A 42,652-nucleotide genomic window follows, 5' to 3' on the forward strand; every position below is an offset into this window, starting at 1 on the left:
GCCCAGTTCGTCAAAACGGCAAAATAGGTTGAAATCGGTGCGGGTGATGAGGCTGTGTTCGAGTTCGGGATCGGAGAGGCTGTGCCATTGTCCGAGCAGGACGGCTTTGAACATGGACAACAGGGGACAGGCGGGACGACCGCGGTGGTCTCGGAGGTAACGGGTTTTTTGACGGTTCAGGTACTGCTCGATCGGCTGCCAATCAATCACCTGGTCCAACTTCAATAGCGGGAAACGGTCGATGTGTTTGGCAATCATGGCTTGGGCGGTTTGCTGGAAGAAGGTGCTCATGAGAAATCTCCTAAATGTCTTGGTGGGAATTTAGGGGATTTTGGGGAATTTTGCAAAGGTCTCAAGCTTTAGAAAAAACTTTTGCTACACATGATGAATTTAACCGTAAGCCGATAGCCGAAAACATCATCAAGTTGCTGACATCGCCCATCGACCTTTCTCCTATGGTCATCGATGGCGGATGGGGAACGGGCAAAACCGAATTTTGCCAAAAGCTGATTCGGCTCATGAAGCAGCAACAACTCAATTATCAGCCTGTCTATATCGATGCCTTCCGCTCTGACCACAGCGGAGAGCCTTTACTGGCATTGCTTGCTGAAATCATTAAATCCTGTACACCTGAAGATACCGACGAGCAGCCGTCCGAACAACGCAAAAATATTACAAGGAAAGTCGCGAAAGCCGCAGGATTTGTGATGAAAACCGTTGCTAAAGCAGCGGTTGGTCATGTTTTAAAGCAAAATACAGATGATTTGGCAGAAGGATTACAACAGATAATAAATGACGGCCAAGATGCAGACAGTTTGGCCGAAACCGTAACCAATGCTGCTGCCACAATCGCCAGCCACACTATTGATGCAACCGTCGAAGCATTGTTAAAAGAGCAGATCGAATCAGAAAAAAATCTGGAAACGCTCAAGGACTGCCTGAAAGAATTGGCAGCAGACAAACCTATTATTCTGTTTATCGACGAACTTGACCGTTGCCGCCCTGATTACGCCGTCGATATGCTGGAAATCATCAAACATGTCTTTGATGTCGAAAACGTCAAAGTCGTGCTGGTAACGAACACCAAGCAACTGCGCGCGGCGATTAATCATCGGTATGGGGTGGAAGTGGATGCGCACAAATATTTGGATAAGTTTTTGAAGTACAGCTTTGCCTTGCCTGACAAGATTGTGGCTCCGTTTGAGATGGTACAGGCTTTAGTTTCAGTTGAATATTTCAAACAATTGATACGGGATGGCAATTTAAAAGGTTTAATTGGACAAGAGATAACCATAAATCTCATCAGTGATTTGATAGAACGGAACGATTTATCGCTTAGAGAAACAGAACGATTAGTCCGATTTTTAGAGATATATCATTCTTTAAGTCAAAAACTAAGCAGTACTACTAGGTGGCAATATGCTGTGCTACGCGTTACAGGTGTATTTATCTTCTGCTTCTATCCAGAATTAATGGATGGTTTTAATAAACATCGCGTTGATACCAAAGATCTTGCTCGATTGTTTAATCTTCAGTCTTTACCTAGCGTCCCATTAAATAGTTATCATATTAATTTTACAGATGTTATTGCTGTAATGCTGATTATGTATGGTAATATTAAAGATACAAGTTTTACATTTGTAACACCTCAACATAAAGAATATTGGGACAAACATATAAATGAAACTTTTCTTGAAAATCCATGTATTTTCCCTCTAGGAATGGCTGGAATTTTATCTATCCTGAGAGAAACCTTCCAAGTCCTCAGCCTTGAGCAAACTCCCCAATAAATGCAAAGGCCGTCTGAAACCCTTTTCAGACGGCATTCCCACCATCCCGACAGGAAACATCATGCACATACTGACCGCCGGCGTGGACGAGGCAGGACGCGGGCCTTTAGTCGGCAGCGTGTTTGCCGCCGCCGTCATCCTTCCGGAAACATTCGACCTGCCCGGACTGACCGACTCCAAAAAACTCAGCGAGAAAAAACGCGACGCGCTTGCCAAAATGATTAAAGAACAGGCGGTTGCGTGGCACGTCGCCGCCGCCTCGCCCGAAGAAATCGCCAGCCTCAACATCCTGCACGCCACCATGCTCGCCATGAAACGCGCCGTTGACGGTTTGGCTGTGCGTCCCGAAAAAATATTCATCGACGGCAACCGCATTCCAGAACATTTAGGTATCCCTGCCGAAGCCGTCGTCAAAGGCGACAGCAAAATCATCGAAATCTCCGCCGCATCCGTTTTGGCAAAGACCGCCCGCGATGCGGAAATGTACGCACTGGCGCAACGCCATCCCCAATACGGTTTTGACAAACACAAAGGTTACGGCACGAAGCAGCATCTGGAAGCCCTCAAACAATACGGCGTGCTGCCCGAACACCGCCGAGACTTCGCCCCCGTCAGAAACCTGATCGCACAGCAGACGCTGTTTTAAACCGGCACAAAAATGCCGTCTGAACTTCAGACGGCATTTCCAGCATCGCAACTTCAAAGAGAAAGAACCCATACCGCCATTCCCGCGCAGGCGGTAATTTATAGTGGATTAACAAAAATCAGGACAAGGCGACGAAGCCGCAGACAGTACAGATAGTACGGAACCGATTCACTTGGTGCTTCAGCACCTTAGAGAATCGTTCTCTTTGAGCTAAGGCGAGGTAACGCCGTACTGGTTTTTGTTAATCCACTATAGTTTTTTGGGTTTCAGTTGTTTTTAAGTTTCGGAAAACTTCCCAACCGTCATTCCCGCGAAAAACAGAAAATCAAAAAAGAACCCTAAAATCCGTCATTCCCGAGCAGACGGGAATCCAATCCGTCCGGTTTCCGTTTTTTTTGAATTTCAGGTAACTTCCAAACCGTCATTCCCGCAAAAGCGGGAATCCAGTTCGTTGAGTTTCAGTTATTTAGAATAAATTTTGAAACTTTAATCCCGTCATTCCCGCGAAAGCGGGAATCCACAACGTAAAATCTAAAGAAACCGTTTTCCCGATAAGTTTCCGTACCGACAGACCTAGATTCCCGCCTGCGCGGGAATGACGATATTTCAGTTTTCTGTTTTTGATTTTTTTTGTTTTTGCGGGAATGACGATATAGTGGATTAACAAAAATCAGGACAAGGCGACGAAGCCGCAGACAGTACAGATAGTACGGAACCGATTCACTTGGTGCTTCAGCACCTTAGAGAATCGTTCTCTTTGAGCTGAGGCGAGGCAACGCCGTACCGGTTTTTGTTAATCCACTATAAAAATTACTCAATTAAGTACTAATCCTGCAGGGTTGTTAGTATTTTTTTATATCTATCTTTTAGATATTCACTTTTTGTTTCACTATATTTCAAACTGAAGTATTGAATCAATTCTGACTTATACATCATAGGTACAAAGTAAATGTATTCTTCGACCAAGTTAGTAAAGTATTCCGCAGAAGTCTTTTTAGGAGAGAGTTTAGGTATACTCATAAAATAGGCCCATTTATTCGGGAATTCCTCAAACATTTTCATCTTAGGGAGATGAAATGCTACAAAAAGAGCTACTCCCTTTCTTTGAATATTCGCTAACATAAGGCGATATATTTCCTCACTCTCAGGAAGCTTATACCTCCACATCATCATTCCAAGAGCAGATACTATACAGCGATTGATTTTACTGTTTTCCGCATACTTATTTGCTATTTGCACCAAAACACCCCCAAATTGAACATCTCTAAAAAGCTCCGTATAATAAGAAGACATTTCTTGCCTAGGCTGTTTCTCAAAATCAACAAGAAGCTTTTCGATCTCTTCGCTTGTTTGAATTTCCCAATTCTCAATATGATGCTTCAGTTCGATTATTTTATTAACTCGAAGCTTAGTTTTGCTGTTCATATTTCTAGAAATAACGATATAAGTATTTTTATTTTAATCCGCCATATTAACGCACCCGGCCAAACAGCATAAAGGCACGTGCAGCCCGATTTGGATTGACCTATTTCCCCGACACCCTCGCCGCCAGCTCGTCCGCCAAGGCAAGATACGCCTTGGTACCCTTTGCCTGCGCGTCGTAAGCCATCACCGGCATACCGTGGCTCGGCGCTTCCGCAAGGCGGATATTGCGCGGGATGACGGTTTCAAACAGCAAATCCCCGAAATGGCTGCGCAACTGTTCGCTGACTTCGGCAACCAGCCTGCTGCGGCTGTCGTACATCGTGCGCACGATGCCCGTGATGTCCAAATCGGGATTGATTGCCTGACGGATTTTTCGGACGGTTGCAATCAGGTCGGAAATCCCTTCCAGCGCGTAATATTCGCACAACATTGGCACAATCACGCCGCCCGCCGCCACCAAGCCGTTAAGTGTCAACAGCGTCAGCGAAGGCGGACAGTCGATCAGGATAAAGTCGTAATCTTCCGCCACTGCCTTGAGCGCGTTTTTCAAACGTACTTCCCGGGCGATTTCCTGCACCAGCTCGATTTCCGCACCGGCAAGCGCGCGGTTCGCGCCCAACACAGCGTATCCGCCCTCTTTGCTGCGTACCGCCGCCGATTTCACGTCCGCATCGCCCAATAAGACCTGATAAACGCCGGACTGCAAACTCGCCTTGTCGATACCGCTGCCCGTCGTCGCATTGCCCTGCGGATCCAAATCGACCACCAGCACGCGTTTGCCGCGCGATGCCAGCGAAGCCGCCAAATTTACCGTCGTCGTCGTTTTGCCCACACCGCCCTTCTGATTGGCGATGGCAAGGATGTTCGCACTCATGTCCCGCCCGTGTCCCGTCTGATGTTGAAAAAAGAAAAACAGTGCGGAATTTTACCTTTATCCGCACAAAAAAGGTATTCATGCCGTCTGAAGCGCGCTCAACGCTTGCTCAGGATGACGATATGGCGTTCCGCATCCAAGCCCGGCACATCGAGCCTTTGGACTTTTTCGACGCACACATCCTGCGGCAGGCGGCCGATTTCTTCCTGCGGATATACGCCCTTCATCGCCGCCCAGTATCCGCCGTCTTTCAACAGATGCCCCGTCCAAGACACAAAATCCGCCAGTTCTGCAAACGCACGGCTGGTAATCACGTCGGCACGTACGTCCAAAACCGCCTCCACGCGTCCGGATACCACGCGCACATTGTCCAATCCCAACTCGATAACCGCCTGCCGCAAAAAAGCCGTTTTCTTCGTATTCGCATCCAACAGCGTAATCTGCAAATCGGGACGGCACACCGCCGCCGGAATGCCGGGCTGGCCGCCGCCCGAACCGACATCCAGCATCGTCTGTGCGCCTTCGATATGGGGCAGCAGCGTCAGGCTGTCCAAAAGATGATGGACAACCATTTTTTCCTCGTCGCGCAGGGCGGTCAGATTGTAGGTTTTGTTCCACTTTTTCAACAAATCCACATAGGCCAAAAGCCTGTCCTGCGCCGTTTCCGAAATATCCAGCCCCATCGCGGCAATGCCTGCACGCAGGCGTTCTTTACGTTCCATATATGCTTCCTGTCCATATTCAGGCGTAATGTTAGCGGAAAAACATACCGTCTGAAACCGCGTATCGGGTTTCAGACGGCATTCCCGTTCCAACCTATTTTTTCCTGTGAAACACCACCGGCTGCACCGGCGCGCGCGTCAGGCGTTTGGGCAGCGTCAGCATAGACACCAGCCACACGGCAAACGCATATTCCGACACCGCCTCCCCGCGCAGCCCGCCCAAAGCGGCACTGCCCAACAACAGCTCGAGAATCCAAGCCACCGCCGCCGCCGCGCAAGCCGCCACGCCCGACAGAAACAGCGCGTAACGCGAATGCCGCCGCATCATCTTTTTGTACGCCAGCTTCGTCAGACCCGCTGATACAACCACATTCAAAAACGCAAACACGCCATACACAAACCACACCACGCCGTCCCAACCGCCACGCCAACCGAATCCGCCGTCCGACACCGACACCGTCAGCCCCGCCCGTCCGAACGCAAGCGCAAAGGCATCATGCACCGCCAACGCAAACGGCAGCGTCAAAAACACCAGCCCCGCAAACAGAGCCGTATAGGGATATTTCTCGTTCACATACATCGCCGACCCTCCTCACGAAGCAAACCGCATTATACCGTGCAAAACCCGTGCAGCCGCCCGAAAAGTTGCACAAACAACCGTTCATATATATCATAACGAAAAAAGCCGGTGTAGCTCAGTCGGTAGAGCAGCGCATTCGTAACGCGAAGGTCGGGGGTTCGATTCCCTTCTCCGGCACCAATACCAAGCACAGACCCTCCCTTCCCTGGGAAGCCTGTGCTTTTTCACATTTCCGCTTCAGACGGCATCCGATATGAACTCCTCGCAACGCAACCGCCTCGTCAGCCGCTGGCTCAATTCCTACGAACGCTACCGCCACCGCCGCCTCATACACGCCGTGCGGCTCGGCGGAGCCGTCCTGTTCGCCACCGCACTCGCCCGGCTGCTCCACCTCCAACACGGCGAATGGATAGGCATGACCGTCTTCGTCGTCCTCGGCATGCTCCAGTTTCAAGGGGCGATTTACTCCAAGGCGGTGGAACGTATGCTCGGCACGGTCATCGGACTGGGCGCGGGTTTGGGCGTTTTATGGCTGAACCAGCATTATTTCCACGACAACCTCCTCTTCTACCTCACCGTCGGCACGGCAAGCGCACTGGCCGGCTGGGCGGCGGTCGGCAAAAACGGTTACGTCCCTATGCTGGCGGGACTGACGATGTGCATGCTCATCGGCGACAACGGCAGCGAATGGCTCGACAGCGGCCTGATGCGCGCCATGAACGTCCTCATCGGCGCAGCCATCGCCATCGCCGCCGCCAAACTGCTGCCGCTGAAATCCACACTGATGTGGCGTTTCATGCTTGCCGACAACCTGACCGACTGCAGCAAAATGATTGCCGAAATCAGCAACGGCAGGCGCATGACCCGCGAACGCCTCGAGGAGAACATGGCGAAAATGCGCCAAATCAACGCGCGCATGGTCAAAAGCCGCAGCCACCTCGCCGCCACATCGGGCGAAAGCCGCATCAGCCCCGCCATGATGGAAGCCATGCAGCACGCCCACCGTAAAATCGTCAACACCACCGAGCTGCTCCTGACCACCGCCGCCAAGCTGCAATCTCCCAAACTCAACGGCAGCGAAATCCGGCTGCTCGACCGCCATTTCATCCAACTCCAAACCGACCTGCAACAAACCGTCGCCCTTATCAACGGCAGACACGCCCGCCGCATCCGCATCGACACCGCCATCAACCCCGAACTGGAAGCCCTCGCCGAACACCTCCACTACCAATGGCAGGGCTTCCTCTGGCTCAGCACCAATATGCGTCAGGAAATTTCCGCCCTCGTCATCCTGCTGCAACGCACCCGCCGCAAATGGCTGGATGCCCACGAACGCCAACACCTGCGCCAAAGCCTGCTTGAAACACGGGAACACGGCTGACGGCCGGACACGATGCCGTCTGAAACACCTGCCGCTTCAGACGGCATCCCCAATCCGCCTGCCTTGTCGTCATGCCCGAATAACGGTACTATTCGCAGTTAACAGTTTTCATGCCGTCTGAAAGGTTTGAAGCGCGTTTCAGACGGCTGCCCGCTTACCTTATCTTACCGAAAGAACAATATGATCAACGATATTCAAAAAACAGCCGAAGGCAAGATGCAGCGTTCGGTCGAAGTACTGAAAGAAAATCTGGCGAAAGTGCGTACCGGCCGCGCGCATACCGGCCTGCTCGACCAAGTGGAAGTCGAATACTGGGGCAGCATGGTCCCCGTCAGCCAAGTTGCCAACGTAACACTTCTGGACGCGCGCACCATCGGCGTGAAACCGTTTGAGGGCAATATGGCGGCCAAAGTCGAGAAAGCCATCCGCGATTCAAACTTGGGACTGAACCCGGCATCCGTCGGCGACCTGATCCGCGTACCGATGCCCATGCTGACCGAGGAACGCCGCAAAGACCTGATTAAAGTCGTACGCGGCGAAGCGGAAGAAGGCCGCGTCTCTATCCGCAACGTGCGCCGCGATGCCAACGACCACATCAAAAAACTCCTCAAAGACAAAGAAATTTCCGAAGACGAGGCACGTCGCGGCGAAGAAGCGGTTCAAAAACTGACCGACAAATACATTGCCGAAGCCGACAAACTCCTGACTGCCAAAGAAGAAGATTTGATGGCAATTTAACCTGCACGGTTCGGCGTTCAGACGGCATTTGAATGCCGAACCGCGAAAGGCAGACATGAAAAGCAGCACGCAGGCCGTTTTAGAACACACCGCCATCCCGAGGCACATCGCCGTGATTATGGACGGCAACGGCCGTTGGGCGAAAAAACGTTTCCTCCCGCGCATAATGGGACACAAACGCGGTTTGGACGCATTGGAAAATATGGTGAAGCATTGCGCCAAACTGGGTGTGCAATATCTGACCGTGTTTGCCTTTTCAACCGAAAACTGGCGCCGCCCCGAAGACGAAGTTTCGTTCCTGATGGGGCTGTTTTTACAGGCTTTGCAAAAACAGGTACGCCGTCTGCACGAAAACAATATGCGCCTGAAAATACTGGGCAGCCGCGAACGCTTTAATCGGCAGATTCTGCAAGGCATCGAAGAGGCGGAAGCCTTGACGGCAAACAATACCGGCCTGACCCTGAGCATTGCCGCCGATTACGGCGGACGTTGGGACATTTTGCAGGCGGCAAACAAACTGATTGCCGAAGGCGTATCCGAGATTACGGAAGACACGCTGGCGAAATACCTGATGCTGGGAGACGCGCCCGAGCCGGATTTGTTCATCCGCACGGGCGGAGAAACGCGCATCAGCAATTTCCTGCTCTGGCAGATGGCGTATGCCGAACTGTATTTTACCGACATCCTGTGGCCCGATTTCGACGGCAAGGCTTTGGACGATGCCGTCGCTTCGTTCCAAAAACGCGAACGGCGGTTCGGACGCACCTCCGAGCAACTGCCTATCGAACAGCAAAGGAACTGAATATGCTGAAACAACGGGTAATGACCGCCATGTGGCTGCTGCCGCTGATGCTGGGTATGCTGTTTTACGCGCCGCAATGGTTGTGGGCGGCATTTTGCGGACTGATTGCCCTGATTGCCTTGTGGGAATATGCCCGTATGGGCGGTTTGTGCAAAACCGAAACCAACCATTACCTCGCCGCAACCTTGGTTTTCGGCGTGGTTGCCTATGCGGGCGGCTGGATGCTGCCTAATTTGGTTTGGTATGTTGTTTTGGCATTTTGGCTCGCCATCATGCCTTTATGGTTGAGATTCAAATGGAGGCTCAACGGCGGTTGGCAGGTTTATGCCGTCGGTTGGCTTCTGGTCATGCCGTTTTGGTTCGCGCTCGTATCCCTGCGCCCGCATCCCGATGACGCCCTGCCGCTGCTCGCCGTCATGGGTCTGGTCTGGGTTGCCGACGTTTGCGCGTATTTCAGCGGCAAGGCGTTCGGTAAACACAAAATCGCACCGGCAATCAGCCCCGGCAAAAGCTGGGAAGGCGCAATCGGCGGTGCGGTTTGCGTGGCCGTGTACATGACTGCCGTACGAAGTGCCGGCTGGCTGGCATTCGATACAGGCTGGTTCGATACCGTGTTAATCGGTTTGGTGCTGACCGTTGTCAGCATATGCGGCGACCTTTTGGAAAGCTGGCTCAAGCGCGCGGCAGGCATCAAAGACAGCAGCAACCTACTGCCAGGACACGGTGGCGTGTTCGACCGCACCGACAGCCTGATTGCCGTTATCAGCGTCTATGCGGCGATGATGTCGGTTTTAAATTGATTCTATGCCGTCTGAAAACGCTTCAGACGGCATCCGGTATAAAGTTATCCTCATTATGACACCACAAGTCCTGACCATATTAGGCAGTACCGGCAGCATAGGCGAAAGCACGCTGGACGTTGTCTCCCGCCATCCCGAAAAATTCCGCGTATTCGCGCTGGCAGGGCATAAGCAGATCGAGAAACTGGCGGCTCAATGTCAAACGTTCCGCCCCGAATATGCCGTCGTTGCCGATGCGGAACACGCCGCCCGGCTTGAAGCCCTGTTGAAACGCGACGGCACGGCGACTCAGGTTTTACACGGCGCGCAGGCATTGGTTGACGTTGCGTCTGCCGACGAAGTCGGCGGTGTCATGTGCGCCATCGTCGGGGCGGCGGGGCTGCCTTCCGCGCTCGCAGCGGCGCAAAAAGGCAAAACCATTTATCTGGCGAACAAAGAGACGTTGGTGGTTTCCGGCGCGTTGTTTATGGAAACCGCCCATGCAAACGGCGCGGCAGTGTTGCCCATCGACAGCGAACACAACGCCATTTTCCAAGTTTTGCCGCGCGATTACACAGGCCGTCTGAACGAACACGGCATCCGTTCGATTATCCTGACTGCTTCCGGCGGCCCGTTTTTAACGACCGATTTAGGCACGTTCGACAGCATTACGCCCGCCCAAGCGGTCAAACACCCAAATTGGCGTATGGGGCGCAAAATCTCCGTCGATTCCGCCACCATGATGAACAAAGGTTTGGAGCTGATTGAAGCGCATTGGCTGTTCAACTGTCCGCCTGACAAGCTCGAAGTCGTCATCCATCCGCAGTCCGTGATACACAGCATGGTGCGCTACCGCGACGGCTCCGTGCTGGCGCAACTGGGCAATCCCGATATGCGTACGCCCATCGCTTATTGTTTGGGCCTGCCCGAGCGCATCGATTCGGGTGTCGGCGACCTTAATTTCGACGCATTGTCCGCGCTGACCTTCCAAAAGCCCGACTTCGGCCGCTTCCCCTGCCTGAAGCTCGCCTATGAAGCCATGAACGCAGGCGGAGCCGCGCCCTGCGTATTGAACGCCGCCAACGAAGCCGCCGTCGCCGCCTTTTTGGACGGACAGATTAAGTTTACCGACATTGCCAAAACCGTCGCCCATTGTCTTTCACAAGACTTTTCAGACGGCATAGGCGATATAGGGGGGCTCTTGGCGCAAGATGCCCAGACACGCGCACAAGCGCGGGCATTTATCGGCACACTGCGCTGATGCCGTCCGAACACCGTTATCAAAGGAAAACCATTTGCACACCCTTCTAGCTTTTATCTTCGCCATCCTGATTTTGGTCAGCCTGCACGAATTCGGACACTACGCCGTTGCAAAATTATGCGGCGTAAAAGTGCTGCGTTTTTCCGTCGGCTTCGGCAAACCGTTTTTCACCCGAAAGCGCGGCGACACCGAATGGTGCCTCGCCCCGATTCCGTTGGGCGGCTACGTCAAAATGGTCGACACGCGCGAAGGCGAAGTATCAGAAGCCGATTTACCCTACGCTTTTGACAAACAACACCCCGCCAAGCGCATCGCCATCGTCGCCGCCGGCCCACTGATCAACCTCGCACTGGCGGTTTTGCTGTACGGACTGAGTTTTTCCTTCGGCGTAACCGAACTGCGCCCCTACGTCGGCACAGTCGAACCCGACACCATTGCCGCCCGTGCCGGCTTCCAAAGCGGCGACAAAATACAATCCGTCAACGGCACACCCGTTGCAGATTGGGGCAGCGCACAAACCGAAATCGTCCTCAACCTTGAGGCAGGCAAAGTCGCCGTCGGCGTTCAGACGGCATCGGGCACGCAAACCGTCCGCACCATCGATGCCGCAGGCACGCCGGAAGCCGGTAAAATCGCAAAAAACCAAGGCTACATCGGACTGATGCCCTTTAAAATCACAACCGTTGCCGGCGGCGTGGAAAAAGGCAGCCCCGCCGAGAAAGCAGGCCTGAAACCGGGCGACAGGCTGACTGCCGCCGACGGCAAACCCATCGCCTCATGGCAGGAATGGGCAAACCTGACCCGCCAAAGCCCCGGCAAAAAAATCACCCTGACCTACGAACGCGCCGGACAAACCCATACCGCCGACATCCGCCCCGATACTGTCGAACAGCCCGACCATACCCTGATCGGGCGCGTCGGCCTCCGTCCGCAGCCGGACAGGGCGTGGGACGCGCAGATCCGCCGCAGCTACCGTCCGTCTGTTGTCCGCGCATTCGGCATGGGCTGGGAAAAAACCGTTTCCCACTCATGGACAACCCTCAAATTTTTCGGCAAACTGATCAGCGGCAACGCCTCCGTCAGCCATATTTCCGGGCCGCTGACCATTGCCGACATTGCCGGACAGTCCGCCGAACTCGGCTTGCAAAGTTATTTGGAATTTTTAGCGTTGGTCAGCATCAGCCTCGGCGTGCTGAACCTGCTGCCCGTCCCCGTTTTGGACGGCGGGCACCTCGTGTTTTATACTGCCGAATGGATACGCGGCAAACCTTTGGGCGAACGCGTCCAAAACATCGGTTTGCGCTTCGGGCTTGCCCTCATGATGCTGATGATGGCAATCGCTTTTTTCAACGACATTACCCGCCTGCTTGGCTGAATTTCACGTTTCGTTATGCCGTCTGAAAGCATAACGCACCACAAGGAACTTATGATGAAACTGAAACAGATTGCTTCTGCGCTGATGGTCTTGGGCATATCGCCTTTGGCATTTGCCGACTTTACCATCCAAGACATCCGTATCGAAGGCTTGCAGCGTACCGAACCGAGTACCGTATTCAACTACCTGCCCGTAAAAATCGGCGATGCCTACAACGACGGCCGCGGCGGAGAAATCATCAAAAGCCTGTACGCGACCGGGTTCTTCGACGACGTACGCGTTGAATCCGCGGACGGACAGCTCCTGCTGACCGTCATCGAACGTCCCACCATCGGCTCGCTCAACATCACCGGCGCAAAAATGTTGCAAAACGACGCCATTAAGAAAAACCTCGAATCGTTCGGGCTGGCACAGTCGCAATACTTCAACCAGGCGACACTCAACCAGGCAGTCGCCGGACTGAAAGAAGAATATCTCGGACGCGGCAAACTCAACATTCAAATTACCCCCAAAGTTACCAAACTCTCCCGCAACCGTGTCTCCATAGACATCACGATTGACGAGGGGCAATCCGCCAAAATCACCGACATCGAATTTGAAGGCAACCAAGTCTATTCCGACCGCAAACTGATGCGGCAAATGTCCCTGACCGAAGCCGGCATTTGGACGTGGCTGACCAGAAGCAACCAGTTCAACAGTCAGAAATTTGCCCAAGATATGGAGAAAATAACCGATTTCTACCAAAACAACGGCTATTTCGACTTCCGTATCCTCGATACCGACATCCAAACCAACGAAGACAAAACCAAGCAGACCATCAAAATTACCGTCCACGAAGGCGGACGTTTCCGCTGGGGCAAAGTCTCCATTGAAGGCGATACCAACGAAGTCCCCAAGGCCGAACTGGAAAAACTGCTGACCATGAAACCCGGCAAATGGTACGAACGTCAGCAGATGACCGCCGTTTTGGGTGAGATTCAGAACCGCATGGGCTCGGCAGGCTACGCATACAGCGAAATCAGCGTACAGCCGCTGCCGAACGCCGAAACCAAAACCGTCGATTTCGTCCTGCACATCGAACCGGGCCGGAAAATCTACGTCAACGAAATCCACATCACCGGCAACAACAAAACCCGCGACGAAGTCGTCCGCCGCGAATTGCGCCAAATGGAATCCGCTCCTTACGACACCTCCAAGCTGCAACGTTCCAAAGAGCGCGTCGAGCTGTTGGGCTACTTCGACAACGTACAGTTTGATGCTGTCCCGCTTGCCGGCACGCCCGACAAAGTCGATTTGAACATGAGCCTGACCGAACGCTCCACCGGCTCGCTCGACTTGAGCGCGGGCTGGGTGCAGGATACCGGTTTGGTGATGTCTGCCGGCGTATCGCAGGACAACCTCTTCGGCACGGGCAAATCCGCATCCGTGCGCGCCTCACGAAGCAAAACCACGCTCAACGGCTCGCTGTCGTTTACCGACCCGTACTTCACGGCAGACGGGGTCAGCCTGGGCTACGATATTTACGGAAAAGCCTTCGACCCGCGCAAAGCATCGACCAGTGTCAAACAATATAAAACCACCACCGTCGGCGGCGGCGTAAGGATGGGTATCCCCGTTACCGAATACGACCGCGTGAATTTCGGTCTGGCGGCGGAACACCTGACCGTCAACACCTACAACAAAGCACCCAAACGCTATGCCGACTTTATCAAACAATACGGCAAAACCAACGGCACAGACGGCAGCTTCAAAGGCTGGCTGTACAAAGGTACCGTCGGCTGGGGGCGCAACAAAACCGACAATGCCCTGTGGCCGACGCGCGGCTACCTGACCGGCGTGAATGCCGAAATCGCCCTGCCCGGCAGCAAACTGCAATACTACTCCGCCACCCACAACCAAACCTGGTTCTTCCCCCTGAGCAAAACCTTCACGCTGATGCTCGGCGGCGAAGCCGGCTATGCCAACGGCTACAGCAAAACCAAAGAAATCCCCTTCTTTGAAAACTTCTACGGCGGCGGTCTGGGTTCGGTGCGCGGCTACGAAAGCGGCACGCTCGGCCCGAAAGTGTATGACGAATACGGCGACAAAATCAGCTACGGCGGCAACAAAAAAGCCAACGTTTCCGCCGAGCTGCTCTTCCCGATGCCCGGTGCGAAAGACGCGCGCACCGTCCGCCTGAGCCTGTTTGCCGACGCAGGCAGCGTATGGGACGGCAAAACCTATACCGCCGCCGAAAGCGGCAACAACAAATCGGTTTACCCGGAAAACGCGCACAAATCCACCTTTACCAACGAATTGCGCTATTCCGCCGGCGGCGCGGTTACCTGGCTCTCGCCTTTGGGCCCGATGAAATTCAGCTACGCCTACCCGCTGAAGAAAAAACCGGAAGACGAAATCCAACGCTTCCAATTCCAACTCGGCACGACGTTCTAATCCCGCATATGCCGTCTGAAGCCCTTCAGACGGCATTTCGCGGCAACATCCGAAGGAGTTTTACCATGACCCGTTTGACCCGCGCGTTTGCCGCCGCCCTGATCGGTTTGTGCTGCACCGCAGGCGCGTATGCCGACACCTTCCAAAAAATCGGCTTTATCAACACCGAGCGCATCTACCTCGAATCCAAGCAGGCGCGCGAGATTCAAAAAACGCTGGACGGCGAATTTTCCGCCCGCCAGGACGAATTGCAAAAACTGCAACGCGAAGGTCTGGATTTGGAAAGGCAGCTTGCCGAAGGCAAACTCAAAGACGCAAAAAAGGCGCAAGCCGAACAAAAATGGCGCGAAATGGTCGAAGCGTTCCGCAAAAAACAAGCCCAGTTTGAAGAAGACTACAACCTCCGCCGTAACGAAGAATTTGCCGCACTCCAACAAAATGCCAACCGCGTCATCGTCAAAATCGCCAAACAGGAAGGTTACGATTTCATTTTGCAAGACGTGATTTACGTCAACACCCAATACGATATCACCGACAGCGTTATCAAAGAAATGAACACCTACTAACCCCCTTTCAGACGGCATTCCAAACAGGAAAACCATGAGCCAGACCACCTACACCCTGTCCCAAATCACCGCACAGCTCGGCGGAAAATGGCAAGGGGAAGACATTTCCGTTACCGCCGTGCGCCCGCTCGCAGACGCGCAGGCGGAACACATCAGCTTCCTTGCCAATCCGAAATACAAAGCCGAAGTCCACGACAGCAACGCGGGCGCGGTCATCGTTTCCGCCAAAGCAGCAGACGGATTTGAAGGGCGCAACCTGATTATCGCCGACGACCCCTATCTCTATTTCGCCAAAGTCGCGCGCCTGTTTTCACCCGTCGTCAAAGCGCGCGGCGGCATCCATCCGACCGCCGTCGTCGAACCGAGTGCCACCGTTCCCGCAAGCTGCGAAATCGGCGCGAACGCCTACGTCGGCGCAAACACCGTGCTCGGCGAAGGCTGCCGCATCTTGGCAAACGCCGTCGTCCAACACGATTGCAAACTGGGCGACGAAGTTGTCATGCACCCCAACGCCGTTGTTTATTACGGCTGCACACTGGGCAGACGCGTCGAAATCCACAGCGGCGCAGTCATCGGCGCAGACGGTTTCGGACTCGCTTTTGCCGGCGATTCATGGTTTAAAATCCCGCAAACCGGCGCGGTAACGCTGGGCGACGACGTAGAAATCGGCTCGAACACCAACATCGACCGCGGCGCGATGAGCGACACCACCGTCGGCAACGGCACCAAAATCGACAACCAAGTCCAAATCGGACACAACTGCAAAATCGGTTCGCACACCGTCATCGCCGCCAAAACCGGCATCTCAGGCAGCGTAACCATAGGCAGCTACTGCATCATCGGCGGCGGCGTCGGTACGGTCGGACACATCGAAATCGCCGACAAAACCACCATCGGCGGCGGCACGTCCGTCACCCACAGCATTACCGAAAGCGGCAAACACCTCGCCGGCATCTTCCCGATGTCCACCCATAAAGAATGGGCGCGCAACGCTGTTTACATCCACCGCCTGAGCGAAATGAACAAACGGCTCAAAACACTGGAGCAGCAGCTTTCAGATGCCGGTCAAGACAGCAAATAACCAAACCGACTTTATTCAAGGAATACGACAGACATGGACGTACAACTCCCCATCGAAGCCAAAGACATCCAAAAACTCATCCCCCACCGCTATCCGTTTTTGCAACTCGACCGCATTACCGCCTTCGAGCCGATGAAAACCCTGACCGCGATTAAAAACGTCACCATGAACGAGCCGCAGTTCCAAGGCCATTTCCCCGACCTGCCCGTGATGCCCGGCGTACTTATCATCGAAGCCATGGCGCAAGCCTGCGGCACGTTGGCGATTTTGAGCGAAGGCGGCCGCAAGGAAAACGAATTCTTCTTCTTCGCCGGTATAGACGAAGCCCGTTTCAAACGCCAAGTCATCCCCGGCGACCAACTCGTCTTTGAAGTCGAGCTGCTGACCAGCCGGCGCGGCATCGGCAAATTCAACGCCGTTGCCAAAGTAGACGGGCAAGTCGCCGTCGAAGCCGTGATTATGTGCGCCAAACGCGTGGTTTGAGCGTTCGGAAAAGGTCGTCTGAAAGTTTCAGACGACCTAATAAAAAGAAAACCCACCGGTTTAGGTTTATTCAAACCCAGGGACACGGTGGGGATTAGTTTTATCTAACTATATCAAATATAGTTTGAAACGTCAATTTAAAAATAAAGAATCAGGGGTTAGCGTGAATTATAAGGAATGCTGTAGTATTTTTTCTGATTTCAGAATGGAACGGTATAAAAATGCCGTTGGGGAAGACAAAGCAGCTGAATTGTATTTATTGAATTTATCTTTATCAAGAGAACTTTTTCATGTTGTTTCAATACTTGAGATTGTTTTAAGAAACAAAATTGATATTTGCCTTCAGCAGGCGTTTAAAGACAGAAACTGGTTATATAACAGCATACAGCCACAAACGAATCCTGCATTGAAATATCAAGGTTGCTTTTTAAGAAATGGCACGAAAGAATCTGCTGAATTAATCAAGGTTGCATTATCTAAAATACAAAATAATAGCGGGGGAAAGTTTGACCACAACCAATTGGTTGCAGGACTAGGATTCGGTTTTTGGCGGTATCTGTTTGCAGGAGGGAAAGATGCCCAATTTGATGCTACAGGGAAAGTATTGATGAAAGTTTTTCCAAAAAAGCCTAAATCTACACCAAGTGTGCAATATAACCAAAAATGGATTTTTCGAGAACTTTCCAATATTAACAATTTCCGTAATCGTTTGGCACATCACGAACCGATTTGTTTTAAAGGTGCAATAAAAGATACCAACTACGCTAGAAATATTCACCAATCTATTTTTGAACTGCTTAATTACATGGATGTAGATACTACTTCAGTATTTAGCCATTTTAGCGATCAAGTGATTGCGGTCTGTGATGAAATCGACAAACTGTGATTTTCTATTATTTGTCTTAACAAGCAGCGGAGTATTAAAAACATGACCCTTATCCACCCGACCGCCGTCATCGACCCCAAAGCCGAACTCGACTCCAGCGTCAAAGTCGGCGCGTACACCGTTATCGGCCCCAACGTCCAAATCGGCGCGAATACAGAAATCGGCCCGCACGCCGTCATCAACGGCCACACCAGCATCGGCGAAAACAACCGCATTTTCCAATTTGCCAGCCTCGGCGAAATTCCGCAGGACAAAAAATACCGCGACGAACCGACCAAGCTGATTATCGGCAACGGCAACACCATCCGCGAATTCACCACCTTTAATTTAGGCACGGTAACCGGCATCGGCGAAACACGCGTCGGCGACGGCAACTGGATTATGGCGTACTGCCACCTAGCGCACGACTGCGTCATCGGCAACCACACCATTTTCGCCAACAACGCCTCGCTTGCCGGACACGTTACCATCGGCGACTACGTCGTTTTGGGCGGCTACACGCTGGTTTTCCAATTCTGCCGCATCGGCGACTACGCCATGACCGCCTTCGCCGCAGGCGTACACAAAGACGTGCCGCCCTACTTCATGGCATCGGGCTACCGCGCCGAACCGGCCGGCCTCAACAGCGAAGGCATGCGCCGCAACGGTTTTACCGCAGAACAGATTTCCGCCGTCAAAGACGTATATAAAACCCTCTACCATCGCGGCATTCCGTTTGAAGAGGCCAAGGCGGACATCCTCCGCCTCGCCGAAACCCAAGCCGAGCTTGCCGTATTCCGAGACTTCTTCGCACAATCGACGCGCGGCATCATCCGCTGACCGTACCCTTTTGATGCCGTCTGAAACCTCCAAAAGCGTTTCAGACGGCATTTGCGCTATAATTCAAACCATCTTATTTCTCAGGGCTTCATATGTTAGACAAATACTCCCCCGCCGAAATCGAATCCAAACACTATCAAAACTGGGAAACCCAAGGTTATTTCCAGCCCGATATGGATTTGACGAAACCGTCTTTCTCCATCCAACTGCCGCCGCCCAATGTAACCGGCACGCTGCACATGGGCCATGCCTTCAACCAAACCATCATGGACGGCCTGACCCGCTACTACCGCATGAAAGGCTGCAATACCGCCTGGATTCCCGGCACCGACCACGCGGGCATCGCCACGCAGATTGTGGTCGAGCGTCAGCTTGCCGCGCAAAACGTGTCCCGTCATGACTTGGGGCGCGAAAAATTCTTGGAAAAAGTGTGGGAATGGAAAGAAGTTTCCGGCGGCACGATTACGCAGCAGATGCGCCGCGTGGGCTGTTCCGCAGACTGGACGCGTGAGTATTTCACGATGGACGACGTGCGTGCCGAAACCGTAACCGAAGTGTTCGTGCGCCTGTATGAGCAAGGCTTGATTTACCGCGGCAAACGCTTGGTGAACTGGGATCCGGTTTTGGGTACGGCAGTATCGGATTTGGAAGTGGAAAGCGTGGAAGAACAAGGCTCTATGTGGCACATCCGCTATCCGCTGGCGGACAATCCTGCCGAAGCCGTGATTGTGGCGACTACCCGCCCCGAAACGCTGCTGGGCGACGTTGCCGTTGCCGTCAATCCTGAAGACGAACGTTATACCCATTTGATCGGCAAGGAATTAATCCTGCCGCTGACCGGCCGCACCATTCCCGTGATTGCCGACGAATACGTTGAAAAAGACTTCGGCACAGGCTGCGTGAAAATCACGCCCGCGCACGACTTCAACGACTACGAAGTCGGCAAACGCCACGACACGCGCCTGATTAATGTGTTCGACTTGGAAGCCAAAGTGCTGGCAAACGCCGAAGTGTTCAACTTCAAAGGCGAAGCGCAACCGGGCTTTGCCCTGCCTGAAAAATACGCAGGCTTAGACCGCTTCGCCGCGCGCAAACAAATGGTTGCCGATTTGCAGGAACAAGGCTTGTTGGTCGAAATCAAAGCGCACACGCTGATGACGCCGAAAGGCGACCGTACCGGCTCGGTGATTGAGCCGATGCTGACCAGCCAATGGTTTGTCGCCATGTCCGCCACACCGGACGGCGGCGAACCCGACAGCGAATTCAAAGGCTTAAGCCTCGCCGACAAAGCCAAAAAAGCCGTCGACAGCGGCGCAGTGCGCTTTATCCCTGAAAACTGGGTCAATACCTACAACCAATGGATGAACAACATCCAAGACTGGTGTATCTCACGCCAACTGTGGTGGGGGCATCAAATCCCCGCGTGGTACGACGAAGCAGGCAATGTTTACGTCGCCCGCAATCAGGCGGAAGCCGAAAAACAAGCCGGCAAAACAGGCTTGACCCGCGAAGAAGACGTATTGGATACATGGTTCTCCTCCGCGCTCGTGCCGTTCTCCACGCTCGGCTGGCCGTCTGAAACCGACGAACTTAAAGCCTTCCTGCCATCCAATGTCTTGGTCACCGGCTACGAAATCATCTTCTTCTGGGTGGCGCGCATGATTATGATGACCACCCACTTCACCGGCAAAGTACCGTTTAAAGACGTGTACATCCATGGCATCGTGCGCGACCACGAAGGCAAAAAAATGTCCAAATCCGAAGGCAACGTCATCGACCCTGTCGATTTGATTGACGGTATCGACTTGGAAAAACTGCTGGTGAAACGTACCACCGGCCTGCGCAAACCCGAAACCGCGCCGAAAGTGGAAGAAGCAACCAAAAAACTCTTCCCCGAAGGCATCCCCAGTATGGGCGCGGACGCATTGCGCTTCACTATGGCGAGCTACGCCAGCTTGGGACGCAGCGTAAACTTCGACTTCAAACGCGCCGAAGGCTACCGCAACTTCTGCAACAAAATCTGGAACGCCACCAACTTCGTCTTGATGAACACAGAAAACCAAGACTGCGGCTACGGCGCAACCGCCATCGAACCGCGCGGCTATTCCTTCCCCGATATGTGGATTGTAGGCCGTCTGAATCAGACCATCGAGCAGGTTACGCAAGCCTACGAAACCTACCGCTTTGATTTGGCAGCGGAAACCCTGTACAGCTTCGTATGGAACGACTATTGCGACTGGTATTTGGAACTCGCCAAAGTGCAGCTTCAAACCGGCTGCGCCAGCCGCCAGCGCGCCACACGCCATACCTTATTGCGCGTACTCGAAGCCGCCCTACGCCTGCTGCACCCGATTATTCCGTTCATTACCGAAGAACTGTGGCAAACCGTCGCTCCTATGTGCGACGCGAAAACCGCCGACAGCATTATGCTCGCCCGCTTCCCCGAAGCCGACGGCGGTGAGATTGTTCAGACGGCATTCGGGCAAATGACCGTGTTGCAGGATTTGATTGGCGCAGTCCGCAACCTGCGCGGCGAAATGGGCATCCAGCCTAACGTCAAAGCCCCACTGTTTGTCGAAAGCGCGGACGACTTGGCGGACTACCTCAAATACCTGCCGATGATGACCCGCCTGACCGAAGCACGGCAAGTCGCCGCCCTGCCCGAAAGCGAAGACGCGCCCGTCGCCGTCTGCAACGGCGCGCGCCTGATGTTGAAAGTCGAAATCGACAAAGCTGCCGAAACCGCCCGTTTGAGTAAAGAAGCCGAGAAGCTGCAAAAAGCCTTGGACAAACTCAATGCCAAACTCTCCAAACCCGGCTACACCGAAAAAGCCCCCGCACATCTGGTGGAAAAAGACAAAGCCGATTTGGCGGAATTGGAAGACAAAATGGCGAAAGTGCAAAATCAGTTGGCGAAGTTGAAAGACTGATTTGATTGAATAAACAAGGCCGTCTGAAAACCTGAAACCGGGGTTTTCAGACGGCCTCCTCAAAAGGAAATCAAATGATGGACTTCATCGTGCCTATATTGCTCGTCGTCGCCATCGTCGTACTTCATATTCATACCTGCTTTACCGAAGCCGTCCACCTCAACAAATGGCGGCCGTGGCTGATTATTCTATTGTTGATTCTGACCGGCACTTGGTTTATCTACTTCGTCAGCCGTACCGCACTGATGAAGCTGGGTGTCCAACTGGTGCTGATTGCCGGTCTCGTGATTTACATCTCTTGAACGCCCGCCTGTGGCAGAATACCCGCAAAGGTCGTCTGAAAAATGTTTTTCAGACGGCCTCTTTTAAGAAAGGAAATAGATGTTTCAACACACAGGACGACACATAAAGCGTCGCCCTATGTGTTGCCAAGGGTTACGCCCCTCCCAAATAAAGTCTAATCCTGCCGCCCTAAAGGGCGGGGTTTCAACCGAAAAGGAAATACGATGAAACTCTTTATTCTGCCGGTACTTTTATCCGCAACAACTGCTCTGGCTTCTCCGATTGTCGGTACATGGCATTGCATCGGCACTGATGAAAACATTCACAGTAATGCAAAAGTTGAATATCTTCAGGACGGCAGTTTCCGTGGCGATGCTATACTCAAAATCGATGATGACGGCAATATCTTGGCATACCGTGTTGTCGGATCAGGGAAATGGCGTTTTGAAAACAATGCCTTGACGGAAAGCCAAATCAAATATAGCGAAGTTTCACGACAGCACAGCCCCGAAACGCTGGCATGGTTGGAAGAATCAGAAGACGGCCAATTCTTGGAAAGCATGATGTACACCGGATTGGTCGCGCAGATAAACAAGCCCGGTGAAGATGAAGTGTATCAACTGGATAAATCAGGCAAATTAGTGTCCGAAGACGGAACTTCCCGTGAGGTATGTACGAAAGTGAAGTAAAAAACAACTGTCGGTCGGACAAGTTTGTCTGATTGATGGCTGAAATAACAAATGCTGTCTGAAACTTAAATTTCAGACGGCATTTTTCTTTTTCTCAATCCATCAAATTCAATCAAACCAAACCATCTGACTTTTATCCACGCTGATGCGGATTTCCTGTTCGATTTGCAGTTTGTCCGTATCGTAGTCGGCGTAGAAACACCCAATCAAATTGCCGTATTGCGGATAGGCGGAGATGAAACGCGTACCTTCGGCGGAGGATGACAGCTTCACTAATGCAGGCAACCGCCGGATACGGTGCGTTTTACAACGCCGAAACCACGCCGGCAAAAAGGTTCGCACCTGTAATCCGTTAATCTTGATGATTAAAAAATCTTTATAGCCGAATTACCCGACATATCAACGCATATATCATTAAAAATTAACTTCCCCCACTGACACAGCCTCCAAAATTTACATAAAATAACCCCCCCGCATAATTCCATCTACATAAACCTATATTTTTCAAATATAATATTACGTTTTTCATGACAACTCATTAATCTCTACAAGGATTTTAACGATGAATAAGACTTTCAAGGTCATCTGGAATCATTCAACCCAAACATGGACGGCGGTCAGCGAGCTTGCCGGTACGAGGAAAAAAAGCAAATCCATCAAATTGACGGCCATCTCTGCCGCCCTGCTCATGGCATGAGGTACAGCTCAAGCCGCCACACATACGGCTGCGGACAGCCTGATTGCCATATCGGATAATTTGGCGGCAGGTATAACGGCAAACTGATTTGGAAAGCGCAAGCCAACCTCAACAGCCGTGCAGATGTAGGCGTAGGCATGGCTTACCTCTGGTAACCTGTTTAGCCTTACACAAAGCCCTTCGGATTTCCGAAGGGCTTTTTTCAGATAAAACATTTGCACAATTGCAACATCAAGAAACCTTACAATATACAGCCCGAGACCTTTGCAAAATTCCCCAAAATCCCCTAAATTCCCACCAAGACATTTAGGGGATTTTGGGGAATTTTGCAAAGGTCTCAGTCTAAAAGAATAAAACAATGCCGTCTGAAATCTTCAGACGGCATTGTTTTTGAATTACCCTCTAAGGAACGTTACACCGCTCAACCTCGATTGCATAATCGCCGTTTTCATTGCAGACAATGCTTTCGGACGAACAAAGTTACGACGGTATGCCAACACGACCCGACGGCTCGGTGCAGTACCCTCAAAAGGAATAATACTGAAAAGCATATGGTCGTTTTCAGTCAATGCAGTTGCCGGTAATACACTGATTGCCAGACCGCTTGCAACCATATGGCGAATCGTGTTAATCGAACTGCCCTGCAATGTATTGGTCAAACCCTGTATGCGTTGTTTGGCAGCCAACTCGGAGCAACTTGACAACACTTGATCCCGCATACAATTCCCTTCCGTAAGCAACAAAACCTGTTCTTCGCCCAGCATTTTAGATGACACAGCATCAAGCTCTTCAAACGGATGCCCCTTGGGAACAATGACGAAGAACGGTTCGTCATACAACGGTTCGGTAACGATACCCGGTTCCTGAAACGGCTCTGCTACGATAATTGCGTCAACATCTCCACGCTTAAGAGATTCAGTCAACGTATGCGTATAGTTCTCCTCCAACATCAGAGGCATCTTAGGTGCAGTACGACGCAGAGAAACAATCAACTTTGGTAACAGGTAGGGAGCAACTGTGAAAATTAATCCAAGTTTGAATGCCCCCTCCAGCTCATTCTGCTCTTCATTTGCCAAATGCCTTATAAGCTCTGCCTCCTCAAGCACTTTACGTGCCTGAGCAACAATGCGTTCCCCTGCCTCCGTCGTAATAATATCATTACTACTCCGGTCAAACAGGGAAACAGCAAGCTCCTCTTCCAGCTTCTTAATAGCAATGGATAAAGTGGGCTGACTGACAAAACAACGCCGTGCAGCGCGACCGAAATGACGTTCCTGAGCAACTGCGACGATGTACCGTAATTCGGTCAAGGTCATGAACTATACCTTTTTCTGTTCAGGTAATGTAATGTTCAATTCCAGAACATCGACACCATCCTGCTTCTCTTGAGAAATACGGATATTATCCAAGGAAACATTCACATACTTAGACAAAACTTCCATCAATTCTTTACGCAAAGTCGGCAAATAATCGGGAGCCTGACCTTCTTGAGCACGCTCTTGGGCAATGATAATTTGAAGACGATCTCGTGCGACAGTTGCCGTTTTCTGCTTTCTACCAAATAAAAGATCAATTAATGACATACGTTAACCTCCAAACAGACGTTTGAAGAAGCCTTTTTTCTCAACTTCTAAGAAACGCATTTCACGATTTTCACCCAATAGACGGGCAATTACGTCCTTATAAGCTTCAGAAGCAACCACGCTGTCTTGATGAATAACAGGCTCACCTGAGTTAGAGGCCTGCAAAACGTTTTGCGATTCCGGAATCACACCAATCAAGGGAATACGCAAAATGTCACAAATATCCTGTACTGAAAGCATTTCACCTTTAGCTACACGTTCAGGAGAGTAACGAGTAATCAACAAATGCTCCTTAACCGAACCACCTTGCTCTGCCTTACGTGATTTACTTTGTAGAATACCTAAAATCCTGTCAGAGTCCCGAACACTGGAAACCTCCGGATTGGTCGTTACGATGGCTTCATCGGCAAAATACAATGCCATCAATGCACCTTGCTCAATACCGGCAGGAGAATCACAAATAATATATTCGAAACCCATTTTCTTACTACCCAACTCTTTCATGACCTTCTCTACACCCTCACGTGTCAAAGCATCTTTATCCCGAGTTTGGGAAGCAGGCAGAATAAACAAATTTTCACAGTTTTTATCTTTAATCAATGCCTGATTAAGTGTCGCCTCACCTTGAATGACATTAATGAGGTCATAAACGACACGCCGCTCACAGCCCATAATTAAGTCAAGATTACGTAAGCCAACATCAAAATCAATCACCGCAGTTTTGTATCCGCGCAATGCCAAACCTGTTGCAATACTGGCACTGGTAGTCGTTTTACCAACACCACCCTTACCAGAAGTTACTACAATAATTTTTGCCACAATATTTCCTTTTTCAAATATCAAACAATTACTCTGAATCAATTGCACTGATAACCAAACGATTATCCTGCAACAATATCTGTACCGGCTGTTTATGCAAATGATCCGGCAAATCTTGTTCAAAATTGCGGTAAATACCAGCTATGGAAACTAATTCTGCCTGCATAGAATGAATAAATATACGGGCGGAAGTATCACCTTTTGCACCAGCTAAGGCCCGACCCCTCATTGGGGCATAAATATGTATATTACCGTCTGCAATCAACTCTGCACCTTGACTGACAGTACCGGTTACAATTAAATCTCCGTCTTCAGCATAAACCTGTTGGCCAGTACGGACAGAGGTTGTAACCAATACCGTTTTCCTCGTTTTCAGCTCGTCGGAAGTTTCTTGCGCCTCAATCTGATCCTGTTCTCTAATATTTTCTAGATGAGATGAACAGAAAAGCAAATGATACTTCGCTGCCACGGCAGCCCATCGCTCATCAAGATGTTTAAGACCTAAAATCTGCATACCATGTCTCGAAAAAAGCGAAACCAATGCAGCAAGATCTAAAGACTCAGGATAATCAAACTCCTGAAGATCCAAGACAAAAGGAACGACACCAGATTCCTGGAATTTCTTCCCTAATTTGACTAAAACATTTTCCAAATCAAGCAAATCTGATGTATGTAAGCAAATAGATAATACATCTATCTTTGTCGATTTTATATCGAAGGCATTAATCATAGATAAAACTATAGAATTTTTTAATGATGTAAGTTTACCGCGCAAACCTTAGCTATTCAATTAATATTTACTCAATAAATCATTAACCTTCAAATATTATGTAAAAATAACGCCATCTATTTCTAATAGATGGCGTTATATGCTTAAAATTACTCAGCCACTGGTTTATCAACTAATTCAACCAAAGCCAAGGGGGCATTATCGCCCTTACGGAACCCATATTTCAATACTCGAACATAACCACCATTACGAGCAGAGAAACGAGGACCCAAATCACCAAACAATTTCACTACAACATCACGATCACGAGTTCGGTCAAATGCCAAACGATGATTAGCCAAAGATGGTTTCTTACCCAATGTAATCAATGGTTCAACCACACGGCGCAATTCCTTGGCCTTAGGCAGAGTTGTTACAATCGTTTCGTGAGTCAATAATGAATTCGCCATATTACGCAGCATTGCAGCACGATGACTGCTGGTACGGTTTAATTTGCGATTGCCATTACGATGACGCATATCAATTATCCTTTAATTCTTCATTAAGGCTTTTCCAAGCCTACAGGTGGCCATGCTTCCAACTTAGAACCCAGTGTCAAACCTTTAGATGCCAATACTTCCTTAATCTCATTCAAAGATTTACGTCCCAAATTCGGCGTTTTAAGAAGCTCGGTTTCAGTGCGTTGAATCAAATCGCCAATATAATAAATATCCTCAGCTTTCAAACAATTAGCTGAACGTACTGTCAATTCCAGATCATCCACCGGACGCAAAAGAACAGGGTCGATAGGAGGTGCTTTTTCTTCAACCTCCTCCACAGGCGTACCCTGCAAATCAGCAAAAATAGACATCTGATCAATCAAAATACGTGCCGCACTGCGTACAGCTTCCTCAGGATCAATAGAACCGTCGGTTTCGATATCCAAAACCAACTTATCAAGATCCGTCCGCTGCTCTACACGTGCAGGTTCAACCTCAAAGCTAACACGGCTGATGGGCGAAAAGCTCGCATCCAACTGGATTGCACCAATCTGACGGTTCTCATCACGAACTACCTGACGACCTGAAACAGATTGATAACCACGACCTTGCTCTACTTTAATTTCCATCTCAATTTGACCGTTATCAGCCAAATGACAAATGACATGACCAGGATTCAGAATTTCTACATCATGCGGCAACTCAATATCACCGGCAGATACGACACCTGAACCTGATTTCTTCAACATAAGTTGAACTTGGCTACGACCATGGAGCTTAAATACAATACCTTTAATATTCAGCAAAATGTCAACAACATCTTCCTGAACACCATCAACAGTAGAATATTCGTGTAATACACCGGCAATAGCCACTTCAGTAGGAGCAAAACCATTCATGGATGACAGTAAGATACGGCGCAAAGCATTACCTAAGGTATGACCGAAACCACGTTCAAATGGCTGCATAGATACTTTTGCACGAGTTGCAGAAAAAGTATTTACATCAATTTGACGAGGTTTCAAAAATTCGGTTGTGCTATTCTGCATTTAACTGTCCCTCACTGAGCTAGCATTATTTAGAGTAGAACTCTACCACCAGCTGTTCATTAATATCACCGGTCAATTCCGAGCGATCCGGCATGTTTTTGAACACACCCTCAAGTTTATCTGCATCTACAGAAACCCAACCCGGCAAGCCGATTTGAGTTGCCAAACCCAATGCTTCTTGAATACGTGCCTGTTTTTTGGCTTTTTCACGAACTGAGACAACATCACCAGCTTTCACTTGGAAAGAAGGAATATTGACAACTTGTCCATTTACAGCTATCGCCTTATGAGAAACAAGCTGTCTTGCTTCAGCTCGGGTAGAACCGAAACCCATACGATAAACGACATTATCCAAACGAGATTCCAGCAATTGCAACAGCAACTCGCCAGTAGAACCTTTACGACGATCAGCTTCTGCGAAATAACGACGGAACTGACGTTCTAATACGCCATAAATACGGCGGATTTTTTGTTTTTCACGCAACTGCAAACCATAGTCTGACAAACGCGGTTTTTTTGCACCATGCTGACCGGGAGCGGAATCAATTTTACATTTAGAATCCAAAGAGCGGCGCGCACTCTTCAAAAACAAATCCGTACCTTCGCGACGTGCCAACTTACATTTAGGGCCAATATAACGTGCCATGTTTCAAATCACTCCAATATTAAATACGACGTTTTTTAGGCGGACGGCAACCGTTATGAGGCAACGGGGTAACGTCAGTAATGCTGGTAATCTTGAAACCAAGAGCATTCAAAGCACGTACAGAGGATTCGCGACCAGGACCTGGACCTTTAATACGAACCTCTAAATTTTTAACGCCATACTCTTGGGCAACTTTACCAGCTGCTTCTGCTGCAACTTGTGCTGCAAATGGTGTACTTTTACGAGAACCTTTAAAACCAGCGCCGCCAGAGGTAGCCCAAGACAACGCATTGCCTTGACGGTCAGTGATTGTAATGATGGTATTGTTGAAAGATGCATGAACGTGCACAATACCCTCACTCACGGTTTTACGTACTTTTTTACGTACACGTGAAGCTGTGTTTGCTTTAGCCATTAATAAAATTCCTTAAAATTTATTTCTTACCAGCAATCGCTTTACGCGGACCTTTGCGAGTACGCGCATTTGTACGAGTGCGTTGACCGCGGCATGGTAAGCCGCGACGATGACGGAAGCCACGATAGCAGCCCATGTCCATCAATCGCTTGATACTCATAGTTACTTCACGACGCAAATCACCTTCTACTTCATACTTGGCAACTTGGTCACGCAAAGCATCTAATTGAGTCTCGTCCAAATCTTTTGCTTTAGTATCAGGCGCAATATTTGCAGCCTCACAAATCAATTTAGCACGAGTAGCACCAATACCGTAAATAGCCTGAAGACCAATTACGATGTGTGCGTTATTAGGGATATTTACCCCTGCAATACGAGCCATATTTTTTCCTTTTTAGGGCAAAGTGTGTCACTATATCACAGAATCACATTAAAAGAAATATTCTATTAACCTTGACGCTGTTTGTGACGGGGATCAGTACAAATTACACGAACTACACGATTTCGACGAATAATCTTGCAATTTCGGCAAATTTTCTTAACAGATGGTTGTACACGCATTTTATTTTCCTTTTATTGGTTTATCTTGCTCTGAAAACGATTCGAGCCCTAGTTAAATCATAAGGTGTCAGCTCTACTGTGACCTTATCTCCCGGAGAAATACGAATGTAATGCATCCGCATCTTCCCAGAAATATGACCCAATACAATATGGTCATTCTCAAGTTTTACTTTAAATGTTGCATTAGGTAAAGTTTCAAGAATTTCACCTTGCATTTGAATAGTATCTTCTTTCGCCATAATTCTATTTCCGAGAAAATGATTTCATTTTGAACGAGTCATTAACTTATCATACTGTTGAGTAAGCCTATACGAATTTATTTGTGTACTAAAATCCATCGTTACAACAACTAGAATCAACAAAGACGTACCACCCAAATAAAAAGGTACATTTAAGACCGTAGTTAAGAACTCTGGAATTAAACAAATAGTTGTAATATAAAGAGCTCCAAACAATGTCAAACGTAATACAACTTTTTCTAAATACCTAGAGGTCTGCTCACCAGGTCTAATTCCAGGAACAAAAGCACCACTCTTTTTTAAATTCTCTGCCATTTCTTTAGGGCTAAAAACCAAAGCCGTATAAAAATAACAAAAGAAAATAACTGTCGCTGCAAATAAAGCCATATACAGCAATTGACCGTGTTGTAACAATCCAGCTATTTTGTGCAAAACACTATTTGTATCAGCCGAACCAAACCAACCTAAAAGAGTAGATGGAAATAGAATAATACTGGAAGCAAAAATTGGGGGAATAACACCAGCCATATTCAACTTGAAAGGCATATGCGTATTTTGAGTCCCCACCCTACCATTAAACTGGCGTTTTGCATAATGAATAGGAATCTTCCGCTGTGCACTTTCAAAGTATACAACCAAATAAATTAATAATAAGGCACCAAATACAATAAGCAACGCCGTAAGCATGCTCATAGAACCTTGGTTCGTCAGTGTAACCAGCTTTACAATACCCGAAGGAATACCTGAAGCAATACCTGCCGTAATAATTAAAGAAATACCGTTCCCGATACCCCTTTCAGTAATTTGCTCCCCAAGCCACATAAGAAACATGGTTCCCGTTACCAAAGAAACTACCGTGGAAACATGAAACTCAAATGAACTTGTTACAACAACTCCTTGCTGAAATACGAAAGATGCAACACCTAGACTTTGAAGAATTGCTAACAAAACAGTACCATACCTAGTATATTTCGTAATTACCTTTCTACCAGACTCCCCTTCTTTTTTTAAAGCCTTCAATGATGGCAAAATTTCAGAAGCGAGCTGTACAATAATAGAAGCTGAAATATATGGCATGATTCCTATTGCAAATATACTAAAGCGCTCTAACGACCCACCGGAAAACATATTCAACATTCCCAGGATGCCGTTTCCAGCGCTTTCGTATAATTTAGCTAAAGCAACAGCATCAACTCCAGGTACGGGTATATGGGCACCAATTCGAAAAACAATCAATGCTCCAAATAGAAACAAAAGACGTTTCTTAAGATCTCCAAACTTGGATAAACCTGATGACGTTTGTTGATTAGCCACAATATTAAACCTTACATTTCAATCTTACCACCAGCAGCCTCGATAGCAGCTCTCGCACCTTTGGTAACTTTAATACCCCTCAAAGCAACTGCCTTAGAAATTTCACCAGAAGCAATAACTTTAACATTAGAGACTGTAGATGCAATCAGACCTGCTTGCTTTAAGACCAAAATATCAATCTCATTAACAGCAATTGATTCCAGTTCACTTAAACGAAGCTGTGCATTAGCTGATGCTGTTAAAGATTTAAAACCTCTTTTAGGGAGGCGTCGTTGCAAGGGCATTTGACCACCCTCGAAACCCACCTTATGAAACCCACCAGACCGGCTCTTTTGACCTTTATGACCACGACCACCTGTCTTACCCAGGCCACTACCAATACCACGGCCTACACGACGACTAGCGTGAGTAGCACCCTCAGCAGGTTGAATAGTATTCAAAAACATATTAAGACTCCACTTTCAACAAGTAGCTGATTTTATTGATCATACCACGGTTTTCAGGGGTATCCAAAACCTCTACTGTATGCTCACGGCGACGCAAACCTAAGCCACGAGCACAAGCACGATGAGATTCAATTGTACCAATCAGGCTCTTAACCAATGTAACTTTAATCTTTTTTTGCTCAGTCATGGTTAGCTCCCAAAATATCTTCTACTGTCAAACCACGTTTAGCAGCAATATCAGCAGGGGTATACAGTTTAGACAAACCGTCCAATGTAGCACGTACAATATTGTAAGGGTTAGTAGAACCATGCACTTTGGCTGAGATATTATGGATACCCATAGCATCAAATACTAAACGCATTGGACCACCAGCTTTTACACCGCTACCTTCTTTAGCAGGTTGCATAAATACTTTAGTAGCGCCATGACGACCAATAACTTCATGATGAATCGTACCATTTTTCAAAGGTACTTTAATCATAGAGCGGCGTGCTTGATCCATTGCTTTTTGAACAGCAACTGGCACTTCTTTTGATTTACCCTTACCCATACCGATGCGACCATCGCCATCACCAACAACAGTCAGTGCAGAGAAAGCCATAATACGGCCACCTTTAACTACTTTAGTCACGCGATTAACTGCGACCATCTTTTCAATCAGGCCGTCACCGCGTTCTTCAATTTCATGTTTTGCCATCTGAAAGTCTCCAAATATTAGAAGCTTAAACCATTTTCACGTGCAGCTTCAGCCAAAGCTTTCACACGACCGTGATATTGGAAACCTGAACGGTCAAAAGCAACTTTTTCAACACCTACTGCTTTAGCTTTTTCAGCAATACGCTTACCAACTACAGCTGCTGCTTCAACGTTGCTACCTGATTTCAGGCTACTACGTACTTCAGCTTCCAATGTAGAGGCTTGAGCCAATACTTTATCACCTTCAGCACTAATTACTTGAGCATAAATATGATTATTGCTGCGGAACACACATAATCTTACCATTTTCAAGTCCGCAATACGCGCACGGGTTTTGCGTGCACGACGGAGTCGGGTTGTATGTTTATCCATTAGTGAACCTCAATTATTTTTTCTTGGCTTCTTTCATCACTACTACTTCACCTACATAACGAACACCTTTGCCTTTATAAGGCTCAGGAGAACGGAATGCACGAATTTCAGCAGCGACTTGGCCAACCACTTGTTTATCTGCACCAGTCAAAACGATTTCTGTTTGGCTAGGAGTTTGAACAGAAACACCTTCAGGCATTTCATATACGATTGGATGAGAGAAACCCAAAGATAAGTTCAAAACTTTGCCTTGCGCTTGGGCACGATAACCCACACCAATCAATTGAAGTCTTTTCTCAAAACCTTCAGAAACACCCTTAACCATGTTATTAACCAATGCACGAGCAGTACCAGACATAGCATTAGCCTGTTTACTGTCATTTTTTGCAGCAAAAGTCAATTTACCATCGTTTAGTTCAATAGCAACATCGGAATGCAAAGGAAAGGACAGTTCGCCATGTTTACCTTTGATTACCAATGCATCTGTTCCGAATTTTACTTCTACACCAGCAGGAACAGTCACTGGGTTTTTTGCGACGCGTGACATTTACATTTCTCCACTAGGCTACGATGCACAACAACTCACCACCAACACCCTCAGAACGGGCTTTGCGATCAGTCATCACACCTTTAGAAGTACTAACAATAGCGACACCCAAGCCATTCATTACGCTAGGGATCTCGCTTGATGCTTTGTAAATACGCAAACCAGGACGTGAAACACGTTTAATTTGCTCAATCACAGGGCGACCTGCATAGTATTTCAATTGAATTTCCAATACCGGTTTTGCATCAGCAGAAACCGTAAAATCCTCGATATAGCCTTCATCTTTCAGAACTTTTGCAATTGCACATTTCAATTTTGAAGAAGGCATGGCAACAGTTGCTTTATTAGCACGTTGCGCATTGCGAATACGAGTCAACATATCGGAAATAGGATCATGCATACTCATTATTTATACTCCTATTACCAGCTAGCTTTAACAACACCAGGAATCTCGCCACGCATAGCGATTTCACGGATTTTAATACGACCCAAACCAAATTTACGGAAAGTGCCACGAGGACGACCTGTTAAAGCACAACGACGACGTTGACGTACAGGTGCTGCATTACGCGGAATGGATTGAAATTTCAAACGTGCTTCAAAGCGTTCTTCTTCAGTCGCATTAGCATCATTAATAACAGCGAAAATTGCCTCACGTTTAGCTGCAAACTTTTTCGCCAATGCTTGACGTTTCAGCTCACGATTAATAAGTGCTTTCTTAGCCATAATTATCCTTTAAACGGAAACTTGAACAGTGACAACAAAGCTTTCGCTTCTTCATCAGTTTTTGCAGTAGTTGTAATAGTAATATTCAAACCACGCAAAGCATCAATTTTATCGTACTCAATTTCCGGAAAAATGATTTGTTCGCGAACACCCATATTGTAATTACCACGACCATCAAATGACTTACCGCTTACACCACGAAAATCTCGAACACGAGGCAATGCAATAGTAATCAAACGGTCCAAAAATTCAAACATTTGATCACGGCGCAAAGTAACTTTACAACCGACAGGGTAGTTGTCACGAATTTTAAAACCAGCAATAGATTTACGGGCTACAGTTACAACAGGTTTCTGACCGGCAATTTTTTCCAAATCAGACACAGCGTGTTCCATTACTTTCTTATCAGCAACCGCTTCGCCAACACCCATATTTAAAGTAATCTTTTCAATACGGGGCACTTCCATAACCGATTTGTAACCAAACTGTTTAACCAACTCAGGAACAACAGTACTTTTATAAAACTCTCTCAAACGAGCCATGTTATCTCCTTATGCTCCAATGATAGAGCCATTAGATTTGAAGAAACGAACGCGCTTAATTTTGCCTTCAGTTTCAATCAATTTAATACCAACACGGTCTGCTTTGTTTGTCTCGGGATTAAGAATTGCAACATTAGAAATATCCAAAGGCATTTCTTTTACAATAATACCACCCTCAACTCCGCGCATTGGATTCGGCTTCTGATGACGCTTAACAACATTTACACCAGAAACAATTACCTTACCACCAAGTACACGGATGACCTGACCCCGCTTACCCTTGTCTTTACCTGCGATAACAACAACTTGATCGCCTTTAACAATCTTATTCATTCCACCACCCCTTACAATACTTCAGGAGCCAATGAAACGATTTTCATAAATCGCTCAGTACGCAGCTCACGAGTTACAGGACCAAAAATACGAGTACCCAGAGGTTCGAGCTTATTATTTAACAACACAGCAGCATTGTTATCAAACTTAATCAAAGCCCCATCAGGACGACGAACACCTTTTGCAGTACGAACAACAACAGCATTGTAAACATCGCCCTTCTTGACACGACCACGCGGAGCCGCATCTTTAATTGCAACTTTAATAATATCGCCAACCGAAGCATAGCGACGCTTAGACCCACCCAATACCTTGATACACATTACTCTACGCGCACCAGAGTTATCAGCCACATCTAAGATGGTCTGCATTTGAATCATGTTATTACCTTTAAATTAACCAACTTAATTTACCACTTTCAGATAACTTACAGCAAAGCCGCTGCTTATTAAATGAAACCTTACGGTTCAAGTAAACCAGTCTTGGACCCCGAAAGGGAAGAAACTTCCAGAAGAAACTGAAAGACAGGAAACGAAGTTTACACGCAAATTAAATTTGCTGCAATACTTCGTTTCCCATTTCAAGCACGTTGCTTTAATTCTTAAACAGAACGTGCTTTCTCAACCAGCTCACTGACAATCCAAGATTTAGTTTTTGATAATGGACGGGATTCCGATATAACAACTACATCACCAATTCCATATTGATTATTTTCATCATGGGCATGGATTTTAGTAGATAATCGAATAATCTTACCATACAGCGGATGTTTTACTTTACGCTCAACCAATACTGTTACGGTTTTATCCATTTTGTCGCTTACTACTTTGCCTTGCAAAGTACGAACATTTTTAGTTTCGCTCATTACTTAGCACCTTTTTCAGTTAAAACGGTTTTAATACGAGCAATATCGCGACGTACACGTTTCAATTCACTTGGTTTGCCTAATTGACCAGTAGCGTTTTGCATACGTAAGCCAAACTGAGCTTTCAACAAGTCCAACAAATCTGCATTCAACTGCTCAACGGATTTGTCTTTCAATTCATTTGCTTTCATTATTGACCCACCTGTCTTACTACAAAGGTTGTAGGAATAGGCAATTTGGCAGCAGCCAACTCGAATGCTTCACGAGCCAGTTCCTCTGGAACGCCATCCATTTCATACAACACTTTACCTGGTTTAATTTCGGCAATGTAATATTCCACGTTACCTTTACCGCCACCCATACGAACTTGAATAGGCTTTTCAGTAATCGGTTTATCAGGGAATACACGAATCCAAATACGACCACCACGTTTGATGTGACGGGTCATTGTACGACGAGCAGCTTCGATTTGACGGGCAGTCAAACGACCACGACCTACGGCTTTCAAGCCGAACTCACCGAAACTTACCTTATTACCGCGAGTAGCGATGCCGGTATTACGACCCTTTTGTTGCTTACGGTATTTCAGTCTAGTTGGCTGCAGCATTACGTCTACCTGCCTTTCTTTGTTTACTCTCATGTTCAGGTTTGGAAGATTTAATATTGCCTTCCGTATAAACCCAAACTTTCAGACCCAATACACCATATGTGGTGTGCGCTTCGCTGGTTGCATAATCTACATTTGCACGTAAAGTATGCAGTGGCACGCGACCTTCACGATACCATTCGCTACGGGCAATATCCGCACCATTCAGACGGCCTGAAGTCATAATCTTAATGCCTTTAGCACCAGAACGCATTGCATTTTGCATTGCTCGTTTCATAGCACGACGGAATTGAACGCGTTTTTCCAACTGCTGGGCAATTCCGTCAGCAATAATTTGAGCATCCAACTCAGGACGGCGGATCTCTTCAATATTTACATGAACAGGCACACCCATCAAGGCTTGCAAGTCACGTTTCAAAACTTCGATATCCTCACCTTTTTTACCGATAACCACACCCGGACGAGCGGAGTGAATGGTAATGCGTGCAGATTTAGCAGGACGCTCGATCACTACGCGACCAACTGAAGCATTAGCCAATTTTTGACGCAAATAATTGCGAACATCGATATCCTGCTTCAAAACAGTAGAAAAGTCGGTGCTTTTAGCAAACCATTTTGAAGCCCAGTCTTTAGTTACCGCCAGGCGAAAGCCTGTAGGGTTAATCTTTTGTCCCATAGCTTTTCCTTAGTTACCCACTGTCACATTGATATGACAAGTTTGTTTTTCGATGCGGTTACCGCGACCTTTGGCACGAGCTTGAAAACGTTTCAAGCTTGGGCCTTTGTCAACAAAGATAGTTACCACTTTCAGTTCATCAATGTCCGCACCGTTATTGTGCTCGGCATTAGCAATAGCTGACTCCAATACTTTTTTGATCAGCTCAGCACCTTTTTTAGGACTGAAAGCCAAAATATTCAAAGCTTGGGCAACGTCTTTACCACGAATCAAATCAGCTACCAAACGAGCCTTTTGAGCAGAGATACGGGCATTTTTATGTTGTGCATTTACTCTCATGATTCACCTTATTTCTTTTTAGCCTTTTTATCGGCCAGGTGGCCTTTAAAGGTACGGGTCAATGAGAATTCACCTAATTTATGACCAACCATGTTATCGCTGATAAACACAGGCACATGAGTGCGGCCGTTGTGTACAGCAATGGTCAGACCGATAAAATCAGGCAGAATGGTAGAACGACGAGACCAGGTTTTAATCGGGCGCTTGTCGTTGCTTGCACGAGCAGCATCTACTTTTTTCAGCAAATGCAGGTCTACATATGGGCCTTTTTTCAATGAACGAGCCATACTAATTAACCTTTATTTGAGTAACGACGACGAACAATCATGTTATCCGTGCGTTTGTTATTACGAGTGCGGTAGCCTTTAGCAGGAGTACCCCATGGGCTAACCGGTTCGCGAGCTTCACCGGTACGACCTTCACCACCACCGTGCGGGTGATCGACAGGATTCATGACAACACCACGAACGGTCGGACGAATACCGCGCCAACGATTGGCACCGGCTTTACCGATTTTCTTCAGGCTTTGCTCTTCGTTACCGACTTCACCGATGGTTGCACGGCAATTTACGTTGATTTTACGAACTTCGCCAGAGCGCAGACGGACTTGAGCGTACGCGCCTTCTTTAGCCAGCAATACCGCAGAAGCACCGGCAGAACGTGCAATTTGTGCACCTTTACCAGGCTTCATTTCAATACAGTGGATAGTCGTACCAACCGGAATGTTGCGGATCGGCAGGGTGTTACCTACTTTGATGGCAGCTTCAGCACCGGAAACCAATACAGCACCGGCTTGAATACCGCGAGGAGCGATGATGTAGCGACGTTCGCCGTCTGCATAGCACAACAGTGCAATAAAGGCAGTACGGTTAGGATCGTATTCGATACGCTCTACTTTTGCAGGGATACCGTCTTTGTTACGTTTAAAGTCTACAACACGGTAATGGTGTTTATGACCGCCGCCTTTATGACGAGTGGTGATATGACCATTATGGTTACGACCGGCAGTAGAATTTTTCTTTTCGAGCAAAGGTGCATAAGGCGCACCTTTGTGCAAACCTTCTGTTACCACGCGAACCATGCCGCGACGGCCTGCAGAGGTCGGCTTCATTTTAACGATTGCCATTTTGTTTATTCCTTATCTGCAGCTGCAGCAGCGGCTTCCAAATCCAACTCTTGACCGGCAGCCAAGCTTACATAAGCTTTTTTAACATCGCTGCGGCGGCCCAAAGTACGACCAAAACGCTTAGTTTTGCCTTTAGTTGTAACGGTAGTTACAGAAGCAACTTGAACACCAAACAGCAGCTCAACAGCAGCTTTGATTTCAGGTTTAGTTGCATTTGCCAAGACTTTAAACGTCATTTGGTTGCGTTTTTCAGCCAATACGTTGCTTTTTTCAGAAACGATAGGTGCCAAAATCACTTGAGTCAAACGTTGTTGATTCATACCCATTGCTCCTCTAATTGTGCAACTGCATCTTTAGTGATGATTACTTTTTTGTAACGCAGCAAGCTGTAAGGATCAACTTGTTGAGCTTCCAAAACCAACACGTTTGGCAAGTTGCGTGAAGCCAAGTAAACATTCTCGTCGAGCTGTTTGGTTACAAACAACACTTGCTCCAGACCAAGATTTTTCACTTGTTCAGCAAAAACTTTGGTTTTAGGAGTTTCAGCAGTCAACGCCTCAATCGCAAACAAACGCTCGTCACGAGCCAATTGGGACAGAATAGTCGCCATACCGGCACGGTACATTTTACGGTTTACTTTTTGAGTGAAGTTTTCGTCAGGTTTGTTCGGGAACGCACGACCGCCTTTACGCCACAGCGGAGAAGAAGTCATACCAGAACGGGCACGGCCGGTACCTTTTTGACGCCATGGTTTTTTGGTTGAGTGTTTTACTTCGGCACGGGTTTTTTGAGCGCGGTTACCAGAGCGGGCGTTTGCCAAGTAGGCATTTACCAGCTGATGAACCAACGCTTCATTGTATTCGCGGGCGAACAAAGCATCAGAAACAGACAGGCTGCCTGAAACTTGTCCTTTAGCGTCAATTACTTTCAATTCCATTACGCACCTACTTTCACGCTAGGACGAACTACAACATCGCTGTTGACCGCACCCGGAACAGCACCCTTAACCAACAGCAGTTGGCGTTCTGCATCAACACGGACAACTTCCAATTTTTGAACAGTTGCTTTGATGTTGCCGTATTGGCCGGCCATGCGCTTACCAGGGAACACGCGACCCGGGTCTTGCGCCATACCGATAGAACCTGGAACGCGGTGAGAACGGGAGTTACCGTGGGAAGTACGTTGGGCACCGAAGTTATGACGTTTGATCGTACCGGAGAAACCTTTACCTTTAGAGGTGCCGGTTACATCGACCAGTTGACCGACTTCAAACATAGAAACGGTGATTTCGTCACCGGCTTTCAATTCAGCCAGTTTTTCTTCAGTCAAAGCAAACTCGACCAAACCGCGACCGGCTTCAACACCTGCTTTTGCAAAGTGCCCGGCTTCGGCTTTGTTGACACGATTGGCTTTTTTCTGACCAAAGGTAACTTGAACGGCAGTATAGCCGTCAGTATCTTTGGATTTTACTTGTGTAACGCGGTTGGCAGACATATCCAAAACGGTTACCGGAACAGAAACACCCTGTTCGTCGAACACGCGGGTCATACCAACTTTGCGTCCAACCAGACCTAAAGTCATGATTATTTTCCTTTTAAAGTAAAGGGACAGGCTACGATTGGCCTGTCTTTCAGACAAAGTTAAACTTGGCACAAATGTACCAAGCTCGGCATTATATCCGACAAGTCAAAGAAATATCAACAGAAATATCAGAAATATCTTCAATATGCCGCCTGAAACGTTTTGAATCTTCAGACGGCATAGGGCTGGATGCTTTTAAAGGGGTCGGTATCCGACCATCACGGCGTATGCATCTTTCTCCGACAAACCGGGATATGGTTGATGACTGCATCCATTATTTCTTTGAGATGGTAGTTTTCGTATGCCGAATAGTAAACGGGTTTGGAAATCTGCAAACCTGTCGCTTCCAGAATCCTTTTTTGCACCGATTCGGCCTTCTCGTCTAGAAACTGTTGCAAAGCCGGCTGCGGCTGATGCAGCACCTTATCCCAATAACGTCCTTTCATCGCCATATCCGCCTGATTAATCGCAACAATAACCCTATCCGGATCAATCATTTTAAGGATAACGTCCCTCAATAAATCATAAGCCGTACCCAAATCGCGGGAGCTGCCGTCAAGGATAACGAACACCAAATCTATCCAGCCCCACTGCCCATCCGAATGAGTATAGGTTTTAGACAGGACATCAATCAGTTTTTGCCGATGGGTGCGGTCAGCTTCTTTCCCATCGCCTAAACCTGCGCTGTCCCAAAATCGCAACACATCGTTCAGCATATAGCTTTCGACCAATTGCGTTTCAGGATCCACGCCTGTACCTACCTTGGCTTTTTGTTCGCCAAACAAGGCATTTAAGGTTGAGGACTTGCCGACACCTGTCGCACCGACAAGCAAGACATCCAGAGGACGGAAACCGGCTGCTGTGACTTTTTGCCCGATTTCAGAAATACGGTAACGATGCATATATGCCCCTACCAGCCAAACCAAGAGGCAACCGTGCTAATCCCCCTTCCAATCGCTTTTGCAGCGCCGCCGATCAGCGTCCCGACACTGCTCGCTATCGTTGAAACAACATCTTTAACCACGCCTCCCGCAGCCCCCAATATTTTCTCCAGCGCACTGCCGATACTGCTGTCGATTTCTTGCCGCTCCTCCTGTTTGCGGCGGCTGGTATCTCGTTCGATTTCTTCCACATTGATCTTCTCTGCCACAATCACCCGTTTTTCAGACGGCATAGCAGTAATGATATAACGCAACAGGCGGGTTATGTTATAGGGACGCTGCTCCTCATCCTCACTCTTAAAGCCTGCTGAAAAATAAATCGGATTGACCGTAACTCCGGTAGCTTCCTGAATGCGCTTGCGCGTCGAACACACTTTCTCCTCCAAAAAGTTTTCCAAGGCGGCGTTCGGACGGCCGGCTTCTGCATCCCAATTCCGCCCCTTCATCGCCATATCACACTGATTAATCGCAACCAGCAACCGGTCTGTACGGCCTTCCCCGCTCTTCTTCAATGTATTGATGATGACATTGTTAATCAGTTCGTATGATGTCCCCAAGTCTCTGGAACCGCCGTCAAGCAGCACCAAAACCAAGTCGATGACGGCATTGCCGTTACTGTCTTTCTCCAACAGCTTATTGATGATATTTCGCCGGTGCCGTTGGTCTGCCTTCTCTCCGTCGCCCAAACCCGGACTATCCCAAATCGTCATATTCTCCAATTCATATTTGGCAATATCCATAGTTTCAGGATCTACACCCACGCCTACTTTTGCGACCTCCTTTACCGGACCGTCGCTCTTTCCCGTTGCCTGATCTATGCTGAACAAGGCATTGATGGTGGATGATTTTCCGCAACCGGTGACTCCGGTAATCAAAATATTGACGTGCGTATCCTGCAAGATCTTAACCGCCCGCTCCAAATCATGCCGTTCTTCCGAATTCAATTCTTTGTTGTTTAAAATATCTTTAAAGACATTAAGTAGGCTCATCATCTTTCCTTTATTTACTTGAGAATAAAACATCATCCATCCTTGGAATCAGATGGATGATTCTGCCCAAACCAAGCCCGATTCTACCTTTCTTCGGGGGGGGGCAAGCCTTAGGAAGGCTATGAATGAAACATATCTTGTTTTATTCACTAAAAAATATCGGGTAATGCCGTATGAAAATTTTTGAAGCACAAAAATAAGCCGGTTCCGCCGGCCTCACTGTTTTTTTGATTTTGTCGTTTTGCCTTAAACCTGTTTGCCGCCGCATATTTTCAGACGGCATAACATAAAAAATCCCCAAGCATTGATTGCTTGGGGATTTTCAATAGTCCGAATTATTGGACTTTGATTTCTACATCAACACCGGCCGGCAAATCCAGCTTCATCAGCGCATCGGTAGTTTTATCGGTCCAATCCACGATGTCCATCAGGCGCAAGTGGGTGCGGATTTCCAATTGTTCACGGGAAGTCTTGTTCACGTGCGGAGAACGCAAAATGTTGAAACGCTCGATTTTGGTCGGCAAAGGAATCGGGCCTTTTACAACGGCACCGGTACGTTTTGCAGTTTCAACGATTTCTTGTGCAGAACGGTCAATCAGGGCGTAATCATAAGCTTTCAGGCGGATACGGATTTTTTGGTTTGCCATTTATCAATATCCTTCAATTAAGCGATAACAGAAGAAACCACGCCGGCACCCACGGTACGGCCGCCTTCGCGAATCGCAAAGCGCAGGCCTTCTTCCATAGCGATAGGCGCAATCAGTTCTACGGTGATGGTTACGTTCTCACCC

General features: G+C 48.4%; 59 protein-coding genes, 1 tRNA gene and 1 pseudogene. 19 read left to right on the forward strand and 42 right to left on the reverse strand.

Features of this window, described 5'->3' with window-relative positions; translation table 11 throughout:
• Window positions 1-291, reverse strand: a 291-nt coding sequence (locus DBY86_RS10550) for a transposase (protein WP_199901096.1), incomplete at its 3' end; no start/stop codon positions are given.
• 14 nt (window positions 292-305) lie between these two features.
• Between DBY86_RS10550 and DBY86_RS10555 the strand changes: the two genes are divergently transcribed.
• Both DBY86_RS10555 and rnhB read left to right on the forward strand, forming a co-directional pair.
• Window positions 306-1,790, forward strand: a complete 1,485-nt coding sequence (locus DBY86_RS10555; protein WP_107819939.1) for a KAP family NTPase — start codon at window positions 306-308, stop codon at window positions 1,788-1,790.
• 61 nt (window positions 1,791-1,851) lie between these two features.
• A complete protein-coding gene (rnhB, locus tag DBY86_RS10560) occupies window positions 1,852-2,436 on the forward strand; it encodes a ribonuclease HII (protein WP_107819940.1) in 585 nt (194 codons plus the stop codon).
• Window positions 2,437-3,261: 825 nt separating this feature from the next.
• On the opposite strand, the gene DBY86_RS10570 is transcribed toward rnhB, so the two are convergent.
• The 4 genes from DBY86_RS10570 to DBY86_RS10585 all read right to left on the reverse strand — a co-directional run bounded on the left by DBY86_RS10570 (window position 3,262) and on the right by DBY86_RS10585 (window position 6,037).
• The gene (locus DBY86_RS10570) at window positions 3,262-3,861 is read right to left on the reverse strand and encodes a hypothetical protein (RefSeq protein ID WP_107819942.1); all 600 of its coding nucleotides are present in this window, start codon (window positions 3,859-3,861) and stop codon (window positions 3,262-3,264) included.
• Between the two features lie 100 nt (window positions 3,862-3,961).
• Window positions 3,962-4,735 (reverse strand): ParA family protein, encoded by a 774-nt coding sequence (locus DBY86_RS10575; RefSeq protein WP_107819943.1) that lies wholly within the window; start codon window positions 4,733-4,735, stop codon window positions 3,962-3,964.
• Between the two features lie 98 nt (window positions 4,736-4,833).
• On the reverse strand, window positions 4,834-5,457 hold the full coding sequence (gene rsmG, locus DBY86_RS10580; RefSeq protein WP_107819944.1) for a 16S rRNA (guanine(527)-N(7))-methyltransferase RsmG: 624 nt from the start codon (window positions 5,455-5,457) through the stop codon (window positions 4,834-4,836).
• A gap of 94 nt (window positions 5,458-5,551) precedes the next feature.
• Complete coding sequence (locus DBY86_RS10585; RefSeq protein WP_107819945.1) at window positions 5,552-6,037, reverse strand: hypothetical protein; 486 nt, start codon at window positions 6,035-6,037, stop codon at window positions 5,552-5,554.
• A 104-nt stretch (window positions 6,038-6,141) separates the two neighbouring features.
• Here DBY86_RS10585 and DBY86_RS10590 point away from each other — a divergent pair.
• From DBY86_RS10590 to DBY86_RS10670, 16 genes are all read left to right on the forward strand, one after another.
• Window positions 6,142-6,217 (forward strand) — tRNA-Thr (locus tag DBY86_RS10590).
• 73 nt (window positions 6,218-6,290) lie between these two features.
• Window positions 6,291-7,418 (forward strand): FUSC family protein, encoded by a 1,128-nt coding sequence (locus DBY86_RS10595; RefSeq protein WP_107819946.1) that lies wholly within the window; start codon window positions 6,291-6,293, stop codon window positions 7,416-7,418.
• A 180-nt stretch (window positions 7,419-7,598) separates the two neighbouring features.
• Window positions 7,599-8,156 (forward strand): ribosome recycling factor, encoded by a 558-nt coding sequence (gene frr / locus DBY86_RS10605; protein ID WP_107819948.1) that lies wholly within the window; start codon window positions 7,599-7,601, stop codon window positions 8,154-8,156.
• 55 nt (window positions 8,157-8,211) lie between these two features.
• A complete protein-coding gene (locus tag DBY86_RS10610) occupies window positions 8,212-8,958 on the forward strand; it encodes an isoprenyl transferase (protein ID WP_107819949.1) in 747 nt (248 codons plus the stop codon).
• Window positions 8,959-8,960: 2 nt separating this feature from the next.
• Window positions 8,961-9,758, forward strand: a complete 798-nt coding sequence (locus DBY86_RS10615) for a phosphatidate cytidylyltransferase (RefSeq protein ID WP_107819950.1) — start codon at window positions 8,961-8,963, stop codon at window positions 9,756-9,758.
• A gap of 4 nt (window positions 9,759-9,762) precedes the next feature.
• Complete coding sequence (gene ispC / locus DBY86_RS10620) at window positions 9,763-10,998, forward strand: 1-deoxy-D-xylulose-5-phosphate reductoisomerase (RefSeq protein ID WP_199901097.1); 1,236 nt, start codon at window positions 9,763-9,765, stop codon at window positions 10,996-10,998.
• Between the two features lie 34 nt (window positions 10,999-11,032).
• A complete protein-coding gene (gene rseP / locus DBY86_RS10625; RefSeq protein WP_107819952.1) occupies window positions 11,033-12,373 on the forward strand; it encodes an RIP metalloprotease RseP in 1,341 nt (446 codons plus the stop codon).
• A 54-nt stretch (window positions 12,374-12,427) separates the two neighbouring features.
• Window positions 12,428-14,806: an outer membrane protein assembly factor BamA gene (gene bamA / locus DBY86_RS10630; RefSeq protein ID WP_107819953.1), complete on the forward strand. Its 2,379-nt coding sequence runs from the start codon at window positions 12,428-12,430 to the stop codon at window positions 14,804-14,806.
• A gap of 65 nt (window positions 14,807-14,871) precedes the next feature.
• Window positions 14,872-15,372: an OmpH/Skp family outer membrane protein gene (locus DBY86_RS10635; RefSeq protein WP_107819954.1), complete on the forward strand. Its 501-nt coding sequence runs from the start codon at window positions 14,872-14,874 to the stop codon at window positions 15,370-15,372.
• Window positions 15,373-15,406: 34 nt separating this feature from the next.
• Window positions 15,407-16,453 (forward strand): UDP-3-O-(3-hydroxymyristoyl)glucosamine N-acyltransferase, encoded by a 1,047-nt coding sequence (lpxD, locus tag DBY86_RS10640; protein ID WP_107819955.1) that lies wholly within the window; start codon window positions 15,407-15,409, stop codon window positions 16,451-16,453.
• A gap of 33 nt (window positions 16,454-16,486) precedes the next feature.
• On the forward strand, window positions 16,487-16,936 hold the full coding sequence (fabZ, locus tag DBY86_RS10645; protein ID WP_003675936.1) for a 3-hydroxyacyl-ACP dehydratase FabZ: 450 nt from the start codon (window positions 16,487-16,489) through the stop codon (window positions 16,934-16,936).
• A 205-nt stretch (window positions 16,937-17,141) separates the two neighbouring features.
• Window positions 17,142-17,822 (forward strand): Abi family protein, encoded by a 681-nt coding sequence (locus DBY86_RS10650; RefSeq protein WP_107819956.1) that lies wholly within the window; start codon window positions 17,142-17,144, stop codon window positions 17,820-17,822.
• 42 nt (window positions 17,823-17,864) lie between these two features.
• Complete coding sequence (lpxA, locus tag DBY86_RS10655; RefSeq protein ID WP_107819957.1) at window positions 17,865-18,641, forward strand: acyl-ACP--UDP-N-acetylglucosamine O-acyltransferase; 777 nt, start codon at window positions 17,865-17,867, stop codon at window positions 18,639-18,641.
• 92 nt (window positions 18,642-18,733) lie between these two features.
• On the forward strand, window positions 18,734-21,571 hold the full coding sequence (locus DBY86_RS10660; RefSeq protein WP_107819958.1) for a valine--tRNA ligase: 2,838 nt from the start codon (window positions 18,734-18,736) through the stop codon (window positions 21,569-21,571).
• Window positions 21,572-21,645: 74 nt separating this feature from the next.
• Complete coding sequence (locus DBY86_RS10665) at window positions 21,646-21,873, forward strand: enterochelin ABC transporter (RefSeq protein ID WP_096108450.1); 228 nt, start codon at window positions 21,646-21,648, stop codon at window positions 21,871-21,873.
• 204 nt (window positions 21,874-22,077) lie between these two features.
• Entirely contained in the window at window positions 22,078-22,542 is a 465-nt protein-coding gene (locus tag DBY86_RS10670) for a hypothetical protein (RefSeq protein ID WP_107819959.1), read from the forward strand.
• Between the two features lie 108 nt (window positions 22,543-22,650).
• On the opposite strand, the gene DBY86_RS13125 is transcribed toward DBY86_RS10670, so the two are convergent.
• Window positions 22,651-22,815, reverse strand: a complete 165-nt coding sequence (locus DBY86_RS13125; protein ID WP_003680610.1) for a hypothetical protein — start codon at window positions 22,813-22,815, stop codon at window positions 22,651-22,653.
• 289 nt (window positions 22,816-23,104) lie between these two features.
• On the opposite strand from DBY86_RS13125, the gene DBY86_RS10675 reads away from it, so the two are divergent.
• A complete protein-coding gene (locus tag DBY86_RS10675; RefSeq protein ID WP_107819960.1) occupies window positions 23,105-23,239 on the forward strand; it encodes an ESPR domain-containing protein in 135 nt (44 codons plus the stop codon).
• Between the two features lie 395 nt (window positions 23,240-23,634).
• Here the strand turns inward: DBY86_RS10675 and oxyR are convergent, their stop codons facing one another.
• The 36 genes and pseudogenes from oxyR to DBY86_RS10865 form a co-directional block, all read right to left on the reverse strand.
• Window positions 23,635-24,555 carry a LysR family transcriptional regulator OxyR gene (gene oxyR / locus DBY86_RS10680; RefSeq protein WP_003675922.1) on the reverse strand — a complete coding sequence of 307 codons (921 nt, stop codon included), beginning with the start codon at window positions 24,553-24,555 and terminating at the stop codon, window positions 23,635-23,637.
• A gap of 3 nt (window positions 24,556-24,558) precedes the next feature.
• On the reverse strand, window positions 24,559-24,822 hold the full coding sequence (gene minE / locus DBY86_RS10685; RefSeq protein ID WP_003675921.1) for a cell division topological specificity factor MinE: 264 nt from the start codon (window positions 24,820-24,822) through the stop codon (window positions 24,559-24,561).
• A 3-nt stretch (window positions 24,823-24,825) separates the two neighbouring features.
• Window positions 24,826-25,641: a septum site-determining protein MinD gene (minD, locus tag DBY86_RS10690; RefSeq protein ID WP_039854081.1), complete on the reverse strand. Its 816-nt coding sequence runs from the start codon at window positions 25,639-25,641 to the stop codon at window positions 24,826-24,828.
• Window positions 25,642-25,669: 28 nt separating this feature from the next.
• Window positions 25,670-26,371: a septum site-determining protein MinC gene (gene minC / locus DBY86_RS10695; RefSeq protein ID WP_465119551.1), complete on the reverse strand. Its 702-nt coding sequence runs from the start codon at window positions 26,369-26,371 to the stop codon at window positions 25,670-25,672.
• A 149-nt stretch (window positions 26,372-26,520) separates the two neighbouring features.
• Window positions 26,521-26,889, reverse strand: coding sequence for a 50S ribosomal protein L17 (gene rplQ / locus DBY86_RS10700; protein ID WP_107819961.1), 369 nt, complete (start codon window positions 26,887-26,889; stop codon window positions 26,521-26,523).
• Between the two features lie 23 nt (window positions 26,890-26,912).
• Entirely contained in the window at window positions 26,913-27,899 is a 987-nt protein-coding gene (locus DBY86_RS10705; RefSeq protein ID WP_107819962.1) for a DNA-directed RNA polymerase subunit alpha, read from the reverse strand.
• 25 nt (window positions 27,900-27,924) lie between these two features.
• Window positions 27,925-28,545: a 30S ribosomal protein S4 gene (gene rpsD, locus DBY86_RS10710; protein ID WP_107819963.1), complete on the reverse strand. Its 621-nt coding sequence runs from the start codon at window positions 28,543-28,545 to the stop codon at window positions 27,925-27,927.
• Between the two features lie 19 nt (window positions 28,546-28,564).
• Window positions 28,565-28,960 (reverse strand): 30S ribosomal protein S11, encoded by a 396-nt coding sequence (rpsK, locus tag DBY86_RS10715; protein ID WP_002216249.1) that lies wholly within the window; start codon window positions 28,958-28,960, stop codon window positions 28,565-28,567.
• A 19-nt stretch (window positions 28,961-28,979) separates the two neighbouring features.
• Window positions 28,980-29,342, reverse strand: coding sequence for a 30S ribosomal protein S13 (gene rpsM / locus DBY86_RS10720; RefSeq protein ID WP_002215453.1), 363 nt, complete (start codon window positions 29,340-29,342; stop codon window positions 28,980-28,982).
• A gap of 65 nt (window positions 29,343-29,407) precedes the next feature.
• Window positions 29,408-29,521: a 50S ribosomal protein L36 gene (gene rpmJ / locus DBY86_RS10725; protein ID WP_003697674.1), complete on the reverse strand. Its 114-nt coding sequence runs from the start codon at window positions 29,519-29,521 to the stop codon at window positions 29,408-29,410.
• A gap of 20 nt (window positions 29,522-29,541) precedes the next feature.
• A complete protein-coding gene (gene infA / locus DBY86_RS10730; RefSeq protein ID WP_002215452.1) occupies window positions 29,542-29,760 on the reverse strand; it encodes a translation initiation factor IF-1 in 219 nt (72 codons plus the stop codon).
• A 4-nt stretch (window positions 29,761-29,764) separates the two neighbouring features.
• Window positions 29,765-31,074: pseudogene (gene secY / locus DBY86_RS10735) on the reverse strand (preprotein translocase subunit SecY).
• 11 nt (window positions 31,075-31,085) lie between these two features.
• The gene (gene rplO / locus DBY86_RS10740; RefSeq protein ID WP_107819964.1) at window positions 31,086-31,520 is read right to left on the reverse strand and encodes a 50S ribosomal protein L15; all 435 of its coding nucleotides are present in this window, start codon (window positions 31,518-31,520) and stop codon (window positions 31,086-31,088) included.
• A 1-nt stretch (window position 31,521) separates the two neighbouring features.
• Window positions 31,522-31,707: a 50S ribosomal protein L30 gene (gene rpmD, locus DBY86_RS10745; protein ID WP_003684808.1), complete on the reverse strand. Its 186-nt coding sequence runs from the start codon at window positions 31,705-31,707 to the stop codon at window positions 31,522-31,524.
• Entirely contained in the window at window positions 31,700-32,218 is a 519-nt protein-coding gene (gene rpsE / locus DBY86_RS10750; RefSeq protein WP_003684704.1) for a 30S ribosomal protein S5, read from the reverse strand. Before rpsE ends, rpmD begins: the two co-directional genes overlap by 8 nt.
• A gap of 17 nt (window positions 32,219-32,235) precedes the next feature.
• Window positions 32,236-32,589, reverse strand: a complete 354-nt coding sequence (gene rplR / locus DBY86_RS10755; protein ID WP_003749287.1) for a 50S ribosomal protein L18 — start codon at window positions 32,587-32,589, stop codon at window positions 32,236-32,238.
• Window positions 32,590-32,602: 13 nt separating this feature from the next.
• Window positions 32,603-33,136: a 50S ribosomal protein L6 gene (rplF, locus tag DBY86_RS10760; RefSeq protein ID WP_107819965.1), complete on the reverse strand. Its 534-nt coding sequence runs from the start codon at window positions 33,134-33,136 to the stop codon at window positions 32,603-32,605.
• A 13-nt stretch (window positions 33,137-33,149) separates the two neighbouring features.
• Window positions 33,150-33,542, reverse strand: coding sequence for a 30S ribosomal protein S8 (gene rpsH / locus DBY86_RS10765; RefSeq protein ID WP_003749283.1), 393 nt, complete (start codon window positions 33,540-33,542; stop codon window positions 33,150-33,152).
• Window positions 33,543-33,556: 14 nt separating this feature from the next.
• A complete protein-coding gene (gene rpsN, locus DBY86_RS10770) occupies window positions 33,557-33,862 on the reverse strand; it encodes a 30S ribosomal protein S14 (protein WP_003684736.1) in 306 nt (101 codons plus the stop codon).
• A 2-nt stretch (window positions 33,863-33,864) separates the two neighbouring features.
• Window positions 33,865-34,404 carry a 50S ribosomal protein L5 gene (gene rplE / locus DBY86_RS10775; protein ID WP_003749807.1) on the reverse strand — a complete coding sequence of 180 codons (540 nt, stop codon included), beginning with the start codon at window positions 34,402-34,404 and terminating at the stop codon, window positions 33,865-33,867.
• Window positions 34,405-34,413: 9 nt separating this feature from the next.
• Window positions 34,414-34,737 carry a 50S ribosomal protein L24 gene (rplX, locus tag DBY86_RS10780; protein WP_107819966.1) on the reverse strand — a complete coding sequence of 108 codons (324 nt, stop codon included), beginning with the start codon at window positions 34,735-34,737 and terminating at the stop codon, window positions 34,414-34,416.
• An 11-nt stretch (window positions 34,738-34,748) separates the two neighbouring features.
• The gene (gene rplN / locus DBY86_RS10785) at window positions 34,749-35,117 is read right to left on the reverse strand and encodes a 50S ribosomal protein L14 (RefSeq protein WP_003749804.1); all 369 of its coding nucleotides are present in this window, start codon (window positions 35,115-35,117) and stop codon (window positions 34,749-34,751) included.
• A gap of 221 nt (window positions 35,118-35,338) precedes the next feature.
• Entirely contained in the window at window positions 35,339-35,602 is a 264-nt protein-coding gene (gene rpsQ / locus DBY86_RS10790) for a 30S ribosomal protein S17 (RefSeq protein WP_107819967.1), read from the reverse strand.
• Window positions 35,602-35,793 carry a 50S ribosomal protein L29 gene (gene rpmC, locus DBY86_RS10795; RefSeq protein ID WP_002215432.1) on the reverse strand — a complete coding sequence of 64 codons (192 nt, stop codon included), beginning with the start codon at window positions 35,791-35,793 and terminating at the stop codon, window positions 35,602-35,604. Before rpmC ends, rpsQ begins: the two co-directional genes overlap by 1 nt.
• A complete protein-coding gene (gene rplP, locus DBY86_RS10800; protein ID WP_003749802.1) occupies window positions 35,793-36,209 on the reverse strand; it encodes a 50S ribosomal protein L16 in 417 nt (138 codons plus the stop codon). The genes rpmC and rplP overlap by 1 nt, the downstream gene beginning before the upstream one ends.
• Window positions 36,193-36,885: a 30S ribosomal protein S3 gene (rpsC, locus tag DBY86_RS10805; protein ID WP_003749800.1), complete on the reverse strand. Its 693-nt coding sequence runs from the start codon at window positions 36,883-36,885 to the stop codon at window positions 36,193-36,195. Before rpsC ends, rplP begins: the two co-directional genes overlap by 17 nt.
• Before the next feature lie 9 nt (window positions 36,886-36,894).
• On the reverse strand, window positions 36,895-37,224 hold the full coding sequence (rplV, locus tag DBY86_RS10810) for a 50S ribosomal protein L22 (protein ID WP_002215424.1): 330 nt from the start codon (window positions 37,222-37,224) through the stop codon (window positions 36,895-36,897).
• A gap of 8 nt (window positions 37,225-37,232) precedes the next feature.
• Window positions 37,233-37,511 (reverse strand): 30S ribosomal protein S19, encoded by a 279-nt coding sequence (gene rpsS, locus DBY86_RS10815; RefSeq protein WP_002215422.1) that lies wholly within the window; start codon window positions 37,509-37,511, stop codon window positions 37,233-37,235.
• Between the two features lie 5 nt (window positions 37,512-37,516).
• Entirely contained in the window at window positions 37,517-38,350 is an 834-nt protein-coding gene (gene rplB, locus DBY86_RS10820) for a 50S ribosomal protein L2 (protein WP_003675876.1), read from the reverse strand.
• Between the two features lie 5 nt (window positions 38,351-38,355).
• On the reverse strand, window positions 38,356-38,670 hold the full coding sequence (gene rplW, locus DBY86_RS10825) for a 50S ribosomal protein L23 (protein WP_002231529.1): 315 nt from the start codon (window positions 38,668-38,670) through the stop codon (window positions 38,356-38,358).
• Window positions 38,667-39,287 carry a 50S ribosomal protein L4 gene (gene rplD, locus DBY86_RS10830; RefSeq protein ID WP_002218573.1) on the reverse strand — a complete coding sequence of 207 codons (621 nt, stop codon included), beginning with the start codon at window positions 39,285-39,287 and terminating at the stop codon, window positions 38,667-38,669. The genes rplW and rplD overlap by 4 nt, the downstream gene beginning before the upstream one ends.
• Window positions 39,287-39,931, reverse strand: coding sequence for a 50S ribosomal protein L3 (gene rplC / locus DBY86_RS10835; RefSeq protein WP_107819968.1), 645 nt, complete (start codon window positions 39,929-39,931; stop codon window positions 39,287-39,289). The genes rplD and rplC overlap by 1 nt, the downstream gene beginning before the upstream one ends.
• 218 nt (window positions 39,932-40,149) lie before the next feature.
• A complete protein-coding gene (locus DBY86_RS10845; RefSeq protein WP_107819970.1) occupies window positions 40,150-40,833 on the reverse strand; it encodes a GTPase in 684 nt (227 codons plus the stop codon).
• A gap of 8 nt (window positions 40,834-40,841) precedes the next feature.
• Window positions 40,842-41,894, reverse strand: a complete 1,053-nt coding sequence (locus tag DBY86_RS10850; RefSeq protein WP_199901098.1) for a GTPase family protein — start codon at window positions 41,892-41,894, stop codon at window positions 40,842-40,844.
• Window positions 41,895-42,196: 302 nt separating this feature from the next.
• Complete coding sequence (gene rpsJ / locus DBY86_RS10860) at window positions 42,197-42,508, reverse strand: 30S ribosomal protein S10 (protein ID WP_002215394.1); 312 nt, start codon at window positions 42,506-42,508, stop codon at window positions 42,197-42,199.
• Window positions 42,509-42,525: 17 nt separating this feature from the next.
• A partial coding sequence (locus tag DBY86_RS10865) for an EF-Tu C-terminal domain-related protein (RefSeq protein ID WP_455519154.1) occupies window positions 42,526-42,652 on the reverse strand: 127 nt, incomplete at its 5' end.

Source organism: Neisseria bergeri (genome assembly GCA_003044455.1).
GTDB lineage: Bacteria > Pseudomonadota > Gammaproteobacteria > Burkholderiales > Neisseriaceae > Neisseria > Neisseria bergeri.

Excerpts from the sequence above, each read along its gene's own strand:
- DBY86_RS10555 (WP_107819939.1), top strand. The coding sequence starts at position 306 with ATGTCTTGGTGGGAATTTAGGGGATTTTGGGGAATTTTGCAAAGGTCT.
- rnhB (WP_107819940.1), top strand. The coding sequence starts at position 1,852 with ATGCACATACTGACCGCCGGCGTGGACGAGGCAGGACGCGGGCCTTTA.
- DBY86_RS10570 (WP_107819942.1), bottom strand. The coding sequence starts at position 3,861 with ATGAACAGCAAAACTAAGCTTCGAGTTAATAAAATAATCGAACTGAAG.
- DBY86_RS10575 (WP_107819943.1), bottom strand. The coding sequence starts at position 4,735 with ATGAGTGCGAACATCCTTGCCATCGCCAATCAGAAGGGCGGTGTGGGC.
- rsmG (WP_107819944.1), bottom strand. The coding sequence starts at position 5,457 with ATGGAACGTAAAGAACGCCTGCGTGCAGGCATTGCCGCGATGGGGCTG.
- DBY86_RS10585 (WP_107819945.1), bottom strand. The coding sequence starts at position 6,037 with ATGTATGTGAACGAGAAATATCCCTATACGGCTCTGTTTGCGGGGCTG.
- DBY86_RS10595 (WP_107819946.1), top strand. The coding sequence starts at position 6,291 with ATGAACTCCTCGCAACGCAACCGCCTCGTCAGCCGCTGGCTCAATTCC.
- frr (WP_107819948.1), top strand. The coding sequence starts at position 7,599 with ATGATCAACGATATTCAAAAAACAGCCGAAGGCAAGATGCAGCGTTCG.
- DBY86_RS10610 (WP_107819949.1), top strand. The coding sequence starts at position 8,212 with ATGAAAAGCAGCACGCAGGCCGTTTTAGAACACACCGCCATCCCGAGG.
- DBY86_RS10615 (WP_107819950.1), top strand. The coding sequence starts at position 8,961 with ATGCTGAAACAACGGGTAATGACCGCCATGTGGCTGCTGCCGCTGATG.
- ispC (WP_199901097.1), top strand. The coding sequence starts at position 9,763 with ATGCCGTCTGAAAACGCTTCAGACGGCATCCGGTATAAAGTTATCCTC.
- bamA (WP_107819953.1), top strand. The coding sequence starts at position 12,428 with ATGAAACTGAAACAGATTGCTTCTGCGCTGATGGTCTTGGGCATATCG.
- DBY86_RS10635 (WP_107819954.1), top strand. The coding sequence starts at position 14,872 with ATGACCCGTTTGACCCGCGCGTTTGCCGCCGCCCTGATCGGTTTGTGC.
- lpxD (WP_107819955.1), top strand. The coding sequence starts at position 15,407 with ATGAGCCAGACCACCTACACCCTGTCCCAAATCACCGCACAGCTCGGC.
- fabZ (WP_003675936.1), top strand. The coding sequence starts at position 16,487 with ATGGACGTACAACTCCCCATCGAAGCCAAAGACATCCAAAAACTCATC.
- DBY86_RS10650 (WP_107819956.1), top strand. The coding sequence starts at position 17,142 with ATGGAACGGTATAAAAATGCCGTTGGGGAAGACAAAGCAGCTGAATTG.
- lpxA (WP_107819957.1), top strand. The coding sequence starts at position 17,865 with ATGACCCTTATCCACCCGACCGCCGTCATCGACCCCAAAGCCGAACTC.
- DBY86_RS10660 (WP_107819958.1), top strand. The coding sequence starts at position 18,734 with ATGTTAGACAAATACTCCCCCGCCGAAATCGAATCCAAACACTATCAA.
- DBY86_RS10665 (WP_096108450.1), top strand. The coding sequence starts at position 21,646 with ATGATGGACTTCATCGTGCCTATATTGCTCGTCGTCGCCATCGTCGTA.
- DBY86_RS10670 (WP_107819959.1), top strand. The coding sequence starts at position 22,078 with ATGAAACTCTTTATTCTGCCGGTACTTTTATCCGCAACAACTGCTCTG.
- DBY86_RS10675 (WP_107819960.1), top strand. The coding sequence starts at position 23,105 with ATGAATAAGACTTTCAAGGTCATCTGGAATCATTCAACCCAAACATGG.
- oxyR (WP_003675922.1), bottom strand. The coding sequence starts at position 24,555 with ATGACCTTGACCGAATTACGGTACATCGTCGCAGTTGCTCAGGAACGT.
- minE (WP_003675921.1), bottom strand. The coding sequence starts at position 24,822 with ATGTCATTAATTGATCTTTTATTTGGTAGAAAGCAGAAAACGGCAACT.
- minC (WP_465119551.1), bottom strand. The coding sequence starts at position 26,371 with ATGATTAATGCCTTCGATATAAAATCGACAAAGATAGATGTATTATCT.
- rplQ (WP_107819961.1), bottom strand. The coding sequence starts at position 26,889 with ATGCGTCATCGTAATGGCAATCGCAAATTAAACCGTACCAGCAGTCAT.
- DBY86_RS10705 (WP_107819962.1), bottom strand. The coding sequence starts at position 27,899 with ATGCAGAATAGCACAACCGAATTTTTGAAACCTCGTCAAATTGATGTA.
- rpsD (WP_107819963.1), bottom strand. The coding sequence starts at position 28,545 with ATGGCACGTTATATTGGCCCTAAATGTAAGTTGGCACGTCGCGAAGGT.
- rpsK (WP_002216249.1), bottom strand. The coding sequence starts at position 28,960 with ATGGCTAAAGCAAACACAGCTTCACGTGTACGTAAAAAAGTACGTAAA.
- rpsM (WP_002215453.1), bottom strand. The coding sequence starts at position 29,342 with ATGGCTCGTATTGCAGGGGTAAATATCCCTAATAACGCACACATCGTA.
- rpmJ (WP_003697674.1), bottom strand. The coding sequence starts at position 29,521 with ATGCGTGTACAACCATCTGTTAAGAAAATTTGCCGAAATTGCAAGATT.
- infA (WP_002215452.1), bottom strand. The coding sequence starts at position 29,760 with ATGGCGAAAGAAGATACTATTCAAATGCAAGGTGAAATTCTTGAAACT.
- rplO (WP_107819964.1), bottom strand. The coding sequence starts at position 31,520 with ATGTTTTTGAATACTATTCAACCTGCTGAGGGTGCTACTCACGCTAGT.
- rpmD (WP_003684808.1), bottom strand. The coding sequence starts at position 31,707 with ATGACTGAGCAAAAAAAGATTAAAGTTACATTGGTTAAGAGCCTGATT.
- rpsE (WP_003684704.1), bottom strand. The coding sequence starts at position 32,218 with ATGGCAAAACATGAAATTGAAGAACGCGGTGACGGCCTGATTGAAAAG.
- rplR (WP_003749287.1), bottom strand. The coding sequence starts at position 32,589 with ATGGATAAACATACAACCCGACTCCGTCGTGCACGCAAAACCCGTGCG.
- rplF (WP_107819965.1), bottom strand. The coding sequence starts at position 33,136 with ATGTCACGCGTCGCAAAAAACCCAGTGACTGTTCCTGCTGGTGTAGAA.
- rpsH (WP_003749283.1), bottom strand. The coding sequence starts at position 33,542 with ATGAGTATGCATGATCCTATTTCCGATATGTTGACTCGTATTCGCAAT.
- rpsN (WP_003684736.1), bottom strand. The coding sequence starts at position 33,862 with ATGGCTAAGAAAGCACTTATTAATCGTGAGCTGAAACGTCAAGCATTG.
- rplE (WP_003749807.1), bottom strand. The coding sequence starts at position 34,404 with ATGGCTCGTTTGAGAGAGTTTTATAAAAGTACTGTTGTTCCTGAGTTG.
- rplX (WP_107819966.1), bottom strand. The coding sequence starts at position 34,737 with ATGAATAAGATTGTTAAAGGCGATCAAGTTGTTGTTATCGCAGGTAAA.
- rplN (WP_003749804.1), bottom strand. The coding sequence starts at position 35,117 with ATGATTCAAATGCAGACCATCTTAGATGTGGCTGATAACTCTGGTGCG.
- rpsQ (WP_107819967.1), bottom strand. The coding sequence starts at position 35,602 with ATGAGCGAAACTAAAAATGTTCGTACTTTGCAAGGCAAAGTAGTAAGC.
- rpmC (WP_002215432.1), bottom strand. The coding sequence starts at position 35,793 with ATGAAAGCAAATGAATTGAAAGACAAATCCGTTGAGCAGTTGAATGCA.
- rplP (WP_003749802.1), bottom strand. The coding sequence starts at position 36,209 with ATGCTGCAGCCAACTAGACTGAAATACCGTAAGCAACAAAAGGGTCGT.
- rpsC (WP_003749800.1), bottom strand. The coding sequence starts at position 36,885 with ATGGGACAAAAGATTAACCCTACAGGCTTTCGCCTGGCGGTAACTAAA.
- rplV (WP_002215424.1), bottom strand. The coding sequence starts at position 37,224 with ATGAGAGTAAATGCACAACATAAAAATGCCCGTATCTCTGCTCAAAAG.
- rpsS (WP_002215422.1), bottom strand. The coding sequence starts at position 37,511 with ATGGCTCGTTCATTGAAAAAAGGCCCATATGTAGACCTGCATTTGCTG.
- rplB (WP_003675876.1), bottom strand. The coding sequence starts at position 38,350 with ATGGCAATCGTTAAAATGAAGCCGACCTCTGCAGGCCGTCGCGGCATG.
- rplW (WP_002231529.1), bottom strand. The coding sequence starts at position 38,670 with ATGAATCAACAACGTTTGACTCAAGTGATTTTGGCACCTATCGTTTCT.
- rplD (WP_002218573.1), bottom strand. The coding sequence starts at position 39,287 with ATGGAATTGAAAGTAATTGACGCTAAAGGACAAGTTTCAGGCAGCCTG.
- rplC (WP_107819968.1), bottom strand. The coding sequence starts at position 39,931 with ATGACTTTAGGTCTGGTTGGACGCAAAGTTGGTATGACCCGCGTGTTC.
- DBY86_RS10845 (WP_107819970.1), bottom strand. The coding sequence starts at position 40,833 with ATGCATCGTTACCGTATTTCTGAAATCGGGCAAAAAGTCACAGCAGCC.
- DBY86_RS10850 (WP_199901098.1), bottom strand. The coding sequence starts at position 41,894 with ATGTTTTATTCTCAAGTAAATAAAGGAAAGATGATGAGCCTACTTAAT.
- rpsJ (WP_002215394.1), bottom strand. The coding sequence starts at position 42,508 with ATGGCAAACCAAAAAATCCGTATCCGCCTGAAAGCTTATGATTACGCC.